This window comes from Exiguobacterium sp. s160 (assembly GCF_018617575.1).
Taxonomy (GTDB): domain Bacteria; phylum Bacillota; class Bacilli; order Exiguobacteriales; family Exiguobacteriaceae; genus Exiguobacterium; species Exiguobacterium aestuarii_A.
This window is the reverse complement of the sequence record NZ_JACSKK010000005.1, coordinates 1-57671: the sequence shown is the minus strand read 5'-3', so window position 1 is coordinate 57671 and position 57671 is coordinate 1. Positions and strand designations below refer to the sequence as shown.

Annotated in this window: 56 protein-coding genes (1 of these 56 running past the window's edge); 39 read left to right on the top strand and 17 right to left on the bottom strand. The window is 48.7% G+C overall.

Features of this window, described 5'->3' with window-relative positions; all coding sequences use genetic code 11:
- The 11 genes from addA to KNO86_RS10905 form a co-directional block, all read left to right on the top strand.
- A protein-coding gene (gene addA / locus KNO86_RS10955; protein ID WP_214696155.1) for a helicase-exonuclease AddAB subunit AddA crosses the window boundary here: on the top strand, nt 1-215 show its final stretch. 3403 nt of this gene lie to the left of the window's left edge; the window shows 215 of its 3618 coding nt (coding positions 3404-3618); its start codon lies off the left edge, out of view; it ends in the stop codon at nt 213-215.
- A 169-nt stretch (nt 216-384) separates the two neighbouring features.
- Nucleotides 385-867, top strand: a complete 483-nt coding sequence (locus KNO86_RS10950; RefSeq protein ID WP_214696154.1) for a MarR family winged helix-turn-helix transcriptional regulator — start codon at nt 385-387, stop codon at nt 865-867.
- Nucleotides 860-2584 carry an ABC transporter ATP-binding protein gene (locus KNO86_RS10945; RefSeq protein ID WP_214696147.1) on the top strand — a complete coding sequence of 575 codons (1725 nt, stop codon included), beginning with the start codon at nt 860-862 and terminating at the stop codon, nt 2582-2584. Before KNO86_RS10950 ends, KNO86_RS10945 begins: the two co-directional genes overlap by 8 nt.
- Nucleotides 2581-4452 carry an ABC transporter ATP-binding protein gene (locus KNO86_RS10940; RefSeq protein WP_285800670.1) on the top strand — a complete coding sequence of 624 codons (1872 nt, stop codon included), beginning with the start codon at nt 2581-2583 and terminating at the stop codon, nt 4450-4452. Before KNO86_RS10945 ends, KNO86_RS10940 begins: the two co-directional genes overlap by 4 nt.
- 133 nt (nt 4453-4585) lie before the next feature.
- Nucleotides 4586-4948, top strand: a complete 363-nt coding sequence (locus KNO86_RS10935; RefSeq protein WP_214696145.1) for a response regulator — start codon at nt 4586-4588, stop codon at nt 4946-4948.
- The gene (locus tag KNO86_RS10930) at nt 4945-7503 is read left to right on the top strand and encodes a sensor histidine kinase (RefSeq protein WP_214696143.1); all 2559 of its coding nucleotides are present in this window, start codon (nt 4945-4947) and stop codon (nt 7501-7503) included. The genes KNO86_RS10935 and KNO86_RS10930 overlap by 4 nt, the downstream gene beginning before the upstream one ends.
- Nucleotides 7504-7619: 116 nt before the next feature.
- Nucleotides 7620-8003 (top strand): YisL family protein, encoded by a 384-nt coding sequence (locus KNO86_RS10925; RefSeq protein WP_214696141.1) that lies wholly within the window; start codon nt 7620-7622, stop codon nt 8001-8003.
- Between the two features lie 100 nt (nt 8004-8103).
- On the top strand, nt 8104-9135 hold the full coding sequence (locus KNO86_RS10920) for a class I SAM-dependent methyltransferase (protein ID WP_214696139.1): 1032 nt from the start codon (nt 8104-8106) through the stop codon (nt 9133-9135).
- A 69-nt stretch (nt 9136-9204) separates the two neighbouring features.
- A complete protein-coding gene (locus KNO86_RS10915) occupies nt 9205-10698 on the top strand; it encodes a phytoene desaturase family protein (protein ID WP_214696137.1) in 1494 nt (497 codons plus the stop codon).
- Nucleotides 10695-12173, top strand: coding sequence for a phytoene desaturase family protein (locus tag KNO86_RS10910; protein ID WP_214696135.1), 1479 nt, complete (start codon nt 10695-10697; stop codon nt 12171-12173). The genes KNO86_RS10915 and KNO86_RS10910 overlap by 4 nt, the downstream gene beginning before the upstream one ends.
- Entirely contained in the window at nt 12139-12981 is an 843-nt protein-coding gene (locus tag KNO86_RS10905) for a phytoene/squalene synthase family protein (RefSeq protein WP_446719145.1), read from the top strand. Before KNO86_RS10910 ends, KNO86_RS10905 begins: the two co-directional genes overlap by 35 nt.
- Nucleotides 12982-13422: 441 nt before the next feature.
- On the opposite strand, the gene KNO86_RS10900 is transcribed toward KNO86_RS10905, so the two are convergent.
- The 6 genes from KNO86_RS10900 to ybaK all read right to left on the bottom strand — a co-directional run bounded on the left by KNO86_RS10900 (nt 13423) and on the right by ybaK (nt 18669).
- Nucleotides 13423-14889 (bottom strand): phytoene desaturase family protein, encoded by a 1467-nt coding sequence (locus KNO86_RS10900; RefSeq protein WP_214696131.1) that lies wholly within the window; start codon nt 14887-14889, stop codon nt 13423-13425.
- A gap of 30 nt (nt 14890-14919) precedes the next feature.
- Nucleotides 14920-15987: a glycosyltransferase family 2 protein gene (locus KNO86_RS10895; RefSeq protein ID WP_214696129.1), complete on the bottom strand. Its 1068-nt coding sequence runs from the start codon at nt 15985-15987 to the stop codon at nt 14920-14922.
- Nucleotides 15984-16682, bottom strand: a complete 699-nt coding sequence (locus tag KNO86_RS10890) for a lysophospholipid acyltransferase family protein (protein ID WP_214696127.1) — start codon at nt 16680-16682, stop codon at nt 15984-15986. The genes KNO86_RS10895 and KNO86_RS10890 overlap by 4 nt, the downstream gene beginning before the upstream one ends.
- Nucleotides 16648-17397, bottom strand: a complete 750-nt coding sequence (locus tag KNO86_RS10885) for a carotenoid biosynthesis protein (protein WP_214696125.1) — start codon at nt 17395-17397, stop codon at nt 16648-16650. Before KNO86_RS10885 ends, KNO86_RS10890 begins: the two co-directional genes overlap by 35 nt.
- Nucleotides 17398-17486: 89 nt before the next feature.
- Nucleotides 17487-18185: a CDP-diacylglycerol--serine O-phosphatidyltransferase gene (gene pssA / locus KNO86_RS10880; protein ID WP_031421233.1), complete on the bottom strand. Its 699-nt coding sequence runs from the start codon at nt 18183-18185 to the stop codon at nt 17487-17489.
- A 19-nt stretch (nt 18186-18204) separates the two neighbouring features.
- The gene (gene ybaK, locus KNO86_RS10875; protein WP_214696123.1) at nt 18205-18669 is read right to left on the bottom strand and encodes a Cys-tRNA(Pro) deacylase; all 465 of its coding nucleotides are present in this window, start codon (nt 18667-18669) and stop codon (nt 18205-18207) included.
- Nucleotides 18670-18820: 151 nt separating this feature from the next.
- Here ybaK and KNO86_RS10870 point away from each other — a divergent pair, with 151 nt between their 5' ends.
- A complete protein-coding gene (locus tag KNO86_RS10870) occupies nt 18821-19555 on the top strand; it encodes an enoyl-CoA hydratase/isomerase family protein (protein WP_214696121.1) in 735 nt (244 codons plus the stop codon).
- Between the two features lie 23 nt (nt 19556-19578).
- On the opposite strand, the gene KNO86_RS10865 is transcribed toward KNO86_RS10870, so the two are convergent.
- Both KNO86_RS10865 and KNO86_RS10860 read right to left on the bottom strand, forming a co-directional pair.
- Complete coding sequence (locus KNO86_RS10865) at nt 19579-20937, bottom strand: MATE family efflux transporter (protein WP_196431464.1); 1359 nt, start codon at nt 20935-20937, stop codon at nt 19579-19581.
- Between the two features lie 159 nt (nt 20938-21096).
- The gene (locus KNO86_RS10860) at nt 21097-22881 is read right to left on the bottom strand and encodes a glycoside hydrolase family 13 protein (RefSeq protein ID WP_214696119.1); all 1785 of its coding nucleotides are present in this window, start codon (nt 22879-22881) and stop codon (nt 21097-21099) included.
- A gap of 370 nt (nt 22882-23251) precedes the next feature.
- On the opposite strand from KNO86_RS10860, the gene KNO86_RS10855 reads away from it, so the two are divergent.
- The 8 genes from KNO86_RS10855 (at nt 23252) to KNO86_RS10820 (ending at nt 33485) form a co-directional block, all read left to right on the top strand.
- Nucleotides 23252-24517: an extracellular solute-binding protein gene (locus KNO86_RS10855; protein WP_214696117.1), complete on the top strand. Its 1266-nt coding sequence runs from the start codon at nt 23252-23254 to the stop codon at nt 24515-24517.
- A gap of 105 nt (nt 24518-24622) precedes the next feature.
- Nucleotides 24623-25975, top strand: a complete 1353-nt coding sequence (locus KNO86_RS10850) for a sugar ABC transporter permease (RefSeq protein WP_214696115.1) — start codon at nt 24623-24625, stop codon at nt 25973-25975.
- 1 nt (nt 25976) lies between these two features.
- A complete protein-coding gene (locus tag KNO86_RS10845) occupies nt 25977-26810 on the top strand; it encodes a sugar ABC transporter permease (RefSeq protein ID WP_214696113.1) in 834 nt (277 codons plus the stop codon).
- 23 nt (nt 26811-26833) lie between these two features.
- The gene (locus KNO86_RS10840) at nt 26834-28336 is read left to right on the top strand and encodes an alpha-amylase family glycosyl hydrolase (protein ID WP_214696111.1); all 1503 of its coding nucleotides are present in this window, start codon (nt 26834-26836) and stop codon (nt 28334-28336) included.
- A 55-nt stretch (nt 28337-28391) separates the two neighbouring features.
- Nucleotides 28392-29447, top strand: a complete 1056-nt coding sequence (locus KNO86_RS10835; protein ID WP_214696110.1) for a LacI family DNA-binding transcriptional regulator — start codon at nt 28392-28394, stop codon at nt 29445-29447.
- Between the two features lie 116 nt (nt 29448-29563).
- On the top strand, nt 29564-29977 hold the full coding sequence (locus KNO86_RS10830; protein ID WP_214696108.1) for a YflT domain-containing protein: 414 nt from the start codon (nt 29564-29566) through the stop codon (nt 29975-29977).
- A gap of 215 nt (nt 29978-30192) precedes the next feature.
- The gene (locus tag KNO86_RS10825) at nt 30193-32490 is read left to right on the top strand and encodes a glycoside hydrolase family 65 protein (protein ID WP_214696106.1); all 2298 of its coding nucleotides are present in this window, start codon (nt 30193-30195) and stop codon (nt 32488-32490) included.
- 146 nt (nt 32491-32636) lie between these two features.
- The gene (locus tag KNO86_RS10820; RefSeq protein WP_214696104.1) at nt 32637-33485 is read left to right on the top strand and encodes a YitT family protein; all 849 of its coding nucleotides are present in this window, start codon (nt 32637-32639) and stop codon (nt 33483-33485) included.
- Between the two features lie 50 nt (nt 33486-33535).
- On the opposite strand, the gene KNO86_RS10815 is transcribed toward KNO86_RS10820, so the two are convergent.
- Entirely contained in the window at nt 33536-34348 is an 813-nt protein-coding gene (locus KNO86_RS10815; protein ID WP_214696101.1) for a Cof-type HAD-IIB family hydrolase, read from the bottom strand.
- 162 nt (nt 34349-34510) lie between these two features.
- On the opposite strand from KNO86_RS10815, the gene KNO86_RS10810 reads away from it, so the two are divergent.
- From KNO86_RS10810 to KNO86_RS10760, 11 genes are all read left to right on the top strand, one after another.
- A complete protein-coding gene (locus KNO86_RS10810; protein WP_074032676.1) occupies nt 34511-34705 on the top strand; it encodes a YjzD family protein in 195 nt (64 codons plus the stop codon).
- 74 nt (nt 34706-34779) lie between these two features.
- On the top strand, nt 34780-35202 hold the full coding sequence (locus KNO86_RS10805; protein WP_214696100.1) for a thioredoxin family protein: 423 nt from the start codon (nt 34780-34782) through the stop codon (nt 35200-35202).
- The gene (locus KNO86_RS10800; RefSeq protein WP_214696097.1) at nt 35199-35978 is read left to right on the top strand and encodes a phosphatidylserine decarboxylase; all 780 of its coding nucleotides are present in this window, start codon (nt 35199-35201) and stop codon (nt 35976-35978) included. Before KNO86_RS10805 ends, KNO86_RS10800 begins: the two co-directional genes overlap by 4 nt.
- A gap of 125 nt (nt 35979-36103) precedes the next feature.
- Nucleotides 36104-36730, top strand: a complete 627-nt coding sequence (locus KNO86_RS10795) for a YqeG family HAD IIIA-type phosphatase (RefSeq protein ID WP_214696095.1) — start codon at nt 36104-36106, stop codon at nt 36728-36730.
- A gap of 133 nt (nt 36731-36863) precedes the next feature.
- Nucleotides 36864-37976, top strand: coding sequence for a ribosome biogenesis GTPase YqeH (gene yqeH / locus KNO86_RS10790; RefSeq protein WP_214696093.1), 1113 nt, complete (start codon nt 36864-36866; stop codon nt 37974-37976).
- The gene (gene aroE, locus KNO86_RS10785; RefSeq protein ID WP_214696091.1) at nt 37973-38758 is read left to right on the top strand and encodes a shikimate dehydrogenase; all 786 of its coding nucleotides are present in this window, start codon (nt 37973-37975) and stop codon (nt 38756-38758) included. The genes yqeH and aroE overlap by 4 nt, the downstream gene beginning before the upstream one ends.
- 6 nt (nt 38759-38764) lie before the next feature.
- A complete protein-coding gene (yhbY, locus tag KNO86_RS10780) occupies nt 38765-39061 on the top strand; it encodes a ribosome assembly RNA-binding protein YhbY (protein ID WP_074032681.1) in 297 nt (98 codons plus the stop codon).
- Nucleotides 39058-39627 (top strand): nicotinate-nucleotide adenylyltransferase, encoded by a 570-nt coding sequence (locus tag KNO86_RS10775; protein WP_214696089.1) that lies wholly within the window; start codon nt 39058-39060, stop codon nt 39625-39627. Before yhbY ends, KNO86_RS10775 begins: the two co-directional genes overlap by 4 nt.
- The gene (yqeK, locus tag KNO86_RS10770) at nt 39617-40174 is read left to right on the top strand and encodes a bis(5'-nucleosyl)-tetraphosphatase (symmetrical) YqeK (protein WP_214696077.1); all 558 of its coding nucleotides are present in this window, start codon (nt 39617-39619) and stop codon (nt 40172-40174) included. The genes KNO86_RS10775 and yqeK overlap by 11 nt, the downstream gene beginning before the upstream one ends.
- Nucleotides 40175-40184: 10 nt before the next feature.
- Complete coding sequence (gene rsfS, locus KNO86_RS10765; protein WP_074032684.1) at nt 40185-40532, top strand: ribosome silencing factor; 348 nt, start codon at nt 40185-40187, stop codon at nt 40530-40532.
- Entirely contained in the window at nt 40532-41257 is a 726-nt protein-coding gene (locus tag KNO86_RS10760) for a class I SAM-dependent DNA methyltransferase (protein ID WP_214696076.1), read from the top strand. Before rsfS ends, KNO86_RS10760 begins: the two co-directional genes overlap by 1 nt.
- A gap of 43 nt (nt 41258-41300) precedes the next feature.
- On the opposite strand, the gene KNO86_RS10755 is transcribed toward KNO86_RS10760, so the two are convergent.
- A complete protein-coding gene (locus KNO86_RS10755; protein ID WP_214696074.1) occupies nt 41301-41714 on the bottom strand; it encodes a VOC family protein in 414 nt (137 codons plus the stop codon).
- A gap of 154 nt (nt 41715-41868) precedes the next feature.
- On the opposite strand from KNO86_RS10755, the gene KNO86_RS10750 reads away from it, so the two are divergent.
- Entirely contained in the window at nt 41869-42465 is a 597-nt protein-coding gene (locus tag KNO86_RS10750; protein WP_214696072.1) for a DUF2238 domain-containing protein, read from the top strand.
- An 83-nt stretch (nt 42466-42548) separates the two neighbouring features.
- Entirely contained in the window at nt 42549-44018 is a 1470-nt protein-coding gene (locus KNO86_RS10745; RefSeq protein WP_214696070.1) for a catalase, read from the top strand.
- 83 nt (nt 44019-44101) lie between these two features.
- Here the strand turns inward: KNO86_RS10745 and KNO86_RS10740 are convergent, their stop codons facing one another.
- Complete coding sequence (locus KNO86_RS10740) at nt 44102-44995, bottom strand: DNA/RNA non-specific endonuclease (protein ID WP_214696068.1); 894 nt, start codon at nt 44993-44995, stop codon at nt 44102-44104.
- Between the two features lie 170 nt (nt 44996-45165).
- On the opposite strand from KNO86_RS10740, the gene nfsA reads away from it, so the two are divergent.
- Entirely contained in the window at nt 45166-45915 is a 750-nt protein-coding gene (gene nfsA, locus KNO86_RS10735) for an oxygen-insensitive NADPH nitroreductase (RefSeq protein ID WP_214696066.1), read from the top strand.
- Between the two features lie 41 nt (nt 45916-45956).
- Here nfsA and KNO86_RS14835 read toward each other — a convergent pair whose 3' ends face one another.
- From KNO86_RS14835 to KNO86_RS10720, 3 genes are all read right to left on the bottom strand, one after another.
- Nucleotides 45957-47078: a TlpA family protein disulfide reductase gene (locus KNO86_RS14835; protein WP_214696064.1), complete on the bottom strand. Its 1122-nt coding sequence runs from the start codon at nt 47076-47078 to the stop codon at nt 45957-45959.
- A gap of 66 nt (nt 47079-47144) precedes the next feature.
- Complete coding sequence (locus KNO86_RS10725) at nt 47145-48545, bottom strand: MBL fold metallo-hydrolase (RefSeq protein ID WP_214696062.1); 1401 nt, start codon at nt 48543-48545, stop codon at nt 47145-47147.
- Nucleotides 48546-48573: 28 nt separating this feature from the next.
- Nucleotides 48574-48870 (bottom strand): rhodanese-like domain-containing protein, encoded by a 297-nt coding sequence (locus KNO86_RS10720; protein ID WP_015881009.1) that lies wholly within the window; start codon nt 48868-48870, stop codon nt 48574-48576.
- Between the two features lie 115 nt (nt 48871-48985).
- Between KNO86_RS10720 and KNO86_RS10715 the strand changes: the two genes are divergently transcribed.
- A complete protein-coding gene (locus KNO86_RS10715; RefSeq protein WP_224860276.1) occupies nt 48986-49360 on the top strand; it encodes a rhodanese-like domain-containing protein in 375 nt (124 codons plus the stop codon).
- A 33-nt stretch (nt 49361-49393) separates the two neighbouring features.
- Nucleotides 49394-50173, top strand: coding sequence for a sulfite exporter TauE/SafE family protein (locus KNO86_RS10710; RefSeq protein WP_214696060.1), 780 nt, complete (start codon nt 49394-49396; stop codon nt 50171-50173).
- A gap of 43 nt (nt 50174-50216) precedes the next feature.
- On the opposite strand, the gene KNO86_RS10705 is transcribed toward KNO86_RS10710, so the two are convergent.
- The 3 genes from KNO86_RS10705 to KNO86_RS10695 form a co-directional block, all read right to left on the bottom strand.
- Nucleotides 50217-50411 (bottom strand): hypothetical protein, encoded by a 195-nt coding sequence (locus KNO86_RS10705; protein WP_214696058.1) that lies wholly within the window; start codon nt 50409-50411, stop codon nt 50217-50219.
- Nucleotides 50412-50577: 166 nt separating this feature from the next.
- Nucleotides 50578-51315 carry an ABC transporter permease gene (locus tag KNO86_RS10700; RefSeq protein ID WP_214696056.1) on the bottom strand — a complete coding sequence of 246 codons (738 nt, stop codon included), beginning with the start codon at nt 51313-51315 and terminating at the stop codon, nt 50578-50580.
- A complete protein-coding gene (locus tag KNO86_RS10695) occupies nt 51293-52225 on the bottom strand; it encodes an ABC transporter ATP-binding protein (RefSeq protein ID WP_214696054.1) in 933 nt (310 codons plus the stop codon). Before KNO86_RS10695 ends, KNO86_RS10700 begins: the two co-directional genes overlap by 23 nt.
- A 337-nt stretch (nt 52226-52562) precedes the next feature.
- Between KNO86_RS10695 and KNO86_RS10690 the strand changes: the two genes are divergently transcribed.
- From KNO86_RS10690 to KNO86_RS10680, 3 genes are all read left to right on the top strand, one after another.
- A complete protein-coding gene (locus KNO86_RS10690; RefSeq protein ID WP_214696052.1) occupies nt 52563-55415 on the top strand; it encodes a 2-oxoglutarate dehydrogenase E1 component in 2853 nt (950 codons plus the stop codon).
- 18 nt (nt 55416-55433) lie between these two features.
- Entirely contained in the window at nt 55434-56708 is a 1275-nt protein-coding gene (gene odhB / locus KNO86_RS10685) for a 2-oxoglutarate dehydrogenase complex dihydrolipoyllysine-residue succinyltransferase (RefSeq protein ID WP_214696050.1), read from the top strand.
- Nucleotides 56709-56853: 145 nt separating this feature from the next.
- Nucleotides 56854-57528, top strand: coding sequence for a DUF6241 domain-containing protein (locus KNO86_RS10680; RefSeq protein ID WP_214696048.1), 675 nt, complete (start codon nt 56854-56856; stop codon nt 57526-57528).
- Nucleotides 57529-57671 lie beyond the last annotated feature (143 nt).

Sequence of the window (57671 nt, the reverse complement as noted above, 5' to 3'; positions counted from 1 at the left end):
ACGGAACATCGTATGTCCTGTTGGATTATAAATCAGATGCCGTTGTTCATTTGTCTGAATCTCGTGAAGACGCACACGAGCGACTCCGTGAGCGATACGCGATTCAGTTGCAGCTGTACCGAGAGGCCATTGAGACGATTTGGGAGATTCGCGTCGAACAGACGCTCATTTACTCACTTGATTTACAAGAAATCGTCACGGTGACAATTTCATAGAAGTTACACGTTGAGCGATGTCAGCTACATGACATCGCTCTTTTTTGCTATGTGCATCTTCACATTCTAAATCGTTGACAAGTGAGCTATGGAGGAGTAATTTATTTTATATAAGTAATTGTTCCATATAGAACAATCCGAACCGGAACGATAAAAGGAGTGAACAAATATGACCGAGATGAGCGCAACAAGAGCGCGGGAGATGATGCAATCGTTTTGGCGTGTCCAGCGTGTATTAATTCGACTCATGCATCAGACGGCACAACAAAACGACCTTACTTTGCCACAGCTTCACGGACTGATGATGTTGAATGAACAAGGGGCGATCACTCAAAAAGAATTGGTTCGCCGCACAAGGATGCCGAAGAGCACGTTGAGTCAATCATTGGATGGACTTGTGGAAAGAGGGCTCATTCGTCGAGACATCAACCCGGACAATCGGCGCGAAGTAGTATTGACGATTGATCAATCCGGCAAGCGATTGATTGAGGAGATTGAACAGCAGGAGGAAGGAACCGAACAACAGTTGAATCAAATCCTCGCTCGCTTAGATGAAGGGACATATCGGCATATGATTGAAGCGCATCAACAGATTGCAGATGGGTTGAACGAAGGGTTCACTGATTGTGAAGGAGGATGTCGTCATGATTAAGTTGTTAAAACGTTTGATTACCTATAAATGGGCCGTTCTCATGGTCTTGTTATTTGTGTTCGCACAGTCGTTAGCAGATTTATTCTTACCGACGTTAATGGCAGACATTATCGATAACGGGGTCGTGACAGGAGACACGGGCTATATTTGGCAAATGGGCGGCATCATGCTCGGTGTGACCGGACTTGGGGCGCTTGCAGCGGTCGTCGCAAGTTTTTATTCATCGAAAGCGGCAATGGGGTTCGGACGTGATTTACGAAGACGCGTGTTTAACCATGTCGAGCGTTTCTCGCTTGAAGAATTCGATCGCGTCGGCACGGCCTCTCTCATCACTCGGACGACGAACGACATCACGCAAGTCCAGCAAGTCATCATTATGATGCTTCGGATGGTCGTCAGTGCACCGATCATGTTTGTCGGTGGTTTGATCATGGCCACGTCGAAAGATGCTAAATTGTCACTCGTCATCGTTGCCGCCATGCCTGTTCTCGTCATCTCGATCTTCCTCATTTTTTGGAAGGCGATGCCGCTCTTCAAGAAAGTGCAAAAACGATTGGACCGCTTGAATCTCGTCTTACGAGAGAATTTGACGGGTATTCGTGTCATTCGGGCTTTCAATCGTGAAAAAGAAGAGCAAGTTCGTTTGACGGAGGCGAATGAACGATTGACGGACGTCTCGATTAAAGTCAACCAAATCATGGCGTTCCTCATGCCGGCCATGATGCTAGTCATGAACTTGACCGTCGTCGGCGTCATCTGGTTCGGAGGCATCCGAATCGATAACGGGGCGATGCAAATCGGGGATTTGATGGCGTTCATTCAATATGTCATGCAAATCATGTTCGCGCTCGTCATGGCTTCTGTCATGTTCATTATGATTCCGCGAGCGTCCGTATCTGCGAATCGCATCAATGAAGTGCTCGAGATGACTCCTTCACTCGTCGATGACGGCACGAAAACGGCCGATGTGGAACACGGGACACTCGTGTTTGATGAAGTCACGTTCTTTTACCCAGGTGCCGAAGAGCCGGCATTATCACATGTCAGTTTCTCAGCAAACCCAGGAGAAGTCACGGCGGTGATCGGTGGAACAGGGTCTGGTAAGTCGACACTCGTCAATCTGATTCCACGATTTTATGATGTGACGTCTGGCGAAATTCGCGTGAACGGGGTCGATGTTCAAGCCGTACCGCAAGAGGAGCTCCGTTCGAAAATCGGATTCGTTCCGCAAAAGGCGTTACTGTTCACCGGTACAATTGCAGAGAACATTCGATATGGGAAAGCCGATGCGACGACCGAAGAAGTCGAACATGCCGCGTCGATCGCGCAGGCGAGCGACTTTATCGAGAAGATGCCAGAGCGATATGAATCTGTGATTGAGCAAGGCGGGTCGAACGTATCGGGTGGACAAAAGCAACGTCTTTCCATCGCACGGGCACTCGTTCGAAAACCAGATTTGTATGTATTCGATGACAGTTTCTCGGCACTCGATTTCAAGACGGATGCCGCGTTACGCAAGGCGTTAAAAGAAGAGACAAAGGATGCGACCGTATTGATTGTCGCACAACGGGTGAGTACGATCATGGATGCCGATCGCATCATCGTACTAGAAGAAGGAAGTGTGGCCGGAATCGGTACACATGATGAATTGTTTGCGACGAATGCGGTCTATCAAGAAATCGTGAAGTCGCAATTGTCTGAGGAGGAAATCGCATGAGTGAGAAACAAACAACGACGCGACAAACTCATGGCGGGCACGGTGGTCCAGGGGGTCCTGGCGGTGGAAACATGATGATGATGGGTGAGAAACCGAAGGAGTTCAAAGTCACGTTTCGTCGTCTGCTTGCCTATCTGAAACCACGGCGAAACACATTGATTGCGGTCTTCGTCGCAGCGATTCTAAGTACGGTCTTTATGATTGCTGGTCCAAAAATCATGGGGATTGCCATTACGGAACTCTTTGAAGGCGCCTATGCGAAATTCACGGGTGTACCAGGCGCAGAGATCGATTTCACGAGAATCGGGCAAATCTTGTCGTTACTCGCAGGACTGTACGTCATCAGCAGTCTATACAACTACGTGCAACAGTATTTAATGTCAGGCGTTGCGCAAAAGACCGTCTATGATTTGCGGGAAGACGTCAATAAAAAATTGGAACGATTGCCACTCAAATATTACGATGGTCGTTCGAATGGAGAGACGTTGAGCCGAGTGACGAACGATATCGATTTGATTGGGAGCACGCTTCAACAAAGTGTGACGTCATTCATTACCTCAATCGTCACGATTGTCGGGATTTTGATTATGATGCTGTTCATCAGTCCGCTGTTGACGGTCATCTCTCTCGTGTCTTTACCACTCACGATTTTTGCGATTCGTCCGATTTTAAAACGGTCACAACAATATTTTTCCGATCAACAACGTCATCTCGGACGATTGAACGGTCACGTGGAAGAAATGTATACCGGGCATGCGGTCGTCAAAGCGTTCGGTCGTGAAGAGACAGCTGTCCGTGAGTTTGATGAGGTGAATGAAGAACTTTATGATGCCGGACGCAAGGCGCAATTTATCTCTGGGATCATCATGCCGATGACGATGTTCATCGGGAACATTAGTTACGTGTTGATCAGTGTCGTCGGTGGGATTTTAGTCACACAGCGAAGCATCTCGATCGGGGATATTCAGGCGTTTATCACGTATACGCGACAGTTCACCCAACCGATTACGCAAACGGCGAACATCGCGAACATCGTCCAGTCGACGGTCGCTGCAGCGGAACGGGTATTCGAATTGTTAGATGAAGAGGAAGAAGTGAAAGAAGTAACGACTTATCGATTGGAGCGAGCGGAAGGGAATGTCGCATTCCGTCACGTCGATTTCGGATACGGAGAAAATTTACTCATTCAAGATATGAACCTTGATGTGAAGACGGGACAAACGGTAGCCATCGTCGGTCCGACCGGTGCCGGAAAAACGACATTAATCAATCTGCTCATGCGTTTCTATGAGTTGAACGATGGAGAGATTTTGATTGATGGGAAAGACTCACGTAAAATGTCGAGACAAGATTTGCGTCACACGTTCGGGATGGTCTTACAGGATACGTGGCTCTTTAATGGGACAATCCGTGACAACATCGCTTACGGGAAAACCGGTGCGACAGAAGATGAAATTGTCAACGCGGCGAAGACGGCGCATGCGGACTCGTTCATCCGGACGTTGCCAGACGGATATGACACCGTCTTAAATGAAGAAGCGAACAACATCTCGCAAGGTCAAAAACAATTACTGACGATCGCGCGAGCAGTTCTCGCAAATCCGCCGATTATGATTTTGGACGAAGCGACATCGAGTGTAGATACGCGTACCGAGATTTTGATTCAACAGGCGATGAAGCGGTTGATGAATGGACGAACGAGTTTTGTCATCGCTCACCGTTTATCGACCATCAAGGATGCGGATCTCATCTTAGTGATGGACCAAGGTCGCGTCATCGAACAAGGAACGCATGAATCACTTCTTGAAGCGGGTGGTTTCTACGAAGATTTATATAATAGTCAGTTCGCTGAAAAAGAAGTTGTATAGGAAGAATACAGGTTTTGCGCGCTATTGATTAGGCAAAAGACGTACGAAGATAATTTCGTACGTCTTTTTATTTTGTGTAACAATTACAAATCCGTTAAAATAAAAAAATGGGATAAAAAATGGAGGAACGATTATGGTTAAAATCTTACTAGCAGAAGACGAAGAAGTACTACGCATGCTTGTGATGGATACATTAGAAGACGAAGGATACGATATCGATGAGGCACAAGATGGCTTAGAGGCCTATCGATTGATTGAAGAAAACGAATATGATTTGGTGATTGTGGACCATATGATGCCCGGCATGACAGGGCTCGAGGTCATTGAAAAAGTACGAAAGTTACCAGGGCGACAAAATACGAAAGTGATGATGTTGACAGCGAAAAGCCAACAATCTGACCGTGATTGCGCGAATGAGATTGGTGTCGACTACTTCATTTCAAAACCGTTCAGCCCACTTGAACTCGTTAAAATCATAGGAGGCATCGTGAAGTGAAAAGGTGGTTTAAACAAAAACTCGGGCGTGACATCATGGTCGTCCTCTATTCGTTCCTCGCCATTGCATTGGTTGGATCGGTTCTGACATATTTTTATATCGAGAACCGTTTAGAGGCGAATGAGGCGAAGTTGCGTCAAGTGGATGAAAGCGTCGATCGTCTGACGAACATGTGGGACGAGTGGCAAGCGGATCAATATGACACACGTGGGTACCTCTTGTTTGGAGACATCGCATCTCTTGAACGAGCGAGCGGCAATGAAGCGAAATTCCAACAGGAAATCAATTGGTTCAAAACGCAAGTCACGACGCGTCAAGGTGAACTGTTCGCAGAAGATCTTCAACAGTTTCATGACTTTTACTACGATGTCATCATCCCGGTGACGTACGAGTATGCAAAAGCGCAGCAAGACGGTGACGTGACAGAAACGTTTATCGATGCGCAGACCATTGCGGAGTTGCCGACTGCGAAACGTTTGATTGATCAAGGTCTCGTCCAATTTAATCCGCAACGGGGAATCGATATCCTTGGACCAATCGATGAAGTAGAGACGTCACTTGAGAACTATCGTGAACTGATGGTGTCTGAAAAAGAGGCCGTCTATGCGGAATGGCGCGAAAACAATAATATGCTTCAATTCTTGTGGGTCATGAGCATTGCCTCATTTGCTGCATTGATTTTGTTATTCGTCCAACCGTTCCTTCGTCGTCAAACACGCTTGATTTCAAAACTCTCGATTGCATCGAACCGTTTATTGAAAGGTGAAATCGTCGATTTGAGTGATCAAATGAAGCGTGAAGACGAAATCGGAACGATGTCTCGCTCGTTCCATAAGATGGCCGAGACACTTCGTGACAACGAACGTCATTTGATTGAGAAGAACCATGAACTCCAGGCACAACAAGAAGAATTGATTGCCCAACAAGAAGAGCTTCAGGCACAGCAGCAAGAGCTTGAAGAGATTCTTGAACAGACACAACAAAACGAACAACATCTCGCTTACCGAAACGAATTGACGGAGACGTTAGCGTCACGTGATTCGCTTACGGCTTACCCAGAGATTATTGAGAAACTCGTGACCATCACCGATTCAGAGGTCGGGGCACTTGTCTTCGTCGATGAATCGGGCACGTACCGCGTGACAAGCCATGGCTTGAATGACACGTTGTCACGTCAATTGCTCGATAGTGAGAATTCTGTATTGACACGAGCAATGACATTGAAGACGACAGTACATTCGTCGAAACAAGTCGCAAGTGACCACCCACTCCCATATCCGTACTATATGTTCGAGACGGCGGTGCCGGTCCATGACCCGACGGATGACTCGATTATCGCGTTCATCTATTTGGTCCGTTATAAAGACCGTTTCACACAGACGCAGATGGGTGACATCATGTCATTCGCTCGTCAGCTTTCACTATCGCTCTTACGGATGCGTCTATTCGAAGAGATGAAGCGTGAAAAAGGGAAGACAGAACGCATCCTCGACTCAATTCGAGAGGCGGTCGTCTATATCGAACATGCGACGGATGATGTGTTCGTGAACCGACCACTCTACGAGATGTTCCCAGAACTGAGTGATGTCAGCACGCAGGACCTTGAAGAAGAATCATGGGAAGAGTGGCGCAATCGTCTTGTCGAAACCGTAGACCAAGCGGAGGACTTTACGAAGTATACGAATCGCTTGTTCACCGAAGATTTCCCGCATGACAGCGTCAGCTTCTCAATCCGTAAAGGTGAGATGAACTTGCAGATGTATGCGGAACGGATTATCGTTGGCGGTCTTTCGAAAGGGACGCTTCTCGTTTTCCGAGATATCACGAGTGAGACTGAGGCTGAACGATTGAAGAGTGAATTCATCTCTACGATTTCTCATGAATTGCGGACACCACTCTCGTCCATCTACGGTTTTACAGAATTGATGGTGAAGAAACAGTTACCAAATGAGAAACAAGCAAAATATTTAGAGACAATCCATGCGGAAACGGAACGTCTGACGCACCTCGTCAACGACTTCCTCGATGTGCAGCGGATGGAATCCGGTAGTCAGATGTACGACCGGGAACAACTTGATATTGAACCGGTCGTCCGTGATATGTTGACGTTCTATGAAGCGTCTTCCTTGAAGCACGAATTCGAATTGATTGCGGATGATGCACGTCCGTACGAGTTGTTCGTTGACTGCCAGAAGTTCAAGCAGCTGATGAGTAATCTATTGTCGAATGCGGTGAAGTATTCTCCACGTGGTGGAAAGATTACGGTGGAACTTGCCCATCATGAACAAATCGTATCCATCAAAGTGAAGGATGAAGGAATTGGAATTCCGAGTGACGCGCTCGACCGATTGTTCGATAAGTTCTATCGCGTCGATAACTCCGATAGCCGCGAAATCGGCGGAACGGGTCTTGGATTACCGATTTGTCAAGAAATCGTCCGTGGCCATAACGGTCAAATTCATGTGGAATCGATTCAACACGAGGGGTCGACCTTCATCGTTGAAATTCCTAGCTATGAATATGCTGTCCAAGAGGCAGAGACGACACCAGTATAATGAAATGAGTCATCCTCGAAGGATGGCTCATTTTTTTAGTAAGCGTTCGCTTGACCAATCAGGAGAGGGTTCGTGTACAATGAAGACTGTACAACAACATAAAGGGGGGCATTAGAATGCCACTGATTGCATTCTTGCACACGCACGTTACGAGCTGGATTTTGTTACTTATTTTGTTTGCCGTGGCCTATATCGGTTATAAGAACGGCAACAAGAGTGGAAAGATCGCACATATGGCGTTTCGACTCATGTTACTCATCGCATTCGGAACAGGACTTTATCTCTACCTTCAATTGAACGGAGGCGGCACGTTCTATCACGTGAAAATCACAGTCGGTTTATTGACACTGATTTTCGGTGAGATGACGCTCGTCAAAGTGAAAAAGAAAAAACCATCAAACGCCTTGTTCGGCGGATTTATTGTATTGGCACTTGTGACAATCTTTATCGGTTACGCATTACCATATGGCCAATCATTCTTCAACAGCTTCATTCAATAAGATTTTCCCACTTCGCACACCGAAGTGGGAATTTTTTGTTTGTACACAAATTATTAGGGGAAAATAAAAAAATCAGTAATCATGACGATGAGGTGAAACGATGGATCAACAGATGACGGAATGGACACGCGTATTACATGCACGGAAATGGATGAAACAAACAGAATCTTTCTTACCATTATGGCACGGTTATATCGGCTATAAGTTTGGCCTATTCGATGCACTTCAAGGTGGCGCAAGTATGGCAGAGATGAATTTACGACTCAAACGCCCCTTGACGCAACTTGCACTAGAGCGTTGGTTAGAAGTCGGAGTCGCAGTACGTCATTTGAAGAAGAGAGGCTGGCGCTACTATCCGACACGTGGCTTAAAATATCAATTATCCGGTAACGACGAACGAAGCATCGGATTCATGCTTCAAGAGATGATGGAACTTCACATTCCTGCATTGATTGCTTATCCGGAATTTTTAGAGTCCGGAAAACAAAAGACATTCGATGGGGCAGAGCACGGTCAAGTCGTCGCGAAAACGTCGACCCTTGTGGAAACGGTCGCGTTCCCGATTGTACAGCAATTATTACGCCAGGCGAATGTCCAATCGATGCTTGATATCGGTTGCGGTCACGGTGGCTACTTACGTAAATTACAAGCGCTCGAACCAAGTTGGGAACTGACAGGTATTGATTTAGAGGAAGAGGTGATTGAAGAGGCGCGGTCTCGTGATGAACGGGGCGATATTCATTTCGAAGTCGCCGACTTCATGAACTGGGAAACGGACGAGCAGTTCGATGCGGTCATGATGAACAATATGCTCTATTACTTTTCACCAGAAGAGCGGATCAAACTGCTTGAGAGACTTCGGGATCGTTTAGAAAAGAACGGGGTAGCAGTCCTTGTGACGCCGCTTGCAGAGACGGCACTTGGCGGACGATTCGCTTCCGCATTCAACGCATTTATGACTCTCCATGACAACTTGTATCCGCTCCCGACCATTCCACGATTACGCCGACAAATGCAAGAAGTCGGATTTGAACAAATTCGATTCATTCCATTCATCCCAGAAGGATCTTGGTACATCGTCATCGCCAATCGAGGAAGCAAGAACCTGCTCAATCAACCGATTGAAAATTGAACTTGTCTCCGGTCATTTCTATAATGATAGAGAAGCATAAGAGACTATTCACATAGGGAGTTGTTGAGTGTGTCGAAACAAAGAGTTGCCGTAATAGGGGCAGGACCTGGTGGATTGGCTGCTGCGATGCTACTGGCGCATCGTGGGGTAGACGTCACCGTGTTTGAGAAACAACCGTTTGTTGGAGGGAGGACGTCACGTCTCCAAGTCGGCGAATTCACGTTTGACCGAGGACCTACGTTTTTAAATATGCCGTATATTTTAGAAGAAATCTTTGAAGAAACCGGACGCGATTTACATGATTACGTCAAGATGAAACGACTGGAACCGATGTATGATTTGTATTTCGATCGCGGCACGCGTCAGCTCTCGATGACGACAGATCGCGACCAGATGCATCAAGCCATCGAAGAACAATTCCCGGGAAATGGAGAAGGATATGAGCGATTCATGAGCGAACAGGCGATCAAGCTGTCCAAGTTGATGCCTGTCTTACAGACCGCGCATGATAAATTGACCGATTACGTCTCGTTGCGCGTACTCAAGGCACTACCGTTCCTTTCAATCGGGAAGTCGCTTTATGATGTCTTATCCGAGTACTTCACGAGCGAAGAACTGAAGTATGCGTTTACCTTCCAAGCAAAATATTTAGGCATGTCCGCTTGGGAATGCCCGGGCGGTTTCTCCATTTTATCGTATATGGAACACGCATATGGGGTTCATCACCCGATTGGGGGAGTGAATCAACTTTGCCATGCGATGGCGAAAGTCGTGGAAGAAGAAGGTGGCTCCATTCGTCTAGGAGAACCAGTGGATCGCCTCCTCATGGAGGACAAGAAAGTGACAGGTCTCGTGGCCGGAAGTGTCCATTATGCGTTCGATGAAGTCGTAATCGGTGCTGATTTTGCACATGCGATGACGTCGCTCGTCCCTGAAGGTAAACTCTCGAAGTGGAGTCCGGCTCAACTGAAGAAGAAGCGCTATTCGTGCTCGACGTTCATGCTCTATCTCGGACTTGATCACATATACGAAGACGTGGCGCACCATTCGATTCACTTTGCAGACGATTATGAGTTGAACGTCAAAGAGATGACGCAAGAGTTGAAACTGAGCGAGGATTTCTCATTCTACGTTCAAAACGCCTCACGCATCGACCCGACGCTCGCGCCTGCAGGAAAGTCATCGCTTTACGTGCTCGTACCGGTACCGAATAACTTATCCGGTCTCCCATGGGACGAGCTACAGACGACGATGACAGAACGTGTACTCGACGCCCTTGAGACACGGTCTCCGTACCGAGGCATCCGACAACATATCGAGGTGATGGAGACGTTGACACCAGTGGACTGGGAGACGTTTGGCGTGTATGAGGGAGCAACATTTAACCTTGGCCATAATCTATCGCAAATGATGTATTTCCGTCCGCACAACCAATTTGAAGAGCTCGACAACGTCTGGCTCGTCGGCGGTGGAACGCATCCGGGAAGTGGGCTTCCGACGATTTTTGAATCGGCGCGAATCACGACGAACCTGTTGCGTGAACGGGCAGGTGTCGGCCGATGAACATCAGCTTTGTCGGGGCCGGGGTCGGCACTCTTTATGCCGCCCTCTTATTGACGAAACGTAATCCGTCGCTAAATATCACGATTTATGAGAAAGAAGCACGCGTCGGAGGACGCTTGAACTATGTTGAGTTTGAGAATGGGGCGAAAGTCGACGAAGGGCCTACGATCGTCTTGTTACCGAGTAAACTGAAGCAACAGTTGATGGAAGCAGGGCTACCGGAAAGTGAAGTCGATTTACTCGAAGTTGACCCGCTCTATCGCTTGCGTTATCAAGACGGGACATCGTTCTACAAATATCGCGATATCGAGCGTCAGGCTGAAGAAATCGAGCTAACATTCGGTGAAGGGGATGCATTTCGTCATTATATGTCGCAGAAGAAAGAAGAGTATCGGATTGGATTCGATACGTTTTTGGACCGAAGCTACGCATCAAAAACGGAATTGTTCGAACCTAAACTGTTGCTCCTTCTTATGCGTCTGAAAGCATATGAAACGGCCCATGCGAACATGAAACGTTTCTTTGAAGACGAACGCCTACGTGTCGCCTACAGTTTACAGACACTCTATATCGGTGGGAATCCTTATGCGACGCCTTCTTTATATGGACTGATCCCGTATCGCGAACAGGAAGAGGGAGTCTGGTATGTAAAAGGAGGATATTTCTCGCTTGCGGCGAAAATGGAACAAGAGCTGAAGCGTCGAGGTGTCCGTTTTGTGATGAATGCGACCGTCAATCGCATCCACGTCACGAACGGTGTGGCAGACGGTGTCACGGTCAATGACGAGTATGTGCCTTATGACGCGGTCGTCGTGAACGGGGACTTCCCACTTATGGAGCGACTCATTGATGGCGTCACACCAAAGACATATGAACCGTCCAGCGGTACGTTACTCCTGTACTTTACTGTCAATGGCGCACTCGATTTACCGGTTCATCAATTTGATTTACCAAACGATTTTGAAGGATCGATGCGTACAATCTTTGAGGATGGTAAACTAAGTGAGTATCCGGCGATGTACACGTTCAATCCATCACGGATCGATGCGACACTAGCGCCGGATGGGACGAGCGTGTTATATGTCCTCGTTCCGGTACCTCGTAAATTGGAACGGGAAGACTTTGAGACGCAAGGAACGATTGATCATCTATTCGGACGAATCGAGGCACTCGTACCAGATTTTCGTGAACGCGTGACCGAGATGAAAGTCCGGACACCGATGGATGCTGAGCGTTTCGGTCTATTTGAAGGAGGAAGCTTTGGGATTGCACCGAAGTTGTCTCAATCAGCTGCCTTCAAGCCACAGGCAAGACCGTTCCCGAAAATCGAACGATTGTATGCGGTTGGTGCATCTGTCCATCCATGTGGTGGCGTGCCGATCGTCATGATTGGGTCACAGTTACTCGTGAAAAAAATGGAAGAAGAAATGGGGGCAATACATCGTGACGACACAAGAAGCGTATCGTCAATGTGAGGAAATCATGAAGAAAGGCTCGCTGACTTTTTATCGGGCCTTCTCTTTGCTCTCAAAACCAGACCGTCAAGCGGTCATGGCCGTGTATACGTTTTGTCGGACCCTTGATGACGCAGTCGATGAATCGGACCGTCCAGAAGAAAGTCTGGCGTCGTTTTTGCATGCGTTCGATCGTTTTTTGGCCGGGTATGATCAAGACGTTGCACTATGGGTTGCCCTTCGAGATGTGTGGCAGCGCTATGAGATGGACGTAGATCCATTTTTCGAGCTGGCAGAAGGGATGAAGTGGGATTTACATAAGTCGCGATATGAGACGCTCGAAGAGACCGAGCAATATAGCTACTATGCGGCGAGCACGGTCGGTCTGATGCTACTCCCGATTCTTGTCCCAAATCAAGACAATGCGACGAAACGCCAGCTTCGGCTAGGTGCCATTGACCTTGGGATTGCGATGCAACTGACGAATATTTTGCGAGATGTCGGGGAAGATTTGAACCGAGACCGCATTTATTTACCACGGACGATGATGCGACAGTTCGGTGTAACTGAAGAGATGTTACAGCAACGAGAAGTGACACCTGCCTTTATCGAACTATGGGAGGCGTTGGCGAAACGTGCGGAGTTCTTGTATGAACGCGCACGTGGAACCCATCACCTCTATCCACTGGCCAGTCGAAAGCCAGTTCAAGCGGCAGCGCTTCTATACGAAGGAATTTTAGATGCGGCTCGAGCGAACGGATACGACGTCTTTACAAAGCGTGCATACGTATCGACGCTTCAAAAAGGAAAGTTGCTAGCAAAACTTTAAATGATTCGACTCGCTGTAGGCGCTTCTGGGCGTCTACAGTTTTTTGCGCAAAAAAAACCACTTTTGGCGGGGGACCAAAAGTGGCGTAAGCGTTATGTGATCCATTCATCGGGGAAATGAATGAATCGATTTGTGATGAAGCCCTAAAGATGTGCCGGGATTCATGGGGAATGAATCAGTTGGGACATCTTCGTTGAAACAGGATGCTTGATGGACTAAGGGGGAACATCATACGCAAGCTGTCTCAACTACGGGATACGAGTGGGGAAACTCGCTCATCACTTTTTCTCGGGTGTGACAAGTTCAAAACGCGATGAGGCTCGGGGAAGCCATTCGATCGCTACAGGTGTAACCAACGTTACAGAACTGCTTGAACTCGAATATGATATTATCACGTCTTTCAATTGTCGACAAGTGTCGAAACTCGCGTTCACAAAATGTTCATATTGTCAGAGGTATGTCCTCTAACATCGATCGTGCCGCGAATTGTCCTGAAAGCGTGACCATCGGGCTCCCTCCCCCAGGATGAGTCGAACCACCTGCAAACCATATGTTCGAGACGTCCGTCGAGCGGGCTGCCGGTCTAAAGAATGCACCTTTTTTCGAGTTGGCCGACGTGCCATAAAGAGCACCGTAATAGGCATAAAAGTCACGGCTCAAGTCTTGTGGTGTCACACGTCGATGGAAGAGAACCTCTTCTTCTTCCCAATCGACACCGAACGCCCGCAAGCGACGACGAATCAAATGTTCATACGTATCAGCATCGATGTCAGTCAAATGAGCTGGGGCATTGACGAGGATGAACAGGTTGTCTCCTACCTCCCCCATCGATGGATCGGTTGCGGATGAATTGGAGATATAGATGGTCGGCTCGTCCGCATAGCGTTCTTCCTGGAAGAGTGCTTTGAATTCTCGCTCGTAGTCGTCAGAGAAATAGACGTTATGATGGGCGAGGTTCAATCGTTTTGTTAACCCGATCATTAACACGAATGCAGAGATAGACGGCTCGACGGTATCGCGTGTCGGGACCGGGAAAGAAGGCCGGTCTTTCGCATCGACAAGTCGAGGATATTGCGTGAGCAGCTCGCCATTGAGCAGAACGGCATCACAAGAGATGACTTCTTTGTCATCAACGACGACTTCATGAGCCTTCCCGTTCAGGACTTCAATTTTCGTCACTTCGTGTCCGAGTCGGAACGTCACCCCGAGTTCACTCGCTCGCTTCGCAAACCCTTTGGCGATGTTCCAGTTGCCTCCCTTGGCAAAGTAGACCCCTTCATTCAATTCTAAATGAGAGATGAGCGCGAACGTGCCGGGTGTCACGTACGGGCTACTGCCGATATACGTCGCATATCGGTCGAGTGCCTGGATGATGCGCTTATCTTTGAAGTATTTCTGATGAAGGGCATGCAGACTTTGCAGCGGGTGTACTTTTACCATGTCCGCCCAAAGGCCCGGATCTAATTTTGTCTCCATACGGGTGAAGAAGCGTTCGTTCGCGATTCGAAACAACTTCTCTGCTTCATCTAAATAAGCTTGTAATTGATTTTTCTTCATTTGGTCATTCGTCAATCGTCGCACTTCCGATTCAAGCTGTGCCCGATCGGCGCTAAATGTGAACGAGGAGCCGTCCGAATAATGATTGACGGTATGTTGATCGAGTTTGATCAATTCAAAATAGTCATCAGGATTGGCACCGCTGTTTCGGATGACGGAACGAAAGACATCTGGCATCGTGATGGTGTTCGGACCGAAGTCGAAACGGTGCCCGTCGGTGATGACGGGCATAAGTTTTCCGCCGACATGTTCATTCTTCTCAATGACCGTGACGTCATAGCCGTGTGTGGCGAGCGTGACGGCAGCGCTCAGGCCACCTAACCCTGCTCCAATGACAACAATTTGTTTCATACATTTGTCCCCCTTAAGTAAAACGCTCGATTAGGAATAATGGCGACCTTTCCACGTGATCGGTAGACGTCTCCATTTACGGATGACGGCGTTCCCGAGTAAGGTCAGATAAGCGATCAAGCTGATTGGATGCAACCATGTACCGGATCCATGAGATTTTATGTCGACAGCAAGTCGGGCGAGGAGTACGAAGAGTGCCGCACTGATCGTTTGCCAACTTGGTGAAAATAGCCATGCGAACATAGCGGTCAACTGAATCCCGTAATACGTCAAGAAGTACAAGGCAAGTCCTACTGATTCATTCATTCCCTTGAATACGTTTTTTGAAAACCCGCTCCATACTTCTTCATTCGTCTCATACATATCACAAGAGATGAACGGGGCGACTTGAACGAGTGACGTCACTTTTTGATGGCGTTTGAACATACGACATAAATCGATATCATCAATCAACGATGAACGGATCGCAGCGTGCCCACCAATCTCTTCGTAACTATTTCGTTCGACAAGTACGTTCATTCCGTTCGCCGCTGCGAATGCTGGGTGTTTCACTTTTCGCCAGAACAGAGGCAGGTGTTGGGCGATAAGCATATGTTGCATCGGAATCAACAATTTCCCGAGAAATGTCGATGTCGGAAATTGGGGAAATCCGGATAGAAAGACAGCCTTTTCACGAGCGAGTGTCGCATGCATGCGGGGGATGAAGCTCGAATCGATGGTGACGTCCGCATCTAAAAAGAGGAGATACGGTTCAGTCGTACGTGTTGCAAGCTGATGACAGGCATGGACTTTCCCGGCCCAGTCATCAGGCAAAGGGACTCCCTGAATGACGGTGAATCGTGCATCGTCCCCAATCGCGCGATGTAATCGTTCATATGTATCATCTTCGGAGCGGTCTTCATAAATGTAGACATGAGTATTCTCCGGGATCGCCATTTGTAAATTAGTAATCAATCGGTCGACATGTCGTGATTCGTTTCGCATCGGGATACAGACGGCTGTCGCCGGTGTTTTCCCAGGTTTTGCGAGTGGTCGTAAAAATGCCAGATTCACGAGTGTGAAGATGAGCATGCAGAGGGTCACGAACCAAAGAATCATGAGCCCTTCCTCCCGAGTCGGACGAACGTTTCTGTCCATTCGGCTAGATTGCGTCGCGGACGGAACAAAGGAGCATAGGCGGTTGAACGCGTGATGACGTCATGTCTGACATCGTCATACAACTGCTCGAGTGCTTGCGCAATCTCTTGTTTTTGAGCTCTCCGTGTCGACGAGGTCACACTGTACTTTCGGAATCGGACGTAGACAACAGGCTCGGCATGGCTTTCGAATGCATAATACATGGCACATAAATGAACAGGGCGCTCATTCAGTAACAGGGTCGCCCCCGATTCGATTTCAATCGGACGCATTTCTTGAGGGACTTCTCGACCTTGTGGATACATCCATACCGATTTGCCTGAAGCGAGCAACTCATTCGCGTAGGCGAGAGAAGCACGCACATCGGATAGACTTCCTTTTTTTACAGAGAAGGCCCCAAGGTGACGAAAGAACGGGAAACGACGCAATCCGTCCTCGTCCATTAACACATGGATGTCATGTCTCAAAAAATGTTCATTCACCATATACATGACGAGTCCATCCCACCAAGCACTGTGCGTACTTAAGATTAAACCAGGCGTAGGGATATCATCGGTTCGAATAAAAATATTATGAAACGTCGGACGAATCTGACGTTCCCTTACGAATGTTGAGAATACATTATTGAACCATTTCTTTTTGTGTGACTCGATCATCGCGAACTCTCCTTTCTAAAAGAATCACCCCAGACGTCAGAATGCTCAGGAAGCCGATCCCATAAAGACCTGCGTTCACGGCCGTGACGCCAAAGAGGGCATGAAGCATGACGAACAAGTAAACGCCGTGCTGGATGAACAAGGAATCGACAGCTCGTTCGTGACGTTGTAACAACCATGAGAAAATAAGGGATAACCCGAACCAACCAATAAAGTTTTGCGTCGGGATATCATAATACAAGCCGTCATTTGCCCATTCCCAGTAGCCTTTCACGTTTGCCGCTACGGGATCGATTGCCATATCGAGCCATACGGCGAGAATCGGAACGAGCCATAAAATGTTGTTTCGGAACGTGAAGAGTCGAGCCACGGCAAAACTAGAGCCAATGACAGCGAGCCATGCCGCCCCAATCGTGACAGGGACTCCAAATACAGTCGGACCGAATGCCTCGGCATAGACGTATTCGCTGAACGGGAACCCCGTTTTCACGCCGAAAGTCTCGACGGCGATTGAACCGAAGAAAATAAACGGAACAATCCAAACACCTTGTCGAATCCCTTGATAAAGAATCGTTCCGCCGATCGCACCGGCGAGCCATAAAAAGACGGGGTTTGCCCACTCTAGCCAAGGCGGAAGCAGGTCGAATCCAACTAAGATCAATCCAATGAAATACCAGACAAGAAACCATTTCCAAATAAACGGATACACTTTCATTCCATCACCTCTTCTTTCATTCTAAAGCTCATCTCAGTCTTCGTCTAACAAATGCATGTACGAAAAAAGAGCCTCGTCGAACGAGACTCTTAATTGGCCATCCGCTTCCGTCTTTTCACGAACGAGAAAGCGATGAATAAGACATAAAACGGAACGGCGATGAACCAGAACGTCGGCCATTCTTTCCAACGGGCGAACATCATATACGTCACGTAGACAAGACTGATGGTAATGATGAACGAGTGACGTGGCAGTGGCACGTCTTTAAAACTCGGGATGCGGACACGGCTGACCATCAACAGGGCGAGCCCTGTGAAGAAGATCGGTGTCAACAGTTCGCTGACGCGGTCCCCGAACGTCGTGATGACGGCGAGAAGTCCACCGGCGGCCGTAATCGGGACGCCTGAGAAGTAACTTGCCGCAACGTTTGTCGCAGACAAGTTGAAGCGGGCGAGACGGTATGCACCGAATAGCGGAAAGAGTGCCGCAAAGAACAATCCATAATTGCCGTAATCAATGAAAAACGTATAATAGGCGAGCATCGCCGGTGCGACACCGAACGTGACGATGTCAGCGAGCGAGTCTAGCTCCTTCCCAAAGTCCCCAGCGACTCCGAGCATACGGGCGAGTCGCCCATCTAAACTATCGAGCATCATCGCGATGATGATTAACAGTGTGGCGTTTGAGAAGTCACCACGTGCGGCGTAGACGATGGCGACGACACCACAAAATAAGTTTCCGAACGTAAAGGAGTTTGGAACCCACGAACGGATGCGTTCTTTCCACATAATTTTGCCCCCAATAAGGTCATTGGCTGAACCAGCGACCGTTTGTGAATTGCAGTAAATCTTCTGGCTTCAACTCGATTTGATAGCCACGTTTCCCGGCAGAGATCGTGATGGTCTCTTTCTCTCTAGCTGCCTCATGCAAGTATACGGGGAACGGTTTCTTCGCCCCGATTGGAGAGACGCCACCCCGGATGTATCCGGTCAGTGCCTCGAGTTCTTTCATCGGGACAGGCGATGCTTTCTTCGTTCCCCAAGCTTTCGCGGCTGCTTTTAAATCAATGTCACGCTCTCCGGAAATGAGAAAGAAGGCGTATTGTTTTTTCTCGTTCATGAGACAAATCGTTTTGTACAGTTCATCGAGCGGTTTATGCAACGTCTCCGCAACATGTTTGGCAGAGACATCGGTTTCATCGACTTCATACGTATGATAAGCGAACGGAATCTTCTTTTGTTTCAGTTGCCGAGCGGCGTTTGTCAGTTGCATCTGACTCATCCTTTCGTGACCGACTCCTTTTAGAATAGCAAATCAACCAACTTCACGGCAATTGAACTTCAAAAAACTTTTCAGTAAAGGAAGGAGTTTGGCTGAATGGCGAAGAAATGAACAGTGATTCATTTTATAAGGGGGAATGAAAGTGGAGACGATTCAATTGACGACGCACAATGGGGTAGGGTGGTTGAAACTAAACCGACCTGAAAAGCTGAATGCCTTGAACGAGACGTTGTTACGTGAAATGAAAACGGCAATCGACGAATTTGATCAGGACGACGTGGTTCGCGTCATCGTCCTTGTCGGCGAAGGACGAGCGTTTTCATCTGGACAAGATTTAACAATCGAGAGCGATGCAGATTACGGGGAATATTTAGAAGAGGTATATCATCCACTCGTTCGTGCGCTTTTCTCATGCCGTAAGCCGATCATTGCGGGCATTCATGGTGTCGTGGCGGGAGCGGGACTCAGTTTGGCACTCGCGGCAGACGTTCGAATCGTCGCGAAGTCGACGAAGTTCAGCTCGGCGTTCATTAAAATTGGGTTGGTCGCAGATGCAGGCGGACCGTATCACTTACGTCGACTCATGCGAGATGACCTTGCATTAGATTGGTTGTGGAGTGGCAGTACGATTGACTCGGAGGCCGCACACACATTTGGACTCGTCACAGAGCTCGTGGAAGATGCGATGTATACGGAGCGATTGACTTCATATGCGGAAACACTCGCTGCGAAATCCCCGGTCGCTGTTCAAGGGATGAAGGCGCTCATGCGGGCTGCTTCATTTGAAGAGGGATTGAATGAAGAAATCGATTGGCAACGGAAGTGTGGGGACACGGACGTACACCGCCAGGCGATGCAGGCATTTTTGATGAAATAAAAAAAGCGGCCGCGGCCGCTTTTTTACGTGGTTGATTTGGCTTCGAACTGGAATCCTTTTTGTTGCCACGTTCCGTACTTCCAACGGCGGAACGCGAAGAAACCGCGGAACCACTCATCGAGAGAGAAGGCGAGCCAAATCCCGAGGATGCCGAGCCCCATTTGAAGACCGAACAAGTAGCTGAACGCTACGGCGACGCCCCACATTGAGGCGATTCCGATCATGACCGGGAAACGGACGTCCCCAACGGACTTCAACGATCCCATCAAGACGATGTTCATGGCGCGACCTGGCTCTAAAATGAGCGTTGCCCATAAAATTGGCACTCCGACCGCGATGATGTCAGGGTTTGATGTGAAGAGACCGAGTAGCGACTCGCTGAATACCGCCAATCCGAGAGAGGCGACGAACGAGGCGAACATGGCAATCTTCAATGTCTTGACGGCGCGATGATACGCCTCTTTGAAACGTTTGCCCCCGATATCTCGCGCAATCAAGAGCTGTGTCCCTTGTGCGACGGCGACGGTGAACAAGAAGGCGAGCATTGACAAGTTCATGACGTATACTCGTGCGGCGAGGGAAGCTTCTCCCATCGTCGCGATGAAACCGGTGATGATGATTTGTGAAGCTTGATAAGACAAGTTCTCTCCGGCAGAAGGGACACCGATTTGAAGGAGCGACTGGATGTCGTCTTTCTTCGGACGAATCACTTCTTTTAATGGGAAGCGGATCATAAGCTTCCGTTTGACGAGCCAGAACAACAGTACCATGGCGGCGAATCGTGCGATCACGATGGCCCAAGCGACACCGGCAACGCCAGTGACCGGAAGTCCGAACCAGCCGGTAACGGCAAAGATGGCACCAACAGCAGTGATGATATCAATCAGAAGCGTCGCGAGCATGGCATGTTTCGTCATGCCGTGACTTCGTAGAATCGAGCTGAGCGCCATGATGAGTGCTTCGGTGAATAACGACAAGCCGACGATTTGCAGGAACAACAGCCCGTGTGCAAACAGTTCGTCCGATAGACCGAACAGGCGTAAAAACGTTTCGCCGAACAAGAAGATGACGACGACCATGATTGCACCGAGCCACATATTCAAACTGACGGCGGAGCGGGCAAAGTCACGACTCTTCTTCATGCGTTGTGCGCCAATCGCTTGACCGATCAAGATGGTCGCCCCGACAGACGTCACACTGAAGACAATCAAGAACACGTTTAAGATTTGGTTGGCAACCCCGACGGCCGAAGCGGCGGCGTCTGAGTAATGTGCGAGCATCAATGTGGCGATGATCCCGGTCCCCATGTGGAGGGCAAGTTCGATAAAAATCGGCCACGACAGTTTGAACAGGGTGAGCTGTTCCGTTTGTTTCGTCTGCATGTAGTGTATTCTCCCTTTTCTCTATAATTCTTTCTGTTAACTATTTGTTTTATAAAAATGTCAAAGGTCATCTTACTCCTTATGAAATGAAAAAGAAAGGGGTTTGCTAAATTATTTTCAACAAAAAAATCACCCGAAGCAATCAGGTGATTTTCGAAATTATTTCAATTTCAGAATAGCTGCACTAAATGGTGCCAATTCGATTTCGAGTGACTCGAGATCGCGGTCGTGTAACAAGTCGTAGGCGGCGCCACGATAACCAAGCGGACTTAGTTTCGAAGTAGAGTCCGAGTTGTTGAAGTAGACCAAGTACGTCTCATCTTTCGTGCATCGCTCGATGATGACGGCATTGTTGGCGTCGTCGACCAAGTTGAAGCGATACGAACCGGCGTTCGCGAGTACGGGATGGTCTTTCCGTAGCTGGATGAGCTTTTGAATGTAACGGAAGAGGTTACGGTCTTCTTCGGCTTCGTCCCATGGCATACAGCGACGGCAACCCGGGTCTTGTTCTCCCTCGAGTCCGATTTCATCCCCGTAGTAAATACATGGGCTACCTGTGTACGTGAGCATCGACGTCATCAATAGCTTGAACTTGCCTTTATGACCTTTCGCCCGCGTCAACGCGCGTGGCGTATCATGTGAGTCGATCAAGTTGAATGTGACTTCGTTGACATTCATCGTGTTCATCATCTCGACGCGCGTCAATTCGTTGCGGAACTCAGAAGCCGTCGTCCGGTCGAGTGCGAAATAGTTCAAGCTTGCGTTCGTGAACGGATAGTTCATGACGGCATCGAACTGATCCCCTTGTAGCCAAGGTTGTGAATCGTGCCAAATCTCCCCGAGGATGTAGGCTTCCGGGTTCGCTTGCTTGACTGCCTTACGGAAGTCACGCCAGAATGCATGGTCGACTTCGTTGGCGACGTCTAAGCGCCATCCGTCGATACCAAACTCTTCGACCCAGTAACGGGCGACATCTAATAAGTAAGCTTTTAACTCTGGATGCTCCGTATTGATCTTCGGCATGTTCTTCTCGAATGCGAACGTATCATAGTTCGGCTTCGGTTCTGTGACGACCGGGAAATCGCGAAGATAGAACCAATCTCGATACTCAGAAGACGGACCGTTCTCGACGACATCTTGGAACCATGGATGGTGATATCCGATATGGTTGAAGACGGCGTCGAGCATGACCTTGATGCCATTCTCGTGCAAGAGGTCGACCAGTTCTTTAAATTTCTCTTTTGTCCCGAACTGTGGATCGATTTCCATATAGTCGAGCGTATCGTACTTATGGTTCGTCGTCGCTTTAAAGATTGGGCAGAAATAGATTCCAGTAATCCCGAGTTCGACCAAGTGGTCGATATGGTCGATCACCCCTTGGAAATCCCCACCGAAGAAGTTTGTGATTGTCGGCTCTGTCGAGTTCCATGGCAGTGTCTCTTCTGGATTAAGTGAAGCATCTCCATTGGCGAAGCGATCCGGGAAGATTTGATACCAAACCGTGTCCTTCACCCAAGACGGTGCGTGGAAGATATCAATCGGATTGATAAACGGGACACAGAAGTAATATCCCGTATCATCGAGCGGTTTTTCTTCGAACCATCCTTTTTCGGTATAGACGGCCGTCTCTTGTCCATCATTCAAACGGAATCCGTAGCGAAGGCGACGGAACGGCGGCTTGATGGCGATGAACCAGTAGTCATAGGCGTCGTCAAAACCGATTTTCTCCATTGGAGTCTCGTATGTACGCCAGTAGCTCGGCTTGTCCGGGTCAAAATTCCACATGGCCGGGTCTTCAGAATGCCAATCATAAGGGTCGTTCCAAATCAAATCGACCGATTCAATATCTCCACGTTTCGTATGAAAACGGATGTGGATCGTCTCACGGTCATATTTGTAAACGAACGGGGACATGGCACGATGATAAATCGCTTCTTTCATCATAAGGAAAACATTCCTTTCTTTAAGGGGGATGACATCATTTTACAACACTGTGAATCAAAGAGAATAGGTGTTGCGAAAACGTTTGCTCAAGCAAAGGGTAATAAAGCGTTTACATTTTGTCAATTGCTGAAACTCATAAAAAGTGAAGATTTGAGAACAAAATTTTATAAATTACATAAATGGGTCAACAGACGTAAAAAAAGTGTAAAAAAAGACTTGTAAAACGCTTTCACAACTGTATAATAAAAATTGAGGTGAGGATGCAAACGTTTTCACTACCGTGTCAATTTCGTAGCGGAGTTTTAAAATTGACGTGGTCGTGCGATTGCGCAAATCTGACCATACTATTTCCTTGGGGAGGTTTTTCATCATGAAGATGAAAAAAATGGTAGCAGGACTTTCAACAGCAGTATTCGCATTCGGTGCACTTGCTGCATGTGGTGGCGGAACAGACAACGGATCTTCTAACGAAGGTGGTTCTTCAAGCGAGAACAAACCTGAAAAGATCGTCATCTGGGAAGACATCGAAAAGTCTGAAACAACGAAAGAAGTTGCGAAGGCGTTCGAAGAAGAGCATGGCGTAAAAGTTGAAGTCGTCGAAGTACAGATGACAGACCAAAAAGACAAGCTTGCGCTTGACGGTCCAGCTGGTAAAGGTCCAGACATCGTTCTCGTACCACACGACCAAATCGGTACAATCGCTGACCAAGGTCACTTGGCTCCAATCGCTGACGAAGGATCACTTGACGCATTCACAGACGCTGCGAAATCAGCTGTCATGTTCGATGGTCAAGCTTATGGATATCCAAAATCAGTTGAGACACCAGTTCTCATGTACAACAAAGATTTGATGGCTGAAGCTCCAGCATCAATGGACGACCTCTACAAGTTGTCAAACGATGTGAAAGCTGACGGCGAGTACGGATTCCTCGCACTTTGGGATAACTTCTACTTCGCACACGGTGTTATCGCTGGATTCGGCGGATACGTGTTCAAAGAAGACGGTGGCGCACTCGACCCATCTGACATCGGTTTGAACAACGAAGGCGCGGTTGAAGGATTCGAATACATCGGTAAATGGTATCAAGAAGGTCTCTTCCCTAAAGGATTGGTCGGAGAACCTGGCGGCCAGGCAATGGACCAACTCTTCACTGAGAAGAAAGCTCACTCAGTCATGAACGGACCATGGGCTGTAGCTGGTTACACAGATGCAGGCGTGAACCTCGGAGCGGCTCCAATGCCAACACTTCCGAACGGTGAGCCAATCAAGACGTTCATGGGTGTGAAAACATATGCCCTTTCAGCTTACACAGAAAACCAAGAGTGGGCTGAAATGTTCCTTCAAGAGTTGACGAATGAAGAAAACGCATTGGCAATGTTTGAAGCATACAACGAGATCCCACCAGTAGCAGCACTCGAGTCGAACGAAACAATCACGTCGAACGAAGTTGCGAAAGCGGTATTCGACCAAGCGACAAACGCAATCCCAATGCCGAACATTCCTGAAATGGGACAAGTTTGGGAGCCAATGGCACAAGCACTTCAGCTTGTAGCGACTGGTAAACAAGATGCACAAAAATCTGCAGACGATGCAGTGAAAGTCATCGAACAACAAATCCAAGCAAACAACCAATAAGGAATTGAAATGACGGGGTGCGCCACATGGCGTTCCCCCTCATTTTCTAACATTGAGCAAACGTTTGCTTGATTGATTTGCTCAAATCGAAAGGAGAAACTGAGGATGGCTGCAATTGCGAACCCTAAAACACCGGACCAACGCCCGGACAAGCCTACAAACCATGCTCGGAACGCGGGACTACTTTCCATCATTCCGGGACTCGGACAGGTATATAACAAACAATACGCGAAGGCGGTAGCGTTCTTTATCATCGTCGTATCTTATTTTGCTGTTAACTATGATCTATTTTTCAAAGGGGCGGGCGCAGGACCAGGTGACCGTGGAGGACTTTGGGGATTGATCACGCTTGGTGAAGTGCCAGGACCTCGTAACGACCACTCCATCTTTTTGATGGTCGAGGGGATTGTCGCGTTAATTTTACTTTTCTTCGGAATCGCGTTCTATGTTTGGAACATTCGTGACGCCTATCGTGTCGGTCGCGCTCGTGATCAGCATCTAAACCTTCCATCGTTCCAAATGCAACTTCGCAACTTGCGTGACCATGGATTCCCATACTTGATGTTAATCCCATCACTCATTTTGTTAGTGTTTACAGTTATTCTTCCATTGATCTTTACGTTCTTGATTGCCTTCACGAACTATCGCTACAACAACGCACCACCAGCGAAACTCGTCGAATGGGTCGGATTCGAGAACTTCACGCGTATTTTTGAAATCGATATCTTCCGTGACACGTTCGTCGGGGTACTCGGCTGGACGCTTGTCTGGACAGTCGCTTCAACGACAGGTGTCATCGCAATCGGGATCTTCCTTGCGGTACTCTTGAACCAAGAAGGACTTCGTTTCCGTCGCTTGTTCCGCTCAATCTTGATTTTGTCTTGGGCAGTTCCGGCATTCATCACAATCTTGATCTTCCGTTCGATGTTCAACGAATCGTTCGGGGTGTTCAATACGACAATCTTGCCGGCACTCGGTCTTGACCCAGTCAACTGGATGACCGATCCGACAGCTACACGAACAGCACTCGTTCTCATTCAATGGTGGCTCGGATTCCCGTTCATCATGACGCTCATGACAGGGGTCCTTCAATCGATTCCTGGTGACTTGTATGAAGCGGCAACGATTGACGGAGCGACCATCTTTGATAAGTTCCGCTTGATCACATTGCCGATGCTCTTGTTCGCAACTGCACCGATCTTGATCACGCAGTTCACGTTCAACTTCAACAACTTCAACATCATCTATCTCTTTAATGGCGGTGGCCCTGCTGTACCTGGACAAACGGCCGGCGGTACCGACATCTTGATTTCTTGGATTTACAAATTGTCTCTCGGTGCCAACCCGCAATACGGACTTGCGGCTGCGATTACACTCATCTTGTCATTCTTCATCATGACACTTGCCGTGATCCAGTTCCGTCGGACAAAATCTTTCAAAGACGAGGATATGATCTGATATGAAAAAACAAAAACGAATCAATTTGGCGATCTCGTATGTCATCTTGACGCTTGCGTCGATCATCATTCTCTATCCGATGCTTTGGGTTGTCGGTACATCATTCAACCCGGGGCGTACGATTACGTCAACGATTATTCCAGCGAACCCGACGTTTATTCACTATAAAAACTTGTTTGACCTAACGATTTCGGATTATAGTTTATGGTATGTGAACACGTTGAAAATCGCTTTCATCACTATGGCACTCTCAGTCGTCTTGGTGACGATTACTGGTTACGTCTTCTCACGCTACCGTTTCGTCGGACGCAAGAACTCACTCGTCTTGTTCCTCGTCCTTCAGATGGTGCCACAGTTCGTTGCGATCATCGCGATTTATGTATTGCTCAACATGCTCGGTCTTCTTGACACACATACAGCGCTCATCTTGCTCTATGCGGGTGGTGCGATTCCGATGAACACGTACTTGGCGAAAGGGTACTTCGACACGATTCCAAAAGAACTTGACGAAGCAGCCCGCATGGATGGTGCAGGTCACCTCCGAATCTTCTGGCAAATCATCTTGCCGCTTGCGAAGCCGATTGTCGCAACGATTGCTCTCTTTAACTTCATGGGACCATTCAACGACTTTATCTTGGCATCGCTCGTCCTTCGTTCACCAGAGAAACAAACATTGGCAGTTGGTCTTTACAACATGATCTCGAAACAGTTCGATAATAACTTCACGTTATTCGCGGCGGGTGCCGTTCTTTCAGCCCTTCCGATCGTCATCTTGTTCTTCATGTTCCAACGCTACTTCGTTTCTGGCCTTACAGCGGGTGGTACGAAAGGATAATACTCGTAAAAGGAGGAAGCGATATGAGGCGAGGCGTCGTGCTCGTGCTCCTGTCGCTTCTTTTGTTTCCGACCGTCGTCGGTGCAAAGGAAGCTGCTACTTGGGAACAAGAACGCATGTATTTTATTATGGTCGACCGATTTGTTGACGGGAACCCGGACAACAATGAGCAAGTCGACAAAGATGATCCGAAAGCGTTTCATGGCGGGGACATCCGTGGGGTCATTGAAAAGCTCGATTATATCGAGTCACTCGGTTTCACATCGATTTGGTTGACACCCGTTTTTGAAAATATGCCGGACGGCTATCACGGGTATTGGATTAAGGATTTTTATAACATCGACCCGCAATTCGGGACGAAAGAGGACTTACAAGAACTTGTCGCGGAAGCACACAAACGAGACATGAAAGTCATTCTCGACTTCGTTGTCAACCACGTCGGCCCGAACCATCCGTGGGTGGAAGAAAAGCCGGAATGGTTCCACGAACAGCTGCCGATCGTGTTCTGGAAAGACCAGGAGCAAGTCGAGACACACTGGTTATTCGATTTGCCGGACTTTAAAACAGAGGATCCGGAAGTCAAATCGTATTTGATCGACGCGGCGAAGTACTGGATCGAAGAGACGGACATCGATGGCTATCGCCTCGACACGGTCCGTCACGTCGATAAGGCGTTCTGGAAAGACTTTATCGAAGGTGTTCGGTCGGTCGACCCAGACTTTTACTTACTCGCTGAAGTGTTTGATCCGGATCCACAATATGTCGCGCAATATGACGACCTTGGATTCAACAGCATCACGAACTTTACATTCTACGACCGGGTATCAAAAACGATGACGCAACAGCAGGCGAACGTCGATGAAATCGATGTTGCCGCAAGCTATGCCGAAACGTTTTTTAACGACCCGAATCAGATGGCGACGTTCCTCGATAACCATGATGTCGAACGGTTCATGCATATGGCTGAACTCGGCGGCGTGGAATCGGCGGAACGACGGTTACGTCTTGGGTTGTTCGCACTCTATGCGTCACCGGGTATGCCAATCGTCTTCCAAGGGACAGAAAATGCACAGACAGGTGGAGCCGACCCGGCGAACCGTGTCATGACTGAATTCCCGGGAAATGAAGAGTTACACGAATACGTCGCAACGATGAACCGCATGCGTGAAGAGTATCCTGTGTTTGCGACAGGTGAACAGCGTATGATTGCATCGGAGGATGGAATGGCCGTCTTCGAACGGAAAGACGGAGATGACGTCGCGTTATATGCGATCAACATGAACAGTGAGGATCGAGAGATTGAGATCGAGGTCAGTGAAATCGGGGAAGATACAAGACTTCGTGGTCTATTATTCTCACAACTGGTCACAGATCAACGCGGAACGTTTACAATTGAACTATCTGGCGAAAGTGCGAACGCTTACATCGTTGAGGAGTCATCGGTAAATCCGTGGATGATTGGGTTGATCGTCGTCACGATTCCGATTTTCTTGACAGGTTTGGTCATGTGGAAGCGTCGCAAATAAAGATATGACACGCCGAAAGGCACGAATTGAATTCACGGAAGCAGGGGGGAACACCATGCAAATCACAATTAAAGATGTTGCGAAGCACGCGAACGTCGCGCCGTCGACGGTATCTCGAGTCATCGCCAACAGCCCAAGAATCAGTCAGAAGACAAAAGAACGAGTCAGAAGCTCGATGGAAGAGCTCGGTTACCATCCGAACATTCATGCGAGAAGTCTTGCCAACCGCTCGACACAGTCGATTGGTCTCGTCATGCCGAGCGCGGCAACAAAGACGCTTCAAAACCCATTCTTCCCAGAAGTGTTGCGAGGAATCAGTACGAAGGCGCACCAAAACGGATATTCACTCTATATGACGACCGGTGTGACAGAAGAAGAGGTATTGTCGGGTGTGATCGAGATGGTACAAGGACGCCGTGTCGACGGTGTCATCGTCCTCTATTCACGTGAAGACGACCAAGTCGTCCAATATCTACGTCAGACGAAGTTTCCGTTCGTCGTGGTCGGGAAGCCGTTCGGGGACGCTTCTTCGATTACGTACGTCGATACGGACAACTATTTAGCCGGACGCGAAGTGACGAAGCATCTCTATAACCTAGGTCACCGTCGCATCGCCTTCATCGGGGGATCGGACAAACTCGCCGTGACACAAGACCGCCGGAACGGATACGCGACGGCACTCATGGAAGCGGGCATCCCGGTATGTGAGGACTATATTGCCCGGGCCGAGTTCATGACGAAAGGTGGCGCAAAAGCCGTCCGTGAACTGCTTCAAAATGAAGAGCCACCGACAGCTGTCGTCGTCAGTGATGACATGATGGCACTCGGGGTCATCAGTACACTCAGCGAAATGGGACTCAAGATTCCTGAAGATGTGGCTGTCGTCAGTTTCAATAACGTCTATATCGCCGAACACTCGAACCCGCCGCTCACTTCGGTCGAGATCAACATTTTCGGTCTCGGCTTTGAGGCGACAAATTGCTTGATTGAACAAATTAGCGATAATGCCCCACCATACGGAAAACGTGTCATCGTTCCACACTATTTGGTCGTCCGCCAATCATGTGGACAAAAAAAGAATAAAGCGGAGACGCTCGAATCAAATTCTTAATCGTCTAGACGATCTCGCAAGGAGCGAGGTCGTCTTTTGCATATCCTGTTGATTGAAGTCACCTGAAGTAGGGAACATTTCTCACGAACGGATTGAAACTGAAAGGATGGATTGAGATGAGCGAAAAACGATTTGTCGGAACATACGATACGAAAGAGAACCTGCTTTCTAAAATTAACGAACTGAATGAAAATGGTTATGATGAAGGAGAATTATATGTCGTGACCGAACAGGAAGACGCTGTCCATGTGCTCAAACATGAGACGAACGTAAACGTGGAAAACGGTGACGCGTCTTGGTTAGACAACCTTCAGGACGATACAAGTCAGGGCAAAGATATGAAACAGGCGCTACACGATTTAGGCATCTCAGATGATGAAGTGGGGCAAGCACATGCACAATTGAAACAAGGTGGATATGTGCTCGTCATCGATGAACCAGATACGGGGTTCAATGATGGTCGGAGCGCTCTATTCGAAGGGCACGAAGCGAATGCGGCGTTCGGTGAGGATGAAGAAAATCAAAAGTGATGATCCATTTAGGCTGTCTCCGTGGGAGGCAGTTTTTTTCTCTAAAAAATGTGACGAAAAAAAGAAAGAAAAAGTTTTATGCAAACGATTGCATTCTATCTTCAGTTGTGTAAAATGAAAGGTGAGATTAAATACAGCGCTTTCATAGACAAGCGGTTGCACGAACTTGTTGTCCATCGAAGGTAGCCTTGTAGAGAAAAAGGAGTGGCAGACAGATGAAACGATTGTTTGCAGTCGATGAATGGAAAGTAACAGAAGAAGGTCTTCACCCGAAAGAAAACCGTCTTGCTGAATCGATCACATCGCTCGGAAACGGGCACATGGGAATGCGAGGAAATTTCGAGGAAGATTACTCGAATGATACGCACCAAGGATTCTATGTGGCGGGCGTCTATTACCCGGACAAAACACGTGTCGGTTGGTGGAAGAACGGATATCCTGAATACTTTGCCAAAGTATTGAATGCGACAAACGTCATCGGTCTACGCGTCGCGATTAATGGGACACCTGTCGATTTGGCGAAATGGGACGTGAAGGACTTTACACGTGAATTGGATATGCAGCGTGGTGTCCTCACGCGGACGTTCACATTGATGAACGGGACAGAAGAGACAAACGTAGAAGTCGTCCGTTTCTTCTCCATCGTCGATAAAGAAGTATTAGCGATTCGTTACAACGTCACACCGGTGAACTACGAAGCGAAAATCGAGTTCACGCCATACTTAGACGGCGATGTCGAGAACGAAGATTCGAACTACGATGAGAAGTTCTGGCTCCCGGTCGACCGTGGCATCGAAGAACGCTTCGGTTTCGTGACGACGAAGACGAAAAAACTCGATTGGCACGTCACGGCATCGATGATTGCGGACGTAGAAGGCGCTCGTTGTGAAGTGCTCGAAGCGACAGACCTCTTCGTGGCGAACAAATTCACGGTCAATGTGACTGCCGGCGAGACAGCGACAGCCTATAAATATGTATCTGTCGTGACGAACCGCGACCATGCGATTGAAGACCTTCAATCTGCAGGGATGACACGCGTCGAAGCGGCGTTTGAAAAGGGCTTTGAAACGCTTCTCACTGAACAGACGGAAGCGTGGCTTGCACGCTGGGAAGATGCGGACGTTCGAATCGATGGAGATATCGAAGCGCAACAAGGAATTCGTTTCAACATCTTCAACATGTATCAGACGTATACAGGTGAAGATTCGCGTCTCAACATCGGACCGAAAGGATTCACAGGCGAGAAGTACGGCGGTGCGACGTATTGGGATACGGAAGCCTATTGCCTCCACTTCTACTTGGCGACGACCAAACCAGAGGTCTCATGGAACTTGCTCAAATACCGTCACAATCAATTGCCACAAGCAAAAGAGAACGCTGTGAAGAATGTCGGTATGGAAGGTGCGCTTTACCCGATGGTCACGATGAACGGGGAAGAGTGTCACAACGAGTGGGAGATCACGCATGAAGAGATTCACCGGAACGGTGCAATCGCCCATGCGATCTTCAACTACACGAACTTCACAGGCGACAAGTCTTACCTTGGACAATATGGACTTGAAGTATTGGTCGAAATCTCGCGTTACTGGGCTAGCCGCGTCAACTTTGTGCCACACAAAGACGTGTATATGATCCTAGGCGTCACAGGTCCGAACGAATACGACAATAACGTCAACAACAACTGGTACACGAACTTGATTGCCGCGTGGACGCTCGAGTACACGCAAGAAGTGTATAACTACTTGAAAGAAGCAGAACCTGCACGTCTCGAAGAGCTCGTGTCGACACTTGGCATCACAGACGCTGAACTTGCGAAGTGGGCGGATATCCAAACGAAGATGTACTATCCAAAAGATGACCTCGTGCCAGATGTCTTCATGCAACAGGATGGCTTCATGGATAAAGAGCAGATCTTGGTGAAGGACCTCGATCCGAAACACCTTCCACTTAACCAAAACTGGTCGTGGGATCGCATCCTTCGCTCAAACTTCATCAAACAAGCGGACGTCCTTCAAGGACTCTACACGTTTGGTGATCGCTTCACGCTTGAACAGAAACGTGCGAACTTCGATTTCTATGAGCCACGCACGGTTCATGAGTCGAGCTTGTCACCATGTGTCTATTCGATCATTGCGGCAGAAGTCGGGTATGAGGACAAAGCGGTTGAATTGTATCAACGTTCAGCACGTCTTGACCTCGACAACTACAACAATGATACAGAAGACGGGCTGCACATCACGTCGATGGTCGGCTCATGGATGTCCATCGTTCATGGTTTCGCAGGCATGCGCATCCAGGGGGATCACCTCTCGTTCAGCCCGATGATTCCGAAGGACTGGAACGGTTATTCGTTCAACATGCTCTGGCGTGGCCATCACTTGACGGTCACATCATCACGTGAACAAGTGACAATCCAACAAACAGGTGGTACAGATGTAACGCTTCACGTGTATGGAAATGCAGTAACGGTTCCTGCGAATGAATCGATTACAATTGAAACAGTGAAAGCGTGACCAATTGCTTCATACGAACAAGCCGACCTCGGTCGGCTTGTTTTTGTATGAAAAACTTATCGGATTTCCTGCATATTTGCTGTATGCAGCATGAATAATCTATGTTATCTTGATTCTTAGCTATTTTGAGAAAGGGGAGTTGAAGCTTGACGGAAGCCGTTAAAGAACATACACGAATCGGGGTTGTCTCGATCATCGGAGGATTGTTCGTTGCCTTATCCATGACATTATTTTTAATTCCAGCCGGCGTCTATTCGACAGGATTTACGGGTCTTGCCCAAATCTTGACAGCACTACTAGCTGGTACACCGTTTGAACTAGGGGAAGGGCTCTGGTTCTTTATTCTGAACGCACCACTGCTCGTCGTCAGTTATTTTATGCTCGGGCGGAATATGATGATCCATACGCTCGTCAGTGTCGCCTCGGTTACGTTGTTCATTCGTATGCTTCCGCAATCGCAGCTCCTCTCGGACGACCCGTTATTGAACGCCGTGTTCGGCGGTGTGCTCTTGGCGATCGGATCGGGGATAACGATTCGATACGGTGCCTCGACGGGAGGCTTTGACATTGTCGCGTTGATTCTTGCGAAATTCACGAACAACTCGGTCGGTGTCTACCTCTTCTTGATGAACATGATGATCGCGCTCGCAGCAGGTGCCTTGTTCGGATGGCCGACAGCACTCTATACGATCGTCTTCTTGTATGTGACATCAAAAGTTATCGATGAGATTTACACGAATACGCAGCGTCAGACGCTCTTCATCGTGACGAACCATCCAGATGAAGTGACGAAAGAATTGCATCAACACGTGTTCCGTGGCATCACGTTCATGCCGGCAATCGGCACGTACTCGAAAGTCGAGAAAGCAACGCTCATGATGGTCGCACAACGACACGAGGTTCGTGAAATCACACGGATTTGTAAAGATGCAGACCCATCCGTTTGGATCAATATCTTGCCGACAGAGGACGTCGAAGGTACGTTCCGTCGCTAAAAAGTAGACGAATTACAAAAAGCACCGACTTTTCTAGGTCGGTGCTTTCGTTATGACTTGATCCCAAGTCGTTCTTCTAGGAAGAGGGCGATCCCGTCGTCCATGTTCGAAGCCGTCACTTCATTGGCCACGTTTTTCAGTTGGTCGATGGCATTCCCCATCGCGACACCTGTCCCGACATAGTCAAGCATCTCAAGGTCGTTCTCTTCATCACCGAACGCAATGATCTGTTTCCGGTCGATGTTCAAATGTTTCGAGACTTCTTGGAGTCCGAGTGCCTTCGACGTGTTTTTGCTCATGACTTCAATCATGTGCTCCGGCATGCGCCATTGACGGTTCAATACGGCCTCGGCGTGAATGTCGTCGAGCTGCGAGCGGACGTGTGCCACGTGGTCTTTTGTCGCGTGAATCAAAAGTGACGTCGGCTCGTCCTGCAAGTGTGTCAACAAGTTCCCAGACGTGACGCTGAGCGCACGTTCTGCATACGGGCTGTAAAACTCTTGCGGGTCTTTTTGGAAATAAACGTGGTCGGTCACTTCAACGACGATGTTATGGGCTTTCGTATCGGCGACCTCTTCAATGATATCGTGTGCGGTCTTGAGCGGAATCGGGCGGTGTGTGACCGCGTAATTCGCATCTTTCGGGTGATGCACGAGGGCGCCGTTGAAGTTGACGAGCGGAGTCGTCAATCCCATTTGCTCATAGTACATGATCGAATGGCGCTTTGGACGCCCTGTTGCAATCATGACTTCATGACCAGATTCACGTGCCGCTTGAAGGGCACGGAGATTTCGTTCACTAATGGTTTTATCATCTCTTAATAACGTTCCATCTAAATCAACTGCGATTAAATAACGTGACATCAGTCATCCTCTTTTCTTCACAATGATGTTTCTACGACCGTATCACATTTTTCGATTATACGGAAAGAATATACAATCGAAGTCGCATATTCCATTCGAACAATGCTATACTAATGTCGTATGAATTTTTACGAATCATCTGTGAGATGGAGGGGACGTTCAATGCGTTATTTAGTGACATTGATCTGGGCGATTGTGCTCTCAAATACAGCGGTATTTATCATTTCTGCTGTTGATGGTGTAGAGTTCAACGCGATGCTCGCGACAGGATTTGGCGTGGCCATCACAATCTTCGTTGCACTTCTCGATGTCTTAAACCAAGACATGGGAATCAGCGACGTTGCACAAGAGAAGTAAGCCGTCTACAATCAAACTGACTCGTGCATGAGTCAGTCTTTTTTCTTTATCCAACATAGAGGAGGATCATGCATATGAAAAACCCTGAAAAACGTGCGAATTTTATCACGTTTGCCATTATCGGAGCGATTATCGTCATCGGAATCGGTCTGTTGTTCTTTTTAAACGGAGCCAATGAAGAAGAGGGCGTCAATGCCGTCACTGCAGATGAATTGCAGCAACAGTTAGACCAGGACGGCGAGGTCGTCGCTTACTTCTGGCAAACAGGTTGTGAATATTGTGAGCAAGTGAAACCGTATGTCGAACCACTCATTGAAGAATATGATGCGGTATCGATCAACTTGGCAGACCATAACGTATGGGAAACTTACGGCATCAATGGAACACCGACGATCATCCGATTCGAAGATGGAAAAGAAGTCGGTCGCATTGAAGGTGCGGTCTCTGAACAACAATACGAAACATTCTTTAAAAATGAGGAGGCAAAAGAGGAATGAAGCGTCGTTTCTACCAAACGTTATTTGAGTTGAACGCCTCGCCTTGGATTGCCACACGCCTCAAACGCTTTGCGGAATCAAGCGTGAGTCGCCACTTGATTCCTTCGTTTGCCAAAGTGTATGACATTGCGGTGGAGGAAGCAGAACAACCGCTTCATGCCTATCCGTCGCTCCATGCATTTTTTACACGCCATTTGAAGCCGGGAGCGCGTGCGATCGATGAGTCTTCCGAGTCACTCGTTTCACCGTGTGACGGAAAGTTATCGGTCATCGAATCGATCTCAGAGGATAGCCGTTTTGAGGTGAAAGGTCAGTCGTATACACTTGCGGAATTACTTGGTTCTCAACAAGAGGCGAGACGTTATGCAGGTGGAACGGTCGTCGTCCTGTACCTCAGTCCGCGCGATTATCACCGCGTCCATACGCCTCTCTCGGGTCGCGTGCTCAGTCACTATGAACTTGGGGACCGCTCGGCACCCGTAAACGAGCTTGGATTGACGGAGACGGTGAGACCGCTCTCTCGTAACTACCGTCGTGTGACGCGCTTTGACAGTCCGGCTGGGACGTATGAGCATATCATGGTCGGTGCCTTGAACGTGAACACGATTGAGTGGACGCTTGAGGGCGATCAAGCGGAAAAAGGGCAGGAAGTCGGATACTTCTCATTCGGTTCGACTGTCGTACTTTGTTTTGAGAAAGATGCGATTCAAATGGACCATGAAAAAATGGGTCCGGTTCGACTCGGTGACGTCATCGGGACGATCAAATCCAACTAATTTTGTATCAATTTTCTTCCGGCCGAACGATAGACTAGTCGTTTGGTCGGTTTTCGTTTACCATAGAAGGGATATCAATACTTGTATAAGTAGTTGAATCGTTTAGCTAATTGGAGGAATTTTACGTGTTTAATCGACTTTATCCGAAACAGTTCGTCGCGACTGTGTTTGACATCGACTTACAAGAATTGAAAGACCGTGGGGTACGCGTCATTTTGACCGACCTTGATAATACACTCGTGGCGTGGGACGTTCCGCATGCGCCTGAGCTTTTATTGATGTGGCTTGAAAAAGTGAAATCATACGGTTTCGATGTGATTGTCGTATCAAATAATAACGAGAACCGTGTACGAACGTTTACGGAGCCGCTTGGCCTTCATTATGTCGCTCGTGCCAAGAAGCCGTTACCATCCGGTTTCAAAGAGGCGCTCGCAAAATACGGCTATTCACCGAAGGAAGCCATCTTCTTAGGGGATCAGTTGTTTACGGACGTACTCGGTGCGAATATGGCCGGCATCCATGTCATCCACGTTCAACCGGTCGTCAAAACGGACGGGCTTGTCACGAAATTCAACCGGATGCTTGAGAAGGTTGTCTTCGCACATATGAAGCGTCGCGGGAAGTATGTGTTGATCACGAAAAAAGTGGAAGAGTTAGCTGTCGACGCGCAGCGGGCGAAAGTCGCGGTTGCTGAAAAAATCGGCGAAGCGATGCATCCACATTCCAAAGATTCACATAAAAAAGATGAATAAGACCTCGAACGCACAGGAAGAAGGAGGCTGCCCATGTACGGCGACCAAGGCGTCGGAATTAACGCTTCAGGAGTAGCAGCGAGGTGCTACGGCGAATGAAGAAGGGGAAACCTGAACGGCAGTAAGCACAACTATGGAAGAAATCAAACGATATTGCGCTGGGTGCGGCGTAGCCATCCAAACGGAAGACCCGAACGGGGTCGGCTATGCACCAAAATCGGCACTTGACCGAGAAATCGTCATTTGCCAACGTTGTTTCAAATTAAAGCATTACAACCAAGTCCAAGACGTCGAGTTGTCAGATGATGACTTCTTGCGCATCTTGAACGGCATCAGTTCAAAAGAGGCACTCGTCATCAAGATTGTCGATATTTTCGACTTCAATGGCAGTTGGCTCCCGGGCCTACAACGCTCAGTCGGGTCGAACCCGGTCCTCTTAGTCGGGAACAAGGTAGACTTGTTGCCGAAATCCGTCAATCCGAACCGAATGGCGAACTGGATGAAGGCGGAAGCGAAAGAGCTCGGTTTGAACCCGATTGACGTTCATTTGATCAGTGCGAAAAAAGGACACGGGATCGATGAACTCGCGGAGAAGATTGAATATTACCGTAAAGGCAAAGACGTTTTTGTCGTCGGTTGTACGAATGTCGGGAAATCGACACTCATCAACCAGGTGATCAAGCGTTTCGGTGAAGAGGATGAAGCCATCATCACCGTCAGTCATTTCCCGGGAACGACGCTTGACTTGATCGACATCCCACTCGATGATGATGCGAACTTGTACGATACACCAGGGATCATCAACCGTCATCAAATGGCGCATTACGTCGATGCGAAAGATTTGAAGACAATTACGCCGAAAAAAGAAATCAAGCCACATGTGTTCCAATTAAACCCGCAACAGACGCTCTACTTTGGCGGTTTGGCACGCTTGGATTACTTGGAAGGCAATAAACGATCGTTCGTCATCTATATGTCGAACGAGTTGAAAGCACACCGTACGAAACTCGAACGCGCGGATGAGCTCTATGACCAGCATATTGGGAAAATGCTCAATCCACCGAACGAGAAGACGCTCGAAATCTTACCACCACTCGTACGCCATGAATTCAGCTTACGAGACGGTGTGAAGACAGACATCGTGTTCAGTGGCCTCGGATGGGTCGCGATTCACGGTAAAGGCGGTCGCATTGCGGCTTGGGCTCCGAAAGGCGTCGCAGTCACACTCCGCGAGGCGCTCGTATGAATCTGGCTGTCATCGGCCACCCGATTGCTCATTCGCTCTCTCCCCAGCTGCACGAGCAGTGGTTGAGGGCGTCTGGGCTTTTCGGGCGTTATGAGGCCATTGACGCCATGACGAGCGACTTATCAGCACTGTTCGAAGCGATGCGGGACGGAGAATGGGACGGATTCAACGTCACCATTCCGTATAAAGAAGCAGTCGTTCGTTACGTCGATGAACTCGATGAGGCAGCGAAACTTGCCGGTGCCGTCAACACGGTGTATAAGCGAGACGGACGCCTTGTCGGAACGAATACAGACGGTGCAGGGCTCGTTCAAGCACTGACACCGTTCACCGATTGGACAGGACAAGTCCTCGTCATCGGTGCGGGTGGAGCTGCGCGTGGAATCGTACAGGCACTACCGACGCGTCAGGTGGCGATTGTCAATCGGACAGTCGAACGGGCAAAAGAACTCGCAGACGTGTTCGATGTCACGTACACGACGTTCGAAAAGGTCGACGTCTCGCAATATGAGGTCATCATTCAGACGACTTCTGTCGGCATGGACAAGAGCTCGACACCACTTTCATTAGAAGGACTACGACAAAACACGGTCGTTTGTGATATCATATATCGTCCACTTGTCACCCCGATGCTTCGTGAAGCGAAACATCGCGGGGCCATCATTGTGACAGGGGTAGCCATGTTCGTCGGGCAAGGCGCGCTCTCGTTCGAAAAATGGACGGGCGTGAAACCGGACGAAACCATCGGAAAAAAGTTAATCGAAGGATTATTGGAGGAATAATATACTATGCTATCAGGTAAACAAAAACGTTTTTTACGCGCAGAAGCGCACCATCTCTCACCAATCTATCAAGTTGGGAAGAATGGGGTCAGTGAAGCGATGTGCAAAGATATCGTGGACGCACTCGAAAAACGCGAATTGATCAAAGTTCAAGTACTTCAAAACTGCATGGACACGCCAAAAGACGTGGCCGGCGAATTATCAGAAGGTACAAAAGCTGAGGTTGTTCAAGTCATTGGTAAAGTCATCGTCTTATATAAAGAGGCGACTGAGAAAGAAAATCGCCAAATCAAACTCCCATGAGCCGCATCGGTTTGATGGGGGGCACGTTCGACCCGCCGCATCTCGGACATCTGTTGATTGCCGAACAAGCTCGCGAACAACTTGAACTCGATGAAGTCTGGTTTTTACCGGCTGCGATTCCGCCACACAAGGTCGGCTTCAGCTCGGCAGACCATCGAATCGAGATGACCCGCCGCGCCATTCAAGGTCAGTCAGACTTCAAGCTGAACTTGATTGAATTTGAACGGAGTGAGCCGTCTTATACGGTGGAGACGATGAAACGGTTAATCGAACAGCATCCAGACGATACGTTCTATTTCTTGATTGGAGCGGATTCACTCGTCGCACTCGAGTCGTGGCACGACTATGAGACACTTATCCGTCTCGTCGCATTCGGTGCCGTCGCTCGTCCTGGGACGCGTTACTTGATCCCGGAGAAGGCGGACGTTCGTCCGATCGATATGCCACAACTTGAGATTTCGTCCACCGATATTCGAGAGCGGGCGAAGCGAGGCAAATCCATCAAATATTTGGTCCCGGCACTCGTCGAGACGTATGTGAAGGAGCATAAGCTGTATGACGTTTGAAGAAGCGCATGAGTTGATTAAACAGACGCTACCAGAAAAACGCTATATCCATACGCTCGGTGTCGTCGAGACGGCAGAGCGGATGGCGGTTCAGTACGGCGAGAACGTCGAAGAGGCTCGTCTAGCAGCAATGCTTCATGACTACGCCAAGTACTTTGACACGGAAGAGATGCGTCAAGTCGTCATCGAAGAGGGACTTGATTCAAGTCTTCTTGAGTACGGGGACGAGTTGTTGCATGCGCCGGTCGGTGCGATCTTGCTTGCCCGTCAGTATGAACTCGAGGAAACCGTACTATCGGCGATTCGGAATCACACGACGGGAGAGCCTGGGATGTCTCGTCTCGATCAGATCCTGTTCGTGGCCGATGCCATCGAACCGAATCGCAATTATCCAGGGGTTGATCGCCTGCGAGTAGAGGCAGCGCATTCGCTCGAAGGGGCGGTTGTCGCGACACTGCGCCAAACGATTGAGTTTTTATTGAAGAAGTCGGTGCGCATTTTTCCACTGACGATTGAAACGTATAATGATTTTGTGAATACACCTTAGGAGGGTCAATATGACTGCAAGAGAAGAATTAGAATTGATTGTAAAAGCGGCTGACGATAAACGTGCCGAGGAAATCGTCGTACTCGATATGGAAGGTATCTCGCCGATCGCGGATTACTTCGTCATCTGTCACGGGAACTCGGAGAAGCAAGTCGAAGCAATCGCGCGTGAGATCAAAGATGTCGCTGGCGAAAACGACCTACCACTCCACAAGTTTGAAGGAATGGACACGGCACGTTGGGTACTCGCTGACCTCGAGAACGTCGTCGTTCACATTTTCCATCGTGACGACCGTGATTACTACAACCTAGAGAAATTGTGGGCTGACGCGCCGCACGTCGAAGTGGAAGTCGGCTAATGGCATACGAAGGATTCGCCTATGTATACGACGAGTTAATGAAAGACGCGCCGTATGATGAGTGGGTCGCTTTCGTGCGTCGTCACGTCCAAGATGGCGCGACACTCGCGGATGTCGGATGTGGGACAGGATCGGCTACGATTCGCCTCGCCGAACATTACGACGTGATGGGGATCGACTTATCGGAGTCGATGCTCGAAGTCGCACAAGAAAAGGCACTTGAAGCAGAAATCGAGTTGCCACTTTGGGAACAAGATATGCGTGAGTTGGAATTACCGGAACCGGTCGATGCGGTGACGATCCTCTGTGACTCACTCTGCTACCTGCGGGATGAGGCAGATGTGATCGACACGTTCGAATCTGTCTACAACCAACTCAAACCGGGCGGGCTGTTCATCTTTGATGTCCATGCGCCGAATAAGATGCAGACGCTCTTCAACCAAAAGACGTACGCGTCAAATGGGGAAGAGTGCTCGTATATCTGGTTTGCCGACCCAGGAGAGGCACCGCTCTCAGTCGTTCACGATTTAACGTTCTTCGTCGCGCTTGAAGACGGAACGTACGAACGGATCGAGGAGACCCATGAACAACGGACATATGAACCAGGGCAGTACATGCAATGGTTGATTGGTGCCGGATTCCACGTCAAATCGGTCACATCAGATTTCACCGAACATGCACCGGGAGCGGATGCGGAGCGCATCTTCTTCGTAGCCCAAAAATAAGCAAATCCCCGATTCGTTAAGGATCGGGGATTTTTTGTCGTTCTTATGCTTCGTGGCTAAACTGCCATTGGACACCGAACTGATCTTCGAGCATGCCGTACGCCTTGCTCCAAAACGTCTCTTGAAGCGGCATCAAGACACGGCCGTTCACAGAGAGCGCTTCGAACTCACGGTGGATGGCATCGAGGTCGTCCGTGACGACGGCGAGTGTGACATTGTCCCCGAACGTGACCGGTCCGTCAGGCATCGCATCAGAAAACATGAGCGATGAGCCGTGAATCGATAGTCGGGTATGCAGCACGAGATTGGCCATTTCACTCGGCACCGGTTGACCGTCTGGACCAGGTTGGTCACCGAACGTCATGATGTCTGGAGCGGCATGGTTAAATACGTCCGCATAGAAGTTCACGGCGTCGCGGCAATTCTCATTAAAGTTGAGATACGGATTGATCGGCATAGCAAGTTCCTCCTCGGATTCATAATATACATTATAGAACATATGTTCGTAAAAAGCAAGTGAGTCCAACTAAATTCGATTGTGTGGTTGAACACGATTAAGAGTTGGGAATAAAGCTAATAGAGAACAAACTAGACGAAAGAAGGGAAATATCATGAAGCTCACGAAAGGGCGTATCCTCGAGTTTGGATTCGTCTTGTTCATGGCGGTCATGCTCGTCACATCGATCATTGAAGAATCCTGGTTCGATGCGAGTGTTGCGGGGGCCGGGATCATCTCTGGTCTCATCCCGTTTTTCATTGAAAAGACGTTTAAAACAGAGCTCGATAGCAAGATGAAGGTGGCATATATCCTGTTCTTGTTTGCCTCACAGTATTTAGGTTCCATCGTCGGATTGTACGGGAACGGCTGGTGGGACACGTTCCTACACCTCTTGAGCGGTATCTTTCTTGCATTTTTAGGATTCGACTTCTTCTCCCGGCTCGATGACGACATTCGGACTGAAATCCCAAAACGATTTTTATTCGTCTATATCGTTGTCTTTTCTATGGCTGGCGCGGCGCTTTGGGAGATGTATGAATTTACATCCGACGTCGTCTTAAACACGACGATGCAAGGGAACGGGAACGACGATACGATGGTCGACATCATCGCTGGGTCACTTGGTGGAGTGCTCGCCGCGTTCTTCGTCGTCACGCTTCATCAACGTGAAAAAGCCAAACAAAAGAGACACATGAAAAAAAGTTCGTGATTCACGAGCTTTTTATTTGTAATCATTCTAATGTTTGATTAATATCAATATTGTAATGATTATAAATAATGGGAGGCAATCATATGGATCAATATCGTCAACTAACTACTAACCAAGGCGCACCAATCGGGGATAACGCCAACTCCATCACTGCGGGTCGTCGGGGCCCGACGCTTCTCGAAGACTACCAACTAATTGAGAAATTAGCGCATTTCGACCGTGAACGCGTACCAGAACGCGTCGTTCACGCGAGAGGGGCAGGGGCGCATGGTGTCTTCACTGTAAAAAATAGTATGAAACGATATACAAAAGCTGCATTCTTGCAAGAAGAGGGGCAAGAGACGCCTGTGTTTGCGCGTTTCTCGACCGTCATCCACGGCTTAGGTTCACCGGAGACGCTTCGTGACCCACGTGGTTTCGCCGTCAAGTTTTATACGGAAGAAGGGAACTATGATTTCGTCGGAAACAACTTGCCGGTCTTCTTCATCCGTGACGCGATTAAATTCCCGGACGTGATTCACTCGCTCAAACCGGACCCACAAACAAACCTTCAAGACCCAGACCGTTTCTTCGACTTCATGTCACTCACACCGGAATCAACAAACATGCTACTTCATTTGTTCAGTGACGAAGGTATTCCGGCATCGTATCGTCATATGCGCGGATCGTCCGTCCACTCTTTCAAATGGGTGAACGAATTTGGCAACACATTGTACATAAAGATGCGCTGGGTACCGAAGCAAGGCATTCAAAACTTGTCGATGGAAGAAGCTGCGAAAATCCAGGCGGAAGACTTCAACCACGCAACTCGTGACTTGTTCAACGCGATTGAGCAAGGAGACTATCCGGAATGGGATCTATATGTACAAATCTTAGACCCGGCGGACATGGACAACTTCGACTTCGATCCGCTCGATGCGACGAAAGATTGGTTCGAAGACGTCATCCCGTATCAATTGGTCGGAACGATGACGCTCAACAAGAACGTCGACAACTTCTTCGCTGAGACAGAGTCTGTCGGCTTCAACCCGGGTGTTCTCGTTCCAGGAATCCAGCCGTCGGAAGACAAGATGCTTCAAGGACGTCTCTTCTCGTATTCAGATACGCAACGTCATCGCATCGGACCGAACTATCTTCAACTTCCGATCAACTGCCCGTTCGCTCAAGTCGCGAACAACCAGCGAGACGGGGCGATGCCGTTCAAGCAACAGACGAGTCCGGTCAACTACGAGCCGAACCGCTATGAAGACGCGCCGAAGCCGAATGCGGATTACATCGAAACGCCGCAACCAATCACAGGCGTGACGGGTCGCCAGAAGATTGAGAAGACGAACGACTTCGGTCAGGCCGGAGAAGTGTATCGCCGTTATTCTCAAGAAGAGAAGGACGCGCTTATCCGTAACCTCGTTGCCCACATCAAAGAAGTTCGTCATGAGAAGACGGTTCTCCTCTTGATCTGCAACTTCTATCGTGCGGACCGTGAACTCGGGGAACGTCTCTCGAACGAGTTGAACGTTGATCTCGCACCATTCTTGAACCAAATGTCGAACTAAACGAGTAGCCGCGGTCATGTACCGCGGTTTTTTGTATACAAAAAAGACGCCCCTCTCATAGAGAAACGTCTCGTCAATCGTGGTTATTCACCGACCATCCCGTCACCGTCCCGGTCGTCCATATACTGGTACAACCAATGATCACGCGTGATCGGCATCTCAAATCCGGCGTTTTTTGCTTCTTTGATCGTCACTTGCCCGTTACCGTCAACGTCGATATCGGATAATTCTCGCTCTTCGACAGGCTCCGTCGTCACGTCAGGTGGAGAATCGTCCGTCAAATCGAGCGATTCGTTCACTTCCTCTGGGTCCGCGTTATCATACGTATCCGTGACTGTGTTGCCTCGTACGGTATACGTGTATTGGTAGCGGGAAGGAATCTGTGTCGTCGTGTTCGGATAGGTAATGATGGCTTCAAAGTCTTTCGCACCGCCAGCTTTCCGGATGACATCTTCCATGAACGCCTGGTCCCCGTAGCGGTTGAGTGCACTGTTTTGTGGTGTGATGTTATAGGCGTTCGAGACACCACCGAGCGAATCAGCGATGATATGACCTTCATCGAGATTCGGGTCTTCGACACCCGGCACTTTCGCCTCGTCTGAATAATAACGACCAGAAGAATTGACGTCTTCGGTCTCATCGTCTTGAAGCGTGATTTCGTCGGCAATGACACGAATCAATTGACCATACTCGTTCGTGAACGCCCAGTACTCACGGTCGCCGAAGCCGATATCGACGACGACATTCGCTTCCCGTGTTCCGGACTGATCACCGCCATCGACCTCGATTTGTGTATAGCCTTCAAATAAATCTTCTTCCTGTTCAGGTGAAGGCGTCTCGGTTGTTTGTTCTTCTTGTGTCTGTTCCTCTTCGACGGTTTCTTCAGTCGACGTCGGGACGCTCACATCGGCATCCGTACAACCGGAGAGTAGCAGTACCCCAAGCAGGAATGGAATGTAAAATGGCATTCTTTTCATATATCTCGCTCCTTATTCGAAGTTACGCTGTCGTATTTTCTATGTAGTCTATAATGATAGCATAAGAAAACAAGAAGTGAGCGTCCTCCTTCAAAATGTGCCCGACGGATTCCTCTCATTTGTGGATTCAGAGAGCTTGTGCCAAGATTGAAAAAAAGGGGGAAGAACGTATGAACGAAGTGATTGAGACATTATTGAACCACCGTTCTGTCCGTGACTTTACGGACGAGACATTAACAGATGAACAAATCCAGACCATCGTTGAGAGCGCCCAACGCGCATCGACTTCTAGCTTTATACAAGCCTATTCCATTATCGGGGTAACCGATGAAGCGAAGAAAAAACGACTTGCCGAGATTGCGGGCAACCAGTCCTATGTCGTTGAAAACGGTCACTTTTTCGTCTTTTGTGCGGATTTGCATCGCCATGAAGTGATTGGTGAGCTACAGGAAGCGGAAGTGTCTGCGACGCTTGAGACTGATGAGAAGTTGCTTGTCGCTGTGATCGACGCTGCACTCGCCTCACAAAACGCAGCCGTAGCGGCAGAGTCGATGGGGCTCGGCATCTGTTATATCGGTGGCATTCGGAACGACCTTTTTGCGGTTAAAGAAGTGCTCGAATTGCCGGAACGGGTCATCCCGCTCTTCGGTATGGCCGTCGGTGTACCGGCCTCAGTTGAAGATCAAAAACCACGCCTACCGTTCCATCATGTATACCATGAGAATACGTATGAAGCGAATCCAGAACGGATGAAGCAGTCCCTTTCTGATTACGATGCGTTGATCCACGATTACTATATGGTCCGTGGCTCGAACCCGCGTAAGGATACGTGGACTGGACAGATGGGGCGCATGTTGTCAAAATCGACGCGTCTTGATGTCAAAGACTTCTTGAAAGCACAAGGATATTTGAAGCAATAAGATAAACCGCCGACAAATCACTGTCGGCGGTTTTGTCATGTTCAATTTACTTGAGCGTCGAGCCAATTCTTGTCGATGGCACCGAATTGTTTCGCGATGATCACACCGGATTCATCGAGCACATATGTCGTCGGCATCGCCTGAATCCGGTACGCATCTCCGACTTGACCGTCACGGTCATAGACGACGGTAAACGCGTCTTCGTACGGTTCGACGAACGAGACGGCATTGTCCGGGTCGCGTTCGCTCGTCGTCGTGTTGACGGCGACAATCGTCACGTCGTCTCGTTCTCTCGCGAACGTCGCCATGTCCGTCATCTCTGCGCGACACGGAGGACACCAGGACGCCCAAAAGTTGACGACGACTTGTTGACCGCGTAACGATGCTAAGTCGAACGTACTCCCGTCAGTTCGTTGTAACTCAAACGAAGGGGAGATTTGCCCGATATTTAGACCAGTCGATGCTGTCTCTGTCGTGACAGTTTGTGTCGCGCGTTCCGGTAGGGCGGCATTCACGACCGCGAGCAAAACGAGGACACCGACACTAACTTGAATCGCTTTCTTTGAAGGACGAGCGACATAGAGCGAAAGCCCGAACAGGATGAAGACAATCCCAATCATCCACCATTGAACTTTTCCGACCGCATACGACTGAAACAGCCAGATACTAGATGCGCCAAGGACGGTCCACAGGATGTGTCCGCGAGTCGGCACATGCACCCAGCGCCACGTCAGTCCGAATAGTACGAGGAGAAGGACAGCGCTCCATAGATGAATCGGCTGGTCGGGAAGAGTGAATATTGTCCCGTATACCGGAACCGCGAGCGTCATCCCGAGCCAGATGAGGAGCCCGCTCAGCATCCAATATCCTAAGAGGTCTCGATCGAGTCGATAGACGAGCCAAAGGACAACAGCGGCCGCAATCCATTGAGACCATATACCTCCCGTAGCATAGAGGGCAAGAGAAATATCACGAGTCGTCAACAGACCGATGAGGATGGCGCTCCCTTTCCAGGCGAGAAATCCATAGAACCATGTACCGATGACGGCTTCACGTTGCTTGCTCGTTAGACCGAGGAAACGAAAGATCCCGTAAAGGATACCAAGGCTTACTAAAAAAATGAGTAAATCGACACGAATGTTAAGTGGACCGATAGCGACCACGTCTTTCCCTCCTAAACAAAAGGCGCCCCTCTCGAAGCGGGCGCCATATTCATAGTCAGTATAGCATTACTTGATTTGTTGAGCGTTTAAGACAGTCTTCATCGCGCCGTAGCCACCGAGAATGTTATGGATATCTTTGTAGCCGAGTGATTGAAGGACACTTGCTGCCATGCGTGAGCGGACGCCTGACGCACAGTGAACTGCAATCGTTTGATCGGTCGGAAGACCTTCGTGATCACGTGTGAGTTTACCGAGCAAGATGCGCTCTGCCTTTTCGTAATGGCTCGCGTTCCATTCTGTCGCGTTGCGAACGTCGAGGACGAAGACGTCACCTTTTTCAGCAGCTTCAATCGCTTCTTCTGCCGTCACGTCCATATAGGTTTCCGTCAAGAGTGAAGCGTCGAGCTCTTCGACCGGAACGATGAAGCGAAGACGATCGAGGCCGATTGATTGAAGGTCGGTCTGTACTTGATCGACTTCTTCCGCATTTGCGATGAGTGTGATGTCTTTGTCGAAGTTGACGAGCCAGCCTGCCCACGAGACGAACTTGTTGTTGTATGGGATGTTGATTGTCCCAGGTACGTGTCCGTTCGCAAAGTCTTCCCCTTTACGCGTGTCGACGACTTGCGTTTCTTCGACGAGTGTATCAAGGCGTTCTGACCCAACGACTTCAGGACGAGCGACATTCGTCGTCACTTGAATGCCTTCTTTGTTCACTTTCTTCATCATGGCGAAGTAGTTCGGTGGTTCTGGTTGATCCGTCGTCAATTCTTTGATGAAAGCATCTTTGTCCGTCATTTGAAGCGCCCAGTTCGTCGCTTTTTCATAACCGACCGTCGACGTTGGAATCGCACCGAGCGCTTTCCCACAAGCACTACCTGCACCGTGTCCTGGCCAAACTTGAACGAAGTCAGGAAGCGCTATGAATTTCTTGAGTGAATCAAACATTTGTTCCGCGCCGATTGCTGTCGTTCCTTTCACACCGGCTGCTTCTTCGAGGAGGTCGGGGCGACCGATATCTCCGACGAAGACGAAGTCGCCTGTGAAGATGCCCATCGGTTGTGTCTGGTTCCGGTCATACAGAAGGAATGAAATGTGTTCCGGTGTGTGACCCGGTGTGTGCATGACTTCAAGTGTCACGTTTCCGATTTTGAACGTGTCGCCTTCTTTGACGAGTTGTGCGTCGATGTCTTTGGCGAACGCATACTTCCAAGAAGCATCGCCTTCATCTGATAAATAAGCTTTCGAACCTGTGCGCTTCGCGAGTTCGAGTGAGCCCGATACAAAGTCCGCATGAATGTGTGTCTCAGCTGTTGCGACAATGTTCATGCCTTCTTTTTTCGCTTCTTGAAGGTATGGCTCGATGTTACGGGCCGGGTCGATGACGATGGCTTCTCCTGTCATTTGGCATCCGACCATATATGAAGCTTGCGCTAATTTCTCATCATAAAAATAACGTAATAGCATATCAATTTCCCCCTATGAATGTAATCGTTTATTCGACTTCGCCTTGCCAGCTCATCATCCCACCGTCGACGTTCGTGACATCGAACCCGAGTGAGTCGAGATAAGCGGATGCGTTCATGCTGCGTCCACCGGCTGCGCAAATGACATGAATCGGTTTAGAGCGATCGAGCTCATCGACTTTTGCCCCGAATTCAGAAAGTGGTACGTTTTTCGCTTGTTTAATGTGACCTCCAGCATATTCATCTACCTCTCGTACATCGATGAGGTTGAGTGAGTCGTCAGCTTGAAGTAACGCTTCTAATTCAGTAGTCGTAATCGTCTTCATGAGTCTTTGATCTCCTTTTCGTGTTTAAGGTTTTTGGCAACGAGAATGTTTCGTTGGCTTTAATATACCCCCTAAGGTATAATGAGCGCAAGTGAAAAGAATTGGAGGGGAAAACATGAAGAAAATTTCCTTATTTGTTGGGATTTTGGCTGTTATGGTGATTTTTATCTTTGTAATCACATCAGAAAAGGATGAAATCACGAAAATCGATGCTGAAACTCTACAAAACAAATTGGAAAACGAGGAAATAACACTCCTTGATGTACGAGAAACGTCTGAATACGATGGGGGGCATATTGAAGGGGCGGTGAACGCACCACTATCTTCATTAGATGCCAACGAGTTACCGTATCCGAAAGATGAGCCAATCTACGTCATCTGTCGAAGCGGTAATCGAAGTGCCCAGGCTGCTAGTCGATTAAAAGATGCCGGCTATACCGAAATCTATGATGTGTCAGGCGGTATGATGGCTTGGGAATCGATTGAATAAGTAGAGAATACGAGAGTAAATGGAGGAGTCAATATGGAGTTCGGGTTTATCATTACAATCTTTCTTATTGGGTTTATCGGGTCGTTCATTTCAGGGATGGTCGGGATTGGCGGGTCGATCATCAAGTATCCGATGCTGTTATACATTCCACCAATCTTAGGATTTGCGGCGTTCAGCGCGCACGAAGTATCAGGAATTAGTGCGATTCAAGTGTTCTTTGCGACAATCGGTGGAATCTATGCCTATCGTAAAGGTGGATACTTAAACAAACAGTTAATCCTCTATATGGGTGTGGCGGTCTTGATCGGGAGCTTCATTGGAGGATACGGGTCGACAATTTTATCGGAGACGATGATCAATGTCGTATATGCCGTACTTGCGACGATTGCGACGATCATGATGTTCTTACCGAAGCCACAAGTGGACGATATGCCGCTTGACCAAGTACAGTTCAACAAGGTGATCGCGGCCAGCTCAGCTTTCGTCGTCGGGATTGCAGCTGGTATCGTCGGAGCGGCAGGGGCATTCATTCTTATGCCAATCATGCTTGTTGTCTTGCGCATCCCGACGAAGATGGCGATCGCAAGTTCACTCGCCATCACATTTATCTCGTCGATCGGGTCGACGTTCGGTAAAATTATCACCGATCAAATCGTCTGGGGCCCGGCAATCATTATGATTATCGCGAGTCTGATTGCTGCACCGATCGGGGCGAATGTCGGGAAGAATATGAATACAAAAGCGCTTCAATGGATTTTAGCGTTACTCATCTTAGCGAGTACCATCAAAATTTGGAGTGACTTAATCGCGTAAAAAAATCACGATGCCTATATTCTGGCATCGTGATTTTTTTGCGTTATTTCGTAATGAAATAGTAGAGAAGTCCGAGTCCGATGAACGAGACGGGGAGCAAAATGATGTAGAGCCAAGAAACCATCGACCAGCTCTTCTTTTGGCTGTATGTGGAGCGGTCTTTCCCGAGTCCGACCATGATAGTAAAAATAAGTGCGATCAAACAGACAAGCAATGCTAATCCAATCGTGAGAGCCATATTGTCACATCCTTCTTACGTGCTGTTAGTTTTATCATATCGCATACAGGTGGGAGACTTCTGACAGAATGTTGAGGTTGTGTGACAAAGGTGTCTTAAAGTCATCACACATATAGAGACAAACAAAAGTCCCTTTCGATTCGTTTGAATCAAAAGGGACCTGTTCTCATTCCGCAAACGTTTTGCTACGGAACATAAATGCCGTGATGAGATAGAAGGCGATGATATGAAGGGCGACATAGAAGATGGAGAAGCCCATCGTGGCATCCATCGCTTTCATGAATTCTGGATTCACATCATAAATAGAAAGGTCTGTATGCAAGAAGACAATCCATTTTGCGAGTTCAGGTTTCCAGGCAACGAGAAGACCCCCGATGATACTTGAGGCGAAGTTCGCGAGCACCGTGAAACCGATGACGACGCCGACTGACTTGAAGACGACCGAGAACATGAGCGTCAAGAAGATGATGAAGATTGGTCCGCTCACACTGATGAGAATAGGGCGAACGACGTCCCATGTGACAGAGCCGTCTAACGTGAGTGAGAACCCGAACGCGACAACTAAAATAAAGACGAATTGGAGCAACATGACGAGAACGGACATGACGAGTTTTGACAACAAGATGCGGTCTCGGGAATACGGGCTCATCAAAAGATGCTTCAACGTATCAAATTTCAACTCATTCCCGACCATCTCGGCCGTGAAGACGATGGTAAAGATGCTGAGGAAGGCGATGGCGCCCATCGTTGAGAATTCGAAGAACGATGCCGCTTCCGGTGTCCCATCTCCGCTCGCCAATACGGCATAGACGATGAGGATGATCGCGGTGTATACACCTAAGGCGACGTAAGGCTTAATCGTGCGGCGCCACTTCATCCATTCATTGCTGAGTAATGAACGCATTGTTCGTACCTCCTTCTTTTTTCGTCAATTTCAAGAATTGCTCTTCGAGTGACTCGTGTTTCATACCGATTTGATAGACGGCGATGTCCCGTTCAATCAACTGTTTCAATAAGACGGGGATATCCGTCTCCTGACGTGGCACGATGAACGACTCGGCTGACTGTTGAATAATTTTTACATCATCGAAGGCGAGAGCGGCGACATCGAGTGCATCGCTCATCTGTTCTTTGGCAACTTTACAGAGAATGACGCTATCGGCTTTCGTCTGACCGTCTTCCACCGATTTGATTTGTCCTTGGTCAATGATGGCGAAGCGGTCCGTGATCAATTCCATCTCACTCAACAAGTGACTCGAGATGAGGATGGCGATGCCGCGGTGGTCCGCGAGGTGGCGTAAGTAATTCCGGAGATCAGCAATCCCGGCTGGGTCGAGACCGTTCGTCGGCTCATCAAGGATAAGTACTTTTGGATTATGCAACAAGGCACGGGCGATCCCGAGGCGTTGTTTCATCCCGAGCGAATACTGTTTCACTTTCATATCGAGCTTTCCGTCGAGTCCGACGAGCGCACCAAGCGCATTCAAATCGACCTTCTTTAAGTTCGGGATCAAGTTCATGGCATGAATCAAGTTCTCACGACCGGTCATGTACGGATAGAACGCCGGATTCTCAACGATGGCTCCGATTCGGCTGAGTGCTTCTTGGCGGTTGTTCGCGACGTCATACCCATCGACCGTCACGGTTCCATGTGTTGCAGGCATGAGGCCTGTAATGATTCGGATCGTCGTCGTCTTCCCGGCGCCGTTCGGTCCGAGGAAACCAAAGATTTCACCCGGGACGACATCAAAGCTGACATTCGTCAATACCGTTGCTTTTCCCATCTTCTTATGGACATTTTGTACGGATAACATGTGGTCACCTAGCTTTCTTTTTTGAGTGATAGTGTTCTTCCTACACCCCCTTCTACGGGCTTGTTTGAAATAAGGTTTCATCTTTTTTTGAAATGTTTGAAACAAATCCGCTGAGACACAATTTATCGATAAGCAAAACTTATCGAAATAGTATGGACGAATTGTGAATTTGTAAGGGTCTTTCTAGCATGAAAGGTGTAGTATGAAGTTGAGCGTAAGAGGCAAGATTTGGTTTTGTTCACTAGGGTAAGAGAAGAGTGAACGGCTTCGGGCTACATGTTAAAATGAAAGCGTTCACAGATTGGACGTTTAGGAATGGATAAGGGGGATTTATTCAATGGGAGAGTCGTCGAATGTTCACGAGAAATCGCAAGCATTTTATGGTCCTAACTTAGGCTACATCATTGAACTGTACGAGCAATATTTGGAAGACCCGTCATCGGTCGATGAGGAGACACGTCGTTACTTCGACGAGAACGGGGCACCAGAATCATCACCGACAGAAGTACCGGTCTCGGGTCCGTCGTTTGACTTAGAGAAAGTCGTTTCGGCGACACGTCTCGTCAACGATATCCGTGCGTTCGGTCATAAGGCGGCGGATATTTATCCGTTGAAAGATCATCCGCGCGAACAGGAATTGTTCGAACTGTCTCGTTATGATTTGACAGAAGAAGATTTAAAACAAATTCCGGCCCGTCTTCTTTCGGACGATGCACCGAAACCAAATGCAAGTGCCCTTGAGTTATTCCGTCACTTGCTTGACGTCTATACAGGTACGGTCGCAATCGAACTCCGTCACTTAGACGATATGGAAGAGAAGAAGTGGATTCGCCGTCAAGTCGAACAAGGCGCATTGAAACAAACCTTCTCAAAAGAAGAAAAAATCGAATTGTTCAAACGTCTGGCTGAGACCGAACTGTTTGAATCATTCCTTCATAAAACGTATGTCGGACAGAAACGCTTCTCCATCGAAGGATTGGATGCGATGGTGCCGTTACTCGACGCCATGGTCGGCGGACTCATCTCGAGCGGATCTGAACACATCAATATCGGGATGGCACACCGTGGACGTCTGAACGTACTCGCTCACGTACTCGGCAAGCCATACGAGATGATTTTTGCGGAGTTCCAGCACGCACCGAACAAAGAATTGATTCCGTCTGAAGGGTCAATCGGCATCAACTTCGGTTGGTCAGGCGACGTGAAATATCACCTTGGACTTGATCGTAAAGTCGTCGAACAACAAAAAGAAGTACGTCTCAACTTGGCGAACAACCCGAGTCACCTTGAATTCGTCGGATCTGTCGTCGAAGGGTACACACGTGCCGCACAAGATGATCGTTCTGAAAAAGGATCGGCTGTCCAGCAGGATGATTTGGCAGCTTCAATCTTGATTCATGGAGATGCAGCGTTCCCGGGACAAGGAATTGTAGCGGAGACGCTCAACATGACGAACTTGACGGGGTATCGTACGGGTGGAACGGTTCACGTCATTGCCAACAACACCATCGGTTTCACGACGGACCCGAATGATTCACGTTCGACGCGTTACGCGAGTGATATCGCCAAAGGGTATGAGATTCCAGTCTTCCACGTGAATGCAGACGACCCGGAAGCATGTGTCGCCGTCGCAAAATTGATCAGTGAGTATCGTGCCAAGTTCCATAAAGACATCTTGGTCGATTTGATTGGGTATCGTCGTTACGGTCACAACGAAATGGACGAACCGATGAATACGAACCCGGTTCTTTATAAAGCGATCAAAGGACATCAATCTGTCCGTCACGTATATGCCGAGCAACTCGAGGCAGAAGGCGTCATGACAAAAGATGAGAAAGCACAAATCGAACAAAAGATCGAAGAGGCGCTTAAAGCAGCACGCGACCTCGTTCCTTCTGAAGAAGAGGATGCTGACATCGTCTTGCCGGACGCGGTCCATAAAGGATTCCCGAAAGTCGATACGAGCGTGAATCTCGAACTTCTCACGCAATTGAATGAAGAGTTGCTTGACTGGCCGGAAGGATTCGGTGTCTTCCACAAACTTCAAAAAGTACTCGACCGTCGCCGTGACGCTTTCGGTGAAGGTGGGAAAATCGACTGGGGTCATGCGGAAACGCTCGCCTTCGCTTCGATTCTTTCAGACGGTACGCCGGTACGCTTGAGCGGTCAAGATTCGGAGCGCGGAACGTTCGCCCAACGGAACATCATGTTGAACGATGTCGAGTCAGGGAAGAAGTTCTCACCACTCCATCAGCTGTCGACGGCAAAAGCTTCGTTCTCTGTCTACAACAGCCCGCTTTCAGAAGGATCAGTTCTTGGATTTGAATACGGGTATAACGTATTCGCCCAAGACACGCTCGTATTGTGGGAAGCCCAGTACGGTGACTTTGCGAACTCGGCGCAAGTCATGTTCGACCAGTTCATCTCGGCCGGTCGTGCGAAATGGGGTCAAAAATCAGGGCTTGTCATGCTCTTGCCACACGGTTATGAAGGACAAGGACCAGAGCACTCGAGTGCACGGATGGAGCGTTACTTGACGCTTGCCGGTGAGAAAAACTGGACAGTCGCAAACCTTTCATCTGCGGCACAATACTTCCATATTCTCCGTCGCCAAGCTGAGATGCTCGGCAAAGAAGAGATTCGTCCGATGATCATTATGACACCGAAGAGTCTGCTTCGTCATCCGCTCGCGACGTCACCAATCGAGGCGTTCACGGAAGAGAGCTTTAAACCAATCGTTGAACAGCCAGGTCTCGGTGAGAACGCAGAGAAAGTCGAACGTCTCGTCTTCTGCACAGGGAAGATGGCGATTGACCTCGCGGAAGCGGTCGGCAAGTCAGAAGAGTCGCTCGACTTCTTGCATATCATCCGGGTCGAAGAAATCTACCCGTTCCCGGTACGTGAGATTCGTGACGTCATCAGCCGTTATCCAAACGCACGCGAAATCGTCTGGGTACAAGAAGAACCGAAAAACATGGGGGCTTGGACGTACATCGAGCCTCGTCTTGAAGCGGTCACAACGAACCGACTCGACGTTCGTTACATCGGTCGTCGCCGACGTTCGAGCCCGGCTGAAGGAAATCCGACAGCCCATAAGCAAGAACAAGCACGCATCATCCGTGAAGCACTTTCTCGCGACGTCGTCTCGAGCGGTGCAGGCACGAGCACATACCAAAAAGATCGTAAATAAGTTAAGGGGGAAGTCATTGTGGTCGAAATTAAAGTACCTGAATTAGCAGAATCCATTACGGAAGGAACGGTCGCGACATGGCTCAAACAGCCAGGCGACCAAGTCGAAAAAGGGGAAGCCATCGTCGAGCTCGAGACGGATAAAGTCAATATCGAAGTCCCAGCTGACGAAGCGGGTGTGTTAGAAGAACAACTTGCCGGAGAAGGGGATACGGTTCAAGTTGGTGACGTCATCGCCCGTCTCGGTTCAGGTTCTGGTGGCGGAACGGCTGTCGCGACGAAGACGAAGACAGAAAACGCGACAGAAACGAAGACAGAAGCGCCGACTGAGAAGAAAACGGAATCTGTTGAAGAAGGTAAGAAAGTAGAGAAACGCGAAGAGCACGTCGCGAGCCCGGGTAAAGGACCAATCGCAACACCTGCTGCTCGTAAACTCGCTCGTGAGAAAGGCATCGACCTCTCGGCCGTTCAAACGAACGACCCAATGGGACGTATCAATGTGCATGACGTTTCAAAACATGAAGACAAACCAGCTGTGAAAGAGCAAAAACCAGCTGCTGCAGCTCCAGCACCACAACCGGCTGCAAGTGGGAAAGAAGAAGAGCGCATCAAGATGACACGTCGTCGTCAAACGATCGCGAACCGTCTCGTAGAAGTGCAACAGACGGCAGCAATGCTCACGACGTTCAACGAAATCGATATGTCGGCGGTCATGGCACTTCGTAAACGTCGCCAAGAGAAATTCGTGAAAGACAACGATGTCAAACTCGGCTTCATGTCATTCTTCACGAAAGCAGCGGTCGCGGCTCTTAAGCGCATGCCTTACTTGAACGCTGAAATCCAAGGAAATGAAATCGTCTTGAAGAAGTACTACGATATCGGAATTGCCGTATCGGCTCCAGACGGTCTCGTCGTCCCTGTCGTCCGTGAAGCAGATCGTAAAAACTTTGGTGAAATCGAGAAAGACATCCTTCACCTTGCGGATAAAGCGCGTAACAACAAGCTTGGTTTGAGTGACCTCACTGGTGGTACGTTCACGATCACAAACGGTGGCGTGTTCGGTTCACTTCTTTCAACACCAATCTTGAACGGACCACAAGTTGCTATCCTTGGAATGCACTCGATTCAACTCCGCCCAGTCGCAATCGACGCGGATACGATGGAAAACCGTCCGATGATGTATGTCGCCCTCTCGTATGACCACCGAATCGTAGATGGTCGCGAGGCTGTAACATTCCTCAAGCACATCAAAGAGATGATTGAAGATCCAGAACAATTGTTGTTCGAAGCATAAGATGTAGAGAAAGTACCCGCTCCGATATCAGGAGGCGGGTACTTTTTTGTTTAAGGTCATGACGAAAAACCTTTTATTGGAATTTTTGGCAAGGTGTATATGTTATCCTTGATGGAGAGAATAAGTAAAAGGGCGTGAATGGAAAATGAAATGGAAAAAATGGTTTCCTTGGATGGGACTTGTCTTAGTTATAGTGATTGTTGCTACATATGCATTCTATCAGTATTGGATGGGACCGAATCAAAGTGAACTCGACCGGGAAAATTTGACGGAAGAAGAGTATGAGCGGGCGCTTGAATTGATTGACATCATCAAAGAAGAAGACCCGCTCGGACGGCGTCAAAACGTGACGCGCCGGATCGACCCGCAGGAGACGACGGGACTCGTCTTTGACGATGAGAAAAAATTAAACAAAGGGAATCTCGTCGATGCGATGCATCTGATGACGCACCAAAAGATCTTGGCGACAGAAAAAGCGGGTGCCATCCCGATGACGCACGACAATCTGAAAGAGGTCCGCGACTATTTAGAGTTGCTGCGCGACAAAAATAAAATTAAAAGCGAAGACTACCTTCAACTCGGTCGAATCATCGAACGATGGGAACAAGCCATCTTTGATGAGATTGACAAAGAGCAAGACGTTCTTCTAGAGGAGATGTACGCCGTCATCGGATTCTCGAACGGACTCGCGACACGTGCGGAAGAAGAACTGTTCATCTTGAACAACTTCGGTGAGGAATACGTATATACGATGGACTTGAAGCCGATGCCAGAAGAGGAAGAGCAGAAGGAAGACGTGAATACGGAAACAGAAGAGTAAACAAAAAGGAGTTCATCATGAACTCCTCAGGCTGTTGACGAACCAAATCGCCACGTGCGATTTGGTTCGTCTTTTTTTATGTTCAACGAGCTTGAGGCGCTCTGCCCGACAAAAGATTGAAGAAATGTTATGTAGACGGTCCT

Excerpts from the sequence above, each read along its gene's own strand:
- KNO86_RS10705 (WP_214696058.1), bottom strand. The coding sequence starts at position 50,411 with ATGGCTCTCACGATTGGATTAGCATTGCTTGTCTGTTTGATCGCACTT.
- KNO86_RS10740 (WP_214696068.1), bottom strand. The coding sequence starts at position 44,995 with ATGAAAAGAATGCCATTTTACATTCCATTCCTGCTTGGGGTACTGCTA.
- KNO86_RS10940 (WP_285800670.1), top strand. The coding sequence starts at position 2,581 with ATGAGTGAGAAACAAACAACGACGCGACAAACTCATGGCGGGCACGGT.
- KNO86_RS10680 (WP_214696048.1), top strand. The coding sequence starts at position 56,854 with ATGAAATGGAAAAAATGGTTTCCTTGGATGGGACTTGTCTTAGTTATA.
- KNO86_RS10900 (WP_214696131.1), bottom strand. The coding sequence starts at position 14,889 with ATGAAACAAATTGTTGTCATTGGAGCAGGGTTAGGTGGCCTGAGCGCT.
- KNO86_RS10710 (WP_214696060.1), top strand. The coding sequence starts at position 49,394 with ATGGAGTTCGGGTTTATCATTACAATCTTTCTTATTGGGTTTATCGGG.
- KNO86_RS10850 (WP_214696115.1), top strand. The coding sequence starts at position 24,623 with ATGGCTGCAATTGCGAACCCTAAAACACCGGACCAACGCCCGGACAAG.
- ybaK (WP_214696123.1), bottom strand. The coding sequence starts at position 18,669 with ATGCAACTGACAAACGCCGCTCGGCAACTGAAACAAAAGAAGATTCCG.
- KNO86_RS10890 (WP_214696127.1), bottom strand. The coding sequence starts at position 16,682 with ATGATCGAGTCACACAAAAAGAAATGGTTCAATAATGTATTCTCAACA.
- KNO86_RS10945 (WP_214696147.1), top strand. The coding sequence starts at position 860 with ATGATTAAGTTGTTAAAACGTTTGATTACCTATAAATGGGCCGTTCTC.
- KNO86_RS10920 (WP_214696139.1), top strand. The coding sequence starts at position 8,104 with ATGGATCAACAGATGACGGAATGGACACGCGTATTACATGCACGGAAA.
- KNO86_RS10860 (WP_214696119.1), bottom strand. The coding sequence starts at position 22,881 with ATGATGAAAGAAGCGATTTATCATCGTGCCATGTCCCCGTTCGTTTAC.
- KNO86_RS10755 (WP_214696074.1), bottom strand. The coding sequence starts at position 41,714 with ATGCCGATCAATCCGTATCTCAACTTTAATGAGAATTGCCGCGACGCC.
- KNO86_RS10760 (WP_214696076.1), top strand. The coding sequence starts at position 40,532 with ATGGCATACGAAGGATTCGCCTATGTATACGACGAGTTAATGAAAGAC.
- KNO86_RS10855 (WP_214696117.1), top strand. The coding sequence starts at position 23,252 with ATGAAGATGAAAAAAATGGTAGCAGGACTTTCAACAGCAGTATTCGCA.
- KNO86_RS10810 (WP_074032676.1), top strand. The coding sequence starts at position 34,511 with ATGCGTTATTTAGTGACATTGATCTGGGCGATTGTGCTCTCAAATACA.
- KNO86_RS10690 (WP_214696052.1), top strand. The coding sequence starts at position 52,563 with ATGGGAGAGTCGTCGAATGTTCACGAGAAATCGCAAGCATTTTATGGT.
- KNO86_RS10845 (WP_214696113.1), top strand. The coding sequence starts at position 25,977 with ATGAAAAAACAAAAACGAATCAATTTGGCGATCTCGTATGTCATCTTG.
- KNO86_RS10950 (WP_214696154.1), top strand. The coding sequence starts at position 385 with ATGACCGAGATGAGCGCAACAAGAGCGCGGGAGATGATGCAATCGTTT.
- KNO86_RS10800 (WP_214696097.1), top strand. The coding sequence starts at position 35,199 with ATGAAGCGTCGTTTCTACCAAACGTTATTTGAGTTGAACGCCTCGCCT.
- KNO86_RS10835 (WP_214696110.1), top strand. The coding sequence starts at position 28,392 with ATGCAAATCACAATTAAAGATGTTGCGAAGCACGCGAACGTCGCGCCG.
- KNO86_RS10720 (WP_015881009.1), bottom strand. The coding sequence starts at position 48,870 with ATGAAGACGATTACGACTACTGAATTAGAAGCGTTACTTCAAGCTGAC.
- KNO86_RS10830 (WP_214696108.1), top strand. The coding sequence starts at position 29,564 with ATGAGCGAAAAACGATTTGTCGGAACATACGATACGAAAGAGAACCTG.
- KNO86_RS10745 (WP_214696070.1), top strand. The coding sequence starts at position 42,549 with ATGGATCAATATCGTCAACTAACTACTAACCAAGGCGCACCAATCGGG.
- yqeK (WP_214696077.1), top strand. The coding sequence starts at position 39,617 with ATGACGTTTGAAGAAGCGCATGAGTTGATTAAACAGACGCTACCAGAA.
- yqeH (WP_214696093.1), top strand. The coding sequence starts at position 36,864 with ATGGAAGAAATCAAACGATATTGCGCTGGGTGCGGCGTAGCCATCCAA.
- KNO86_RS10935 (WP_214696145.1), top strand. The coding sequence starts at position 4,586 with ATGGTTAAAATCTTACTAGCAGAAGACGAAGAAGTACTACGCATGCTT.
- KNO86_RS10840 (WP_214696111.1), top strand. The coding sequence starts at position 26,834 with ATGAGGCGAGGCGTCGTGCTCGTGCTCCTGTCGCTTCTTTTGTTTCCG.
- KNO86_RS10815 (WP_214696101.1), bottom strand. The coding sequence starts at position 34,348 with ATGTCACGTTATTTAATCGCAGTTGATTTAGATGGAACGTTATTAAGA.
- nfsA (WP_214696066.1), top strand. The coding sequence starts at position 45,166 with ATGAACGAAGTGATTGAGACATTATTGAACCACCGTTCTGTCCGTGAC.
- aroE (WP_214696091.1), top strand. The coding sequence starts at position 37,973 with ATGAATCTGGCTGTCATCGGCCACCCGATTGCTCATTCGCTCTCTCCC.
- KNO86_RS10865 (WP_196431464.1), bottom strand. The coding sequence starts at position 20,937 with ATGCAGACGAAACAAACGGAACAGCTCACCCTGTTCAAACTGTCGTGG.
- KNO86_RS10700 (WP_214696056.1), bottom strand. The coding sequence starts at position 51,315 with ATGCGTTCATTACTCAGCAATGAATGGATGAAGTGGCGCCGCACGATT.
- KNO86_RS10715 (WP_224860276.1), top strand. The coding sequence starts at position 48,986 with ATGAAGAAAATTTCCTTATTTGTTGGGATTTTGGCTGTTATGGTGATT.
- KNO86_RS10825 (WP_214696106.1), top strand. The coding sequence starts at position 30,193 with ATGAAACGATTGTTTGCAGTCGATGAATGGAAAGTAACAGAAGAAGGT.
- pssA (WP_031421233.1), bottom strand. The coding sequence starts at position 18,185 with ATGTGGAAAGAACGCATCCGTTCGTGGGTTCCAAACTCCTTTACGTTC.
- yhbY (WP_074032681.1), top strand. The coding sequence starts at position 38,765 with ATGCTATCAGGTAAACAAAAACGTTTTTTACGCGCAGAAGCGCACCAT.
- KNO86_RS10695 (WP_214696054.1), bottom strand. The coding sequence starts at position 52,225 with ATGTTATCCGTACAAAATGTCCATAAGAAGATGGGAAAAGCAACGGTA.
- KNO86_RS10805 (WP_214696100.1), top strand. The coding sequence starts at position 34,780 with ATGAAAAACCCTGAAAAACGTGCGAATTTTATCACGTTTGCCATTATC.
- KNO86_RS10895 (WP_214696129.1), bottom strand. The coding sequence starts at position 15,987 with ATGATTCTTTGGTTCGTGACCCTCTGCATGCTCATCTTCACACTCGTG.
- rsfS (WP_074032684.1), top strand. The coding sequence starts at position 40,185 with ATGACTGCAAGAGAAGAATTAGAATTGATTGTAAAAGCGGCTGACGAT.
- KNO86_RS10885 (WP_214696125.1), bottom strand. The coding sequence starts at position 17,397 with ATGAAAGTGTATCCGTTTATTTGGAAATGGTTTCTTGTCTGGTATTTC.
- KNO86_RS10750 (WP_214696072.1), top strand. The coding sequence starts at position 41,869 with ATGAAGCTCACGAAAGGGCGTATCCTCGAGTTTGGATTCGTCTTGTTC.
- KNO86_RS10775 (WP_214696089.1), top strand. The coding sequence starts at position 39,058 with ATGAGCCGCATCGGTTTGATGGGGGGCACGTTCGACCCGCCGCATCTC.
- KNO86_RS10725 (WP_214696062.1), bottom strand. The coding sequence starts at position 48,545 with ATGCTATTACGTTATTTTTATGATGAGAAATTAGCGCAAGCTTCATAT.
- KNO86_RS10910 (WP_214696135.1), top strand. The coding sequence starts at position 10,695 with ATGAACATCAGCTTTGTCGGGGCCGGGGTCGGCACTCTTTATGCCGCC.
- KNO86_RS10925 (WP_214696141.1), top strand. The coding sequence starts at position 7,620 with ATGCCACTGATTGCATTCTTGCACACGCACGTTACGAGCTGGATTTTG.